Annotated in this window: 49 protein-coding genes (1 of these 49 running past the window's edge); 26 read left to right on the top strand and 23 right to left on the bottom strand. The window is 61.1% G+C overall.

Annotated elements, in window-relative coordinates:
- Window positions 1-874, top strand: the 3' portion of a protein-coding gene (locus VGG64_09230; protein ID HEY1599772.1) for a M48 family metallopeptidase. 317 nt of this gene lie to the left of the window's left edge; the window shows 874 of its 1191 coding nt (coding positions 318-1191); its start codon lies beyond the left edge, outside the window; it ends in the stop codon at window positions 872-874.
- A gap of 46 nt (window positions 875-920) precedes the next feature.
- On the opposite strand, the gene dprA is transcribed toward VGG64_09230, so the two are convergent.
- From dprA to VGG64_09210, 4 genes are all read right to left on the bottom strand, one after another.
- Window positions 921-2075: a DNA-processing protein DprA gene (gene dprA, locus VGG64_09225; protein HEY1599771.1), complete on the bottom strand. Its 1155-nt coding sequence runs from the start codon at window positions 2073-2075 to the stop codon at window positions 921-923.
- A 97-nt stretch (window positions 2076-2172) separates the two neighbouring features.
- The gene (locus VGG64_09220; protein HEY1599770.1) at window positions 2173-2814 is read right to left on the bottom strand and encodes a hypothetical protein; all 642 of its coding nucleotides are present in this window, start codon (window positions 2812-2814) and stop codon (window positions 2173-2175) included.
- A gap of 63 nt (window positions 2815-2877) precedes the next feature.
- Entirely contained in the window at window positions 2878-3969 is a 1092-nt protein-coding gene (gene aroB, locus VGG64_09215) for a 3-dehydroquinate synthase (GenBank protein ID HEY1599769.1), read from the bottom strand.
- Window positions 3970-4163: 194 nt separating this feature from the next.
- Window positions 4164-4436: a hypothetical protein gene (locus VGG64_09210; protein HEY1599768.1), complete on the bottom strand. Its 273-nt coding sequence runs from the start codon at window positions 4434-4436 to the stop codon at window positions 4164-4166.
- 136 nt (window positions 4437-4572) lie between these two features.
- Between VGG64_09210 and VGG64_09205 the strand changes: the two genes are divergently transcribed.
- Both VGG64_09205 and VGG64_09200 read left to right on the top strand, forming a co-directional pair.
- Window positions 4573-5781 carry a CaiB/BaiF CoA-transferase family protein gene (locus VGG64_09205; protein HEY1599767.1) on the top strand — a complete coding sequence of 403 codons (1209 nt, stop codon included), beginning with the start codon at window positions 4573-4575 and terminating at the stop codon, window positions 5779-5781.
- A gap of 13 nt (window positions 5782-5794) precedes the next feature.
- Window positions 5795-6439: a hypothetical protein gene (locus VGG64_09200; GenBank protein ID HEY1599766.1), complete on the top strand. Its 645-nt coding sequence runs from the start codon at window positions 5795-5797 to the stop codon at window positions 6437-6439.
- A gap of 40 nt (window positions 6440-6479) precedes the next feature.
- On the opposite strand, the gene VGG64_09195 is transcribed toward VGG64_09200, so the two are convergent.
- Both VGG64_09195 and VGG64_09190 read right to left on the bottom strand, forming a co-directional pair.
- On the bottom strand, window positions 6480-7058 hold the full coding sequence (locus VGG64_09195) for an HdeD family acid-resistance protein (protein HEY1599765.1): 579 nt from the start codon (window positions 7056-7058) through the stop codon (window positions 6480-6482).
- Window positions 7059-7314: 256 nt separating this feature from the next.
- On the bottom strand, window positions 7315-7776 hold the full coding sequence (locus VGG64_09190) for a hypothetical protein (protein HEY1599764.1): 462 nt from the start codon (window positions 7774-7776) through the stop codon (window positions 7315-7317).
- A gap of 239 nt (window positions 7777-8015) precedes the next feature.
- Between VGG64_09190 and VGG64_09185 the strand changes: the two genes are divergently transcribed.
- The 5 genes from VGG64_09185 (at window position 8016) to VGG64_09165 (ending at window position 14799) form a co-directional block, all read left to right on the top strand.
- Window positions 8016-9200 carry a M20/M25/M40 family metallo-hydrolase gene (locus VGG64_09185; protein HEY1599763.1) on the top strand — a complete coding sequence of 395 codons (1185 nt, stop codon included), beginning with the start codon at window positions 8016-8018 and terminating at the stop codon, window positions 9198-9200.
- 12 nt (window positions 9201-9212) lie between these two features.
- Window positions 9213-9518: a (2Fe-2S)-binding protein gene (locus VGG64_09180; protein ID HEY1599762.1), complete on the top strand. Its 306-nt coding sequence runs from the start codon at window positions 9213-9215 to the stop codon at window positions 9516-9518.
- A gap of 372 nt (window positions 9519-9890) precedes the next feature.
- Window positions 9891-12365: a PQQ-binding-like beta-propeller repeat protein gene (locus VGG64_09175; protein HEY1599761.1), complete on the top strand. Its 2475-nt coding sequence runs from the start codon at window positions 9891-9893 to the stop codon at window positions 12363-12365.
- A gap of 71 nt (window positions 12366-12436) precedes the next feature.
- Window positions 12437-14218 (top strand): PQQ-binding-like beta-propeller repeat protein, encoded by a 1782-nt coding sequence (locus VGG64_09170; protein HEY1599760.1) that lies wholly within the window; start codon window positions 12437-12439, stop codon window positions 14216-14218.
- Between the two features lie 206 nt (window positions 14219-14424).
- Window positions 14425-14799, top strand: a complete 375-nt coding sequence (locus tag VGG64_09165) for a response regulator (protein HEY1599759.1) — start codon at window positions 14425-14427, stop codon at window positions 14797-14799.
- 42 nt (window positions 14800-14841) lie between these two features.
- On the opposite strand, the gene VGG64_09160 is transcribed toward VGG64_09165, so the two are convergent.
- The 3 genes from VGG64_09160 to VGG64_09150 all read right to left on the bottom strand — a co-directional run bounded on the left by VGG64_09160 (window position 14842) and on the right by VGG64_09150 (window position 19549).
- Entirely contained in the window at window positions 14842-16362 is a 1521-nt protein-coding gene (locus VGG64_09160; GenBank protein ID HEY1599758.1) for a TAXI family TRAP transporter solute-binding subunit, read from the bottom strand.
- Between the two features lie 357 nt (window positions 16363-16719).
- Window positions 16720-17772: a hypothetical protein gene (locus tag VGG64_09155; GenBank protein ID HEY1599757.1), complete on the bottom strand. Its 1053-nt coding sequence runs from the start codon at window positions 17770-17772 to the stop codon at window positions 16720-16722.
- A gap of 199 nt (window positions 17773-17971) precedes the next feature.
- Complete coding sequence (locus tag VGG64_09150) at window positions 17972-19549, bottom strand: Hsp70 family protein (protein ID HEY1599756.1); 1578 nt, start codon at window positions 19547-19549, stop codon at window positions 17972-17974.
- Window positions 19550-20245: 696 nt separating this feature from the next.
- On the opposite strand from VGG64_09150, the gene VGG64_09145 reads away from it, so the two are divergent.
- A complete protein-coding gene (locus VGG64_09145; protein HEY1599755.1) occupies window positions 20246-21208 on the top strand; it encodes a hypothetical protein in 963 nt (320 codons plus the stop codon).
- A gap of 56 nt (window positions 21209-21264) precedes the next feature.
- Here the strand turns inward: VGG64_09145 and VGG64_09140 are convergent, their stop codons facing one another.
- The 5 genes from VGG64_09140 to tilS form a co-directional block, all read right to left on the bottom strand.
- Window positions 21265-21555 (bottom strand): hypothetical protein, encoded by a 291-nt coding sequence (locus VGG64_09140; protein HEY1599754.1) that lies wholly within the window; start codon window positions 21553-21555, stop codon window positions 21265-21267.
- Window positions 21556-21974: 419 nt separating this feature from the next.
- The gene (locus tag VGG64_09135) at window positions 21975-22337 is read right to left on the bottom strand and encodes a cupin domain-containing protein (GenBank protein ID HEY1599753.1); all 363 of its coding nucleotides are present in this window, start codon (window positions 22335-22337) and stop codon (window positions 21975-21977) included.
- A 345-nt stretch (window positions 22338-22682) separates the two neighbouring features.
- Window positions 22683-23519 carry a hypothetical protein gene (locus tag VGG64_09130; GenBank protein HEY1599752.1) on the bottom strand — a complete coding sequence of 279 codons (837 nt, stop codon included), beginning with the start codon at window positions 23517-23519 and terminating at the stop codon, window positions 22683-22685.
- A 397-nt stretch (window positions 23520-23916) separates the two neighbouring features.
- On the bottom strand, window positions 23917-24834 hold the full coding sequence (locus VGG64_09125; GenBank protein HEY1599751.1) for a GNAT family N-acetyltransferase: 918 nt from the start codon (window positions 24832-24834) through the stop codon (window positions 23917-23919).
- Window positions 24835-24986: 152 nt separating this feature from the next.
- Window positions 24987-26084: a tRNA lysidine(34) synthetase TilS gene (tilS, locus tag VGG64_09120; GenBank protein HEY1599750.1), complete on the bottom strand. Its 1098-nt coding sequence runs from the start codon at window positions 26082-26084 to the stop codon at window positions 24987-24989.
- 359 nt (window positions 26085-26443) lie between these two features.
- Between tilS and VGG64_09115 the strand changes: the two genes are divergently transcribed.
- The 6 genes from VGG64_09115 (at window position 26444) to VGG64_09090 (ending at window position 31816) form a co-directional block, all read left to right on the top strand.
- Window positions 26444-26731 carry a hypothetical protein gene (locus tag VGG64_09115; GenBank protein HEY1599749.1) on the top strand — a complete coding sequence of 96 codons (288 nt, stop codon included), beginning with the start codon at window positions 26444-26446 and terminating at the stop codon, window positions 26729-26731.
- A 192-nt stretch (window positions 26732-26923) separates the two neighbouring features.
- The gene (rny, locus tag VGG64_09110; protein HEY1599748.1) at window positions 26924-28483 is read left to right on the top strand and encodes a ribonuclease Y; all 1560 of its coding nucleotides are present in this window, start codon (window positions 26924-26926) and stop codon (window positions 28481-28483) included.
- 19 nt (window positions 28484-28502) lie between these two features.
- A complete protein-coding gene (locus tag VGG64_09105; protein HEY1599747.1) occupies window positions 28503-29336 on the top strand; it encodes a TIGR00282 family metallophosphoesterase in 834 nt (277 codons plus the stop codon).
- Window positions 29337-29578: 242 nt separating this feature from the next.
- Window positions 29579-30022 carry a DUF2752 domain-containing protein gene (locus tag VGG64_09100; protein HEY1599746.1) on the top strand — a complete coding sequence of 148 codons (444 nt, stop codon included), beginning with the start codon at window positions 29579-29581 and terminating at the stop codon, window positions 30020-30022.
- Between the two features lie 54 nt (window positions 30023-30076).
- The gene (locus VGG64_09095; protein HEY1599745.1) at window positions 30077-30748 is read left to right on the top strand and encodes a hypothetical protein; all 672 of its coding nucleotides are present in this window, start codon (window positions 30077-30079) and stop codon (window positions 30746-30748) included.
- Window positions 30749-30907: 159 nt separating this feature from the next.
- Window positions 30908-31816: a sugar phosphate isomerase/epimerase family protein gene (locus VGG64_09090; protein ID HEY1599744.1), complete on the top strand. Its 909-nt coding sequence runs from the start codon at window positions 30908-30910 to the stop codon at window positions 31814-31816.
- Between the two features lie 11 nt (window positions 31817-31827).
- On the opposite strand, the gene aat is transcribed toward VGG64_09090, so the two are convergent.
- Window positions 31828-32499 carry a leucyl/phenylalanyl-tRNA--protein transferase gene (gene aat / locus VGG64_09085; protein ID HEY1599743.1) on the bottom strand — a complete coding sequence of 224 codons (672 nt, stop codon included), beginning with the start codon at window positions 32497-32499 and terminating at the stop codon, window positions 31828-31830.
- Window positions 32500-32717: 218 nt separating this feature from the next.
- Here aat and VGG64_09080 point away from each other — a divergent pair, with 218 nt between their 5' ends.
- The 5 genes from VGG64_09080 (at window position 32718) to greA (ending at window position 39522) form a co-directional block, all read left to right on the top strand.
- Complete coding sequence (locus VGG64_09080; GenBank protein HEY1599742.1) at window positions 32718-33920, top strand: trypsin-like peptidase domain-containing protein; 1203 nt, start codon at window positions 32718-32720, stop codon at window positions 33918-33920.
- 363 nt (window positions 33921-34283) lie between these two features.
- The gene (gene dnaG / locus VGG64_09075) at window positions 34284-36122 is read left to right on the top strand and encodes a DNA primase (GenBank protein HEY1599741.1); all 1839 of its coding nucleotides are present in this window, start codon (window positions 34284-34286) and stop codon (window positions 36120-36122) included.
- A 118-nt stretch (window positions 36123-36240) separates the two neighbouring features.
- A complete protein-coding gene (rpoD, locus tag VGG64_09070; GenBank protein HEY1599740.1) occupies window positions 36241-37929 on the top strand; it encodes an RNA polymerase sigma factor RpoD in 1689 nt (562 codons plus the stop codon).
- Window positions 37930-38020: 91 nt separating this feature from the next.
- Window positions 38021-38749, top strand: a complete 729-nt coding sequence (locus VGG64_09065; protein HEY1599739.1) for a phospholipase — start codon at window positions 38021-38023, stop codon at window positions 38747-38749.
- Window positions 38750-39039: 290 nt separating this feature from the next.
- Window positions 39040-39522 (top strand): transcription elongation factor GreA, encoded by a 483-nt coding sequence (greA, locus tag VGG64_09060; protein HEY1599738.1) that lies wholly within the window; start codon window positions 39040-39042, stop codon window positions 39520-39522.
- A 68-nt stretch (window positions 39523-39590) separates the two neighbouring features.
- On the opposite strand, the gene VGG64_09055 is transcribed toward greA, so the two are convergent.
- The 3 genes from VGG64_09055 to VGG64_09045 are packed head-to-tail and all read right to left on the bottom strand — an operon-like array spanning window position 39591 to window position 42494.
- Complete coding sequence (locus tag VGG64_09055; GenBank protein ID HEY1599737.1) at window positions 39591-39893, bottom strand: DUF167 domain-containing protein; 303 nt, start codon at window positions 39891-39893, stop codon at window positions 39591-39593.
- A complete protein-coding gene (locus VGG64_09050; protein HEY1599736.1) occupies window positions 39890-40597 on the bottom strand; it encodes a YggS family pyridoxal phosphate-dependent enzyme in 708 nt (235 codons plus the stop codon). The genes VGG64_09055 and VGG64_09050 overlap by 4 nt, the downstream gene beginning before the upstream one ends.
- A 46-nt stretch (window positions 40598-40643) precedes the next feature.
- Window positions 40644-42494: a hypothetical protein gene (locus VGG64_09045; GenBank protein HEY1599735.1), complete on the bottom strand. Its 1851-nt coding sequence runs from the start codon at window positions 42492-42494 to the stop codon at window positions 40644-40646.
- A 262-nt stretch (window positions 42495-42756) separates the two neighbouring features.
- On the opposite strand from VGG64_09045, the gene VGG64_09040 reads away from it, so the two are divergent.
- Window positions 42757-43578, top strand: coding sequence for a YdjY domain-containing protein (locus VGG64_09040; protein ID HEY1599734.1), 822 nt, complete (start codon window positions 42757-42759; stop codon window positions 43576-43578).
- A gap of 44 nt (window positions 43579-43622) precedes the next feature.
- Here VGG64_09040 and VGG64_09035 read toward each other — a convergent pair whose 3' ends face one another.
- Window positions 43623-44963, bottom strand: a complete 1341-nt coding sequence (locus VGG64_09035) for a DUF1501 domain-containing protein (protein ID HEY1599733.1) — start codon at window positions 44961-44963, stop codon at window positions 43623-43625.
- Window positions 44964-45144: 181 nt separating this feature from the next.
- Here VGG64_09035 and VGG64_09030 point away from each other — a divergent pair, with 181 nt between their 5' ends.
- The 4 genes from VGG64_09030 (at window position 45145) to VGG64_09015 (ending at window position 49501) form a co-directional block, all read left to right on the top strand.
- A complete protein-coding gene (locus tag VGG64_09030; GenBank protein ID HEY1599732.1) occupies window positions 45145-45804 on the top strand; it encodes a hypothetical protein in 660 nt (219 codons plus the stop codon).
- A 36-nt stretch (window positions 45805-45840) separates the two neighbouring features.
- Complete coding sequence (locus VGG64_09025; protein HEY1599731.1) at window positions 45841-47043, top strand: hypothetical protein; 1203 nt, start codon at window positions 45841-45843, stop codon at window positions 47041-47043.
- A gap of 285 nt (window positions 47044-47328) precedes the next feature.
- Window positions 47329-48615, top strand: coding sequence for a Gfo/Idh/MocA family oxidoreductase (locus tag VGG64_09020; protein ID HEY1599730.1), 1287 nt, complete (start codon window positions 47329-47331; stop codon window positions 48613-48615).
- 121 nt (window positions 48616-48736) lie between these two features.
- Window positions 48737-49501 (top strand): hypothetical protein, encoded by a 765-nt coding sequence (locus tag VGG64_09015; GenBank protein HEY1599729.1) that lies wholly within the window; start codon window positions 48737-48739, stop codon window positions 49499-49501.
- A 17-nt stretch (window positions 49502-49518) separates the two neighbouring features.
- Here the strand turns inward: VGG64_09015 and VGG64_09010 are convergent, their stop codons facing one another.
- From VGG64_09010 to VGG64_08995, 4 genes are all read right to left on the bottom strand, one after another.
- Entirely contained in the window at window positions 49519-50304 is a 786-nt protein-coding gene (locus tag VGG64_09010) for a PHB depolymerase family esterase (protein ID HEY1599728.1), read from the bottom strand.
- A gap of 171 nt (window positions 50305-50475) precedes the next feature.
- Complete coding sequence (locus tag VGG64_09005) at window positions 50476-51879, bottom strand: 2-oxo acid dehydrogenase subunit E2 (GenBank protein ID HEY1599727.1); 1404 nt, start codon at window positions 51877-51879, stop codon at window positions 50476-50478.
- Window positions 51880-51971: 92 nt separating this feature from the next.
- Window positions 51972-54638 (bottom strand): pyruvate dehydrogenase (acetyl-transferring), homodimeric type, encoded by a 2667-nt coding sequence (gene aceE, locus VGG64_09000; protein ID HEY1599726.1) that lies wholly within the window; start codon window positions 54636-54638, stop codon window positions 51972-51974.
- Window positions 54639-55022: 384 nt separating this feature from the next.
- Window positions 55023-55940, bottom strand: a complete 918-nt coding sequence (locus VGG64_08995) for a deoxyribonuclease IV (protein ID HEY1599725.1) — start codon at window positions 55938-55940, stop codon at window positions 55023-55025.
- Window positions 55941-56227: 287 nt separating this feature from the next.
- On the opposite strand from VGG64_08995, the gene VGG64_08990 reads away from it, so the two are divergent.
- Window positions 56228-56896 (top strand): hypothetical protein, encoded by a 669-nt coding sequence (locus tag VGG64_08990; protein ID HEY1599724.1) that lies wholly within the window; start codon window positions 56228-56230, stop codon window positions 56894-56896.
- Window positions 56897-57671 lie beyond the last annotated feature (775 nt).

The raw sequence follows: 57671 nt of genomic DNA, 5'->3' as shown, positions 1-57671 counted from the left end.
TTGGTTCTCTGGCCACGTGATCGAACATCGCTTCGGTCTCAGCCGACAATCTCTCGGGCATTGGGTGGCGCGGCACCTGAAGCGATTTTCGCTGGCCGCGCTCTTCGGTGCGGCCATCGTTCTGGCGATGTACGCGCTGTTCTGGTACGTCGGTACCTGGTGGTGGGTAGCCGCGGCCGTGGGATTCTTCTTGCTGAGCGTCGTGCTGGGCCAACTGGCGCCGGTACTGATTCTTCCGCTGTTTTACAAAATCGAGCGGCTCGACCGGCCCGAGATCGCCGACCGGGTTTCAAACCTGGCAGCGGAGTCCGGATTATCGATCGAGGGCGTGTACCGCATGGTCCTCAGCGACGAGACGTCCAAGGCCAACGCCATGCTGGCCGGCTTGGGGCGCACACGACGCGTGCTGTTGGGGGATACGCTGCTCGATGGTTTCACGCTTGACGAAATCGAGGTCGTGTTCGCCCATGAGATTGGCCACCACGTCTATCGCCACATCCCAAAGCTCATGGCGCTGGGTTTCGTCTATAGCTTGGTGGGATTCTGGATCTGCGACCGTGCGCTGGCGTTGTGGATCGGGCCCAGCGTTTACGATCCACGACAGATGCCAGTGTACGCGCTGCCGATGCTGATGTTTGTGTTGGGGGCGTTTTCGCTGGTGCTAGGACCGTTGCAAAATGTGGCCAGCCGGCGATTCGAGCGGCAGTGCGATCGCTTCGCGCTGGTGAAGACCGGGCTGCGCGAGGCTTACATCTCTGCCTTTCGCAAGCTGGCAAAATTAAACAAGGACGACCCAGATCCGCCTCGCCTGGCGGTGATGTTATTCCACAGCCACCCGCCCATCGCCGAGCGCATCGCGATCGCGGAAGAATGACGGCGAGCGGCAGGTCGTTTAGGGTGCCTTGGACCACGCGAGCCCATCACGCCCGAGCCACTCGATTGCCGCTCACGCGGCGCACGAGCCGGCGCATTTCGAGGACGCTCAAGGTTGCCAGTACTTGGGGCGTCGGCAGCTTTGAGGTGGCGACCACGTGATCGATCGTCGTCGCCTCGGCCGATACGGCGGCCAGCACTTGGCGCTCGAGTTCGTTGAGCAGTAGTTCGGCCGGATGATGCACGCTCTGGCCGGCAGCGTCCGAGGTGGCCTCGACCAAAGGACCTAATTCTTCGAGTACGTCGTCGGCTGTTTCGACCAGCTTTGCGCCGTCGCGGATCAGTCGATGGCAGCCGTGCGAGACGCGGCTATCGACTCGTCCCGGCACGGCGAAAATATCGCGACCCTGCTCAGTGGCATGCCGGGCCGTGATGAGCGCGCCCGATTGGATGGAAGCTTCGACGACAATCACACCCAACGAAAGGCCGCTGATCAATCGGTTGCGCTGCGGGAAGGCGCCGCTGGTGGGCTGCGTGCGAGGCGGCGCTTCGCTCAATAGCGCTCCGCCGTCGGCCACTTCGTCTGCTAATTGCACGTGCTCAGGCGGATAGATATTCGCTAGTCCGGATCCCAGCACGGCGATCGTACGGCCCCCGGCCGCCAGCGCGCCGCGATGTGCGGCCGCGTCGACGCCGCGCGCCAGTCCACTCACAATGGTGAGTCCGGCTTGCGCCAGACTGCCCGCCAACCGTTCTGCCTGGGCAACGCCGTACTGCGTGGCATGCCGGGAACCAACGATGGCAACGGCCAGCGCGTCGTGCGCTTCGATCGTTCCGCGGGCGAACAGCACCGCCGGAGGGTCATGTATCTCGCGAAGTAGCCGCGGGTAGCCGGCCGCCTGCGGGGTGAGAATCGAGATGCCCGCCTGCCGGCAGCGTTCGATTTCGTCCTCGGCGTCCTGGCGGTTCGGCGCCCGCGCGATGGCGGTGCTCAGCTTGCTGCCGATCCCTGGGACATCGCGCAGCTCGCTGGGAGCCGCTGCGAGCGCGGCCGCGGCCGTGCCAAATCGTTCGAGGAGCGCAACGGTCAGCCGCGGTCCGATCCCGGAGACCATCGCCAAACGGAGCGCGCCAATGAGGTCCTCGTCCTGCGACGTTTGATCCCTCCCAGCACCGCGGGTCACGTCGCTCGTGTCGCTCAAAAGTGGCAGCCCCAAAAACGCGCGGCAGTGAGAAGTACAGGCACGTTAGCGTAGTCTCGCGACGGACGCTAGAAAAGTAGCGTCGCAGAAAGAGTGGCTATCTTTTGCCGGGATATAACTTCTGGAATTTAGCCTCTAGCTCCTTACCCTCGGCCAAACTCGGCACGTGCAATTCCTTGCGCAAGGCATCGGTCACTCCCGGCTCTACACGGTAGAGCGCCATCGGCCCATCGGCGACCGTGCAATATTGAGTTCCAAACCGCTGTGGTCGCTTGATGTTCATTAAGAAACGATCCTCCGTGGCGGCCGCCAGCCACAAGGCGCGCTTGTTCCCCTTGGCAATAGCCACGACGCAGAATTCGTGGGCCAGCAGAAAGCCATCCGGACGTTGCGAGTGCTGCAAGATCATCGCCGCATGATAGTAGTCGTTGCCGGTGCAGAGGGCGCCTCCCTTGTACAGCGTCATCAGCCGCGCCTGGCGCAAGACATCACGCGCGAGCAGGCGACCGATCGTCCACCGGTCCGTGGGCCAATCCCCCTGCATCATCGGCCGCCGGTCCGCCTGATCGGCGTCGTACATCGCGGCCAGCTCTTCGTTGTCGGACTCCGCGTGCTCGTGGGCCGCGGCCGGGGCCGACTCAACGGCCGCCGTCGCACGTTCGTGAGAGAGCGACGTCCATGCGGCGGACAAGAGGCATCCCAGCAGAACTCCCACGATCAACTGCACCTTCGATCGCATGAATTGGGTCCCTTCCGTGGAAACAAGTTTTCCGATCGAACACTTGATCGGGCAGTGACCGACTTAGTCCGAGTCGAGCGCCGCGCGGACGTCGGATTCGGCAATGCCGCCGACAAGCTCGACGTGCCCTAACTGAGTGGGTAGCACGAAGCGGAGCTTTCCGGCGGCCGCCTTTTTGTCGCGGGCCATCACTGCCAACACTTCGTCGGCATCCAGTGGCGGGGCCACCGTCGGCAGCCCTAACGCAGTGAGTAGTTCGAATTGCCGACGCACAAATGCTCCGTCGACGCGTGCCAAGCGCTCGGCAAGTCGTGCGGCACAGGTCATGCCGATGGAAACTCCCTCGCCATGCAACAGTTGGCCATAACCGGTCAACGTCTCGAACGCGTGGCAAAACGTATGTCCGTAATTGAGGACTGCCCGTAGTCCCGTTTCCTCGCGTTCGTCCGCCTTGACCACGTCGGCCTTGAGCTGGCAGCTGCGTGCAACTACTTGCCGTAGCACGTCGTCCTGACGGGCTTGCAATTCGGTCACGTGTGACTCTAGATAGCTGAAGAATTCGGCGTCGAGAATCACACCGTATTTCACCACCTCGGCCAGGCCGGCGCGATATTCACGCTCGGGCAGCGTCGCGAGCACGGCTGTGTCGATCAACACGCCGCGTGGTTGCCAAAAGGCGCCCACCATATTTTTTGCGCCGGGCAGGTTGACACCCACCTTGCCGCCGACCGAGCTATCGACCTGGGCCAGGAGCGTGGTCGGAATCTGCACGAAGGCTAATCCGCGTGCGAATGTGGCCGCGACGAAGCCGGCCAGATCCCCCACGACCCCCCCGCCCACGGCCACCACGACGGTGCCGCGATCGGCGCCGACTTCGAGCAATTTTTGCCACAGCACCTCGGCCGTGGCGATACTCTTGGCCGTTTCGCCAGCTTCTACAGAGAGAATGTCGACGTCGGCGTTCTCGGCGAGACTTTCGGCCACCGGGCGCGCATGGCGATCTGCCACGTTATCGTCTGTGATCAATGCGAAGTGCGACGGGGCCATCCGCTCGTCGACAAAGCGGCCGGCTTCGCTGAGATTGCCCGTGCCGATCTCGATCGTATAGGTGCGCTCGGCGAGCGCAACTTCAACAATGGTTGTCGCACGGCTCACGTGCTGTGTGCTCCGAAATCAAAAAGAAAGCGAGACTAGCCCCGACAGCAGTCAGACTCCGGGCTGGAATTTGGCCCAGAGTCCCACTGTAGATCGCCATAGGGGGGCTGCCCAGGCCAGAACGTCGTGCCTGGTTCGCCGTAGCGTGGCCCGCGTGCCGGCAGCATTTGTTGCGGCTTGTTTCGAGGTCCGATCTACTTCACGCGATCGATGTCGGCCGGCGTGACGGTGATCTGGCGGCAAAAACCCGTGTGCAGGCGGACATAGTCCATATCGGCAGCCGCCTGGGGTTCAGCGTGAAGGCGTGCTTCGACTTGTTCCCGCTGGGCCGGTTCCCAAGAGTCGTATTCGTCGGGCCAGACGGTCGAGGTCTCGACGACCAGTGCTTCGCGATAGGGATCGAAGGCGTTCGGCATAAGGGTGCCAAATGGTTGCAACGAGAGAAACGGTGCGACAAACGCGGGCATAGTCGCGGCTTGGTGCGCAGTAGTATACTTGCCGCTTTGGCGCTGGGAAGTACTCGCCGGCCGCGGCGACGGTCTGCCCGTCGCCACTGCTCGACGCCCCGCCTTTGAACCTCGATGTTCCGTCTTTTGGGCCGTTATGAACGATCGCGCCTACCCGCTCGCCGGACTGAAAGTCCTCGACTTGTCGCGGGTCTTGGCAGGTCCGGTTTGCACGCAGCTGCTGGCGGACCTGGGGGCCGACGTCGTCAAGATCGAGCGGCCCGGCATCGGTGACGACACGCGTGCCTGGGGACCGCCGTTTCTGGGGGGGGAGGGTCCCAGCGCCTACTTTCTCTCCTGCAATCGCGGCAAGCGTTCGCTGGCACTCGACCTGAAAAACCCTGCCGCGCGTTCGGTAGTCGACGATCTGCTACGCGAGGCCGATGTCCTGGTCGAAAACTTCCTGCCGGCCGCTTTGCGCGAGTTCGGCCTTACCGTTGATCGACTGGCCAGCATCAACCCCCGATTGGTTAGTTGCTCCATTTCGGGCTTTGGCCGCACCGGCCCGCTGGCCGAGGTGCCCGGCTACGACCTGGTGACCCAAGCTGGAATGGGCTTGATGTCGATCACGGGAGAGCCGGAGGGCCCGCCGCTGAAGGTGGGAGTGGCAATCGCCGACGTGCTCACGGGACTTTACGCCGCATTGAGCGCTCTGACAGGATTGTACGCCCGCGAGCGGGGTCAACCCGGTCGGGCGTTCGATCTGGCGCTGGCCGACTGCACGCTGGCCAGTCTGGTGAATGTTGCCCAGAGCGTGCTCGTAACGGGTGAAAGAGCACAGCGCTGGGGGAACGCGCATCCCCAGATCGTCCCCTACGAGACCTTCGAGACGGCAGACGGCCATCTGGTCATCGGCGTCGGCACGGATGACCAGTGGCGCAAATTTTGCGCCGCCGTCGACCATACGGACTGGTCGACCGACGCGCGCTTTCAAAAGAATGCCCAGCGCGTCGAGCACCGCTACGAACTGTTGACTTTGCTGCGACCGCTGGTGCGGGCAAGAACGACGCGCCACTGGCAACAGTTGCTAGCCACGATCGGTTTGCCGCATGGTCCCGTGCTGGCAGTAGACGAAGCGCTGGCCACTCCGCAAGTCGCCGCCCGCCAAATGGTCCTGCCGGTCGTCGATCGGCAGGGGCGCAGCTATTCGGTATTGGGATCAGCCGTACACTGGCAGGGAGAACCGCCGCGGCAGGCGACCGCGCCCCCCGAGATCGGCGAGCATACAGACGCCGTGCTGCAGGAATGGCTCCGTTACGACGATACGAAACTGGCCGAATTGCGTCGCTGCGGCGCCATCAGCTGAATTCGAGTTCCGCATGACTTCACCCGATCGCGTCCCACCAATCCAAGCCGACGCCGGACCGATGGTGTCGGGCAAGGTCGTGATTCTGGGCGTTTTTTGCTTTTCCGTCGCCGCGGCCTTCGTCAGTTGGATCTACTATGCCCGGCTGCAAGAACGCCCGCTGGCGTTGTGGGGCAGCCCGGCCGCGGAACTGATACTGCGCGCTCCCGCGGCCCGCGCCTACCTGTTGGCCGTGGCGCCAGATGCGGCGGAGCCCAAGACGGCGGAACCGGAGAGTGCCCAACGGCAGTTCGTCATTGATGGACTGCGCTATGTGGCGACCGCGGAGCGCGATGTAAGCCAGGCACGCGGCTTTTCGCACATCCGCCAGGGCCTGATCCATGACCGCAGCTTTGCCTGGGATGAGCCGCCCGGCGATCGGCCGCCCCTTTGGAAATATGCCGTCGAGTTCGACGAAGGCGGCAAGACAGCCGTGGTGGCCTTCGCCGATCACGCCGTCCGCGTAGCGCTCGTCGATGGCTCCCAGTCCGCACCAAACAGCGCCTCGCCGGCACGCACAGGGTTCATGCGCACGGTGTCGACGCGCCCTGTCGCGGGCGCGATCGACGCCTTTCTGGCCGAGCAGTTTCCCAGCGAGCCGCCGACGTCGGCGCAGTAAGGGAAGTCGCCGCAGATTCTCGTAGTGCCTCAGTCCATCCTTAGGCGGCCTTGGGAAGGCTGCGCAACCCAAGGCTGAGCATGACCCAGGTCCAACCGTTGAACAGCATGTCGATGCCGATGAACAGGCCAATCACAAACAGGCCCGAACTCGGCCATTCTGCCAGCACGATCAATCCTAATAGCGAGGTCACCACACCGTTCAGCAGGATCCAGCCCCAGTGGTGCAGTCGCAATGTCATGGCGGTGACGACGCGGAAAATACCGCCCACGAGGAAGAACGAGCCGACCAACAACGTGAGAGCTTCGGCGCCCACAAAAGGCCGGGCAACCATCATGCCGCCGACGACGACATACAAGATGCCGGCCAGCAACGACAACAGGAAGCCGCTCCACTGACCAGCCCAAAAAGCGCTCAGAATCTGTGCCCCGCCGCCGACGACCAACAAGATGCCGAAGAAAGTCACTGCGACGAGTGTGGCAAACACCGAGTAGCCGATGGCCAGCGTGCCGCCCACGATCAGCAGAATGCCAAGCAGCAAGAACCAATACCATTCCGACTTCATGGTCTCTAGTTCGTGGCGAATCAGCTCCGACGGTCCTTTGAGTCCGGTGGACATGACAAGATTCCTCGCTTGAATGTGGTGTATCAAAAAATCAGGGATTGATTCGTTTCGCGGACATAATCGTGGCACGGTTGCCTGCGCAGCCCGCCGTGGACGGCGCGGCGTACGGCCCGCACGAGCGTTCCGCTCGTAAGGTATATAGGCCTCGCACCGAGACGTGGCAAACAAGCCGAATCTCGGCGTTCGACGGGGCATCATTCGTCGCCACAGGATCGCCAGAATCGCTACAACTGGCCTGCCAAGCGAACTGCTATCGCGCGGCACGTCCGGCGATGCCGGGATCCAGAACCTCCTCCAGCCGCCGGCCGAGCGATCCGTTGGCAACCGCCAAGGCAAACTCGTCATACGTCGCATATAACGCGTGGCTGAGAAAACGGACGGTCCAATTCAGCGCTAAAGGGCTGATCGTGACCACCGCCCGGCCAGCGCGATAAGCCTGCCACATTTCGATGGCAGTCCCCATCGAGGCCTCGGGCACAAATGCCACCAGCACGTCGACCTTGGCCGAAAGATCATTGTGGTGCAAAAACACCTGTCGCCCACGATCGTCGTCGTAATCCAGCGAGTTGCCGTGGTCGGCCAACGGATCGTAGATGTCGGCCTCAGGAAAATGCTCCTGTAGCAGCACCTTGAGTCGCGCGCGGTAGTCCTGGTCGTGGATCACGGCCCCGAGTTGCGAACCCTGCATGATGCCGGCCAAAAAGAATCGCATATCGGTCACACGCCAAAGAGACTGTAGAAAGCGCTGCGCTATAGGCCAGGCGGCGACTGGGGCACGCCCTCGCTAAACGGTAGGATAGAACCAGTGGGCGCCGTGGCAAGACGTCCGAGGTGTATTGCCAACAGCAGATTGCGAGGCCGGCGATGAGTACGGCAAGGAAAAAATCGAAGCGCGCCACGTCCGGACGCGCCGTGAAGCCTTTATCCGGAACGCCGTCAACTGGAAAAACCGTGACCGCCGGACCGGAGCCCGATCTACGCGCCGCCCAAAAGTTGGTGCTGGCGCTGATGGCCATTCCCGGCCGCAGTGGCGAAGAACGTGGCGTGCGGGACTATATCGTCGACCAACTGCGGCGCGCCGGCGCGCCGGCCTCGGCCATCCGTAGCGATCACGCACATCGTCACACGCCGCTCGATGGTGAAATCGGCAATCTGGTTTTTCGAATGCCGGGCATCATGCGCGGTCCGCGCCGCCTGTTGATGGCACACCTGGACACGGTCCCTTTGTGTGTCGGCTCGAAACCGGTTGTGAAGGGGCAAGTTGTCCACTCAGCGGCCAAGCATGCCGGACTGGGTGCCGATGATCGGGCCGGTTGTGCCGTGATTCTGACCGCGGCGCTCGAGATCTTGCGGAGGCGGCTACCGCATCCCCCCTTGGTGTTTCTGTGGCCCGTACAGGAGGAAGTTGGCCTGTTCGGCGCGCGGCATGCCAATCTGGCTCTTCTCGGCCAGCCGAAACTGGCCTTCAACTGGGACGGTGGACCGGCGGACAAGCTCACCATCGGCGCGACCGGCGCTTATCGAATTCAGATTATCGTCGAAGGTATTGCCAGCCATGCCGGCGGCGCACCCGAGCAAGGCGTTAGTGCCATCACGATCGCGGGGCTGGCCATCGCGGATCTCGAACGGGGCGGCTGGCTGGGTGATGTCCGCAAGGAGGGAGAGCGCGGCACCAGCAATATCGGCGTCATCCAAGGAGGCGCCGCCACGAACGTCGTCACCGATCGCGTCGAGCTAAAGGCCGAGGCCCGCAGCCACAACCCGGTCTTCCGCCGCGTCATTCGCGACGCCATTGAACAAGCATTTCACAAAGCGGCAAGCGAAGTGCGCAACATCGTCGGCGCCCATGGCAAGGTCACTTGCGAGAGCCGGCAGGATTACGAATCGTTTCGCTTGTCGGCCGAGGAGCCGTCTATTCAAGCGGCCGAAGCCGCCGTGCGCGCAACCGGGGGCGAGCCATTTCATTTTGTCTCTAACGGCGGGCTGGACGCCAACTGGCTTACGGCCCGCGGCATACCTACCGTGACGCTGGGCTGCGGACAGTTGCACGCACACATGGTCACAGAGCAACTGGATCTGGTCATGTTTCGGCAGGCCTGCCGCATCGCCTTGCGATTGGCCACGGCTACGGAGTAACCACAATCGGCCATGGATCTCGACGACGAAGTTTGCCTCTGTTTTCACGTTACCAAGCGCAAGCTTGTCAATTATCTGCGCGTCGAGAAACCGCGCCGCGCCGGCCAGTTGAGCGATTGCTTCGGCGCCGGCACCGGCTGCGGATGGTGCCGCAGCTATCTCGAGCGCATGTTCCAGGCCGCGGTCACCGGGGGCATAACGGTGGAAGACGAACCAACCCCGGCGGACTACGCCCGCGCGCGCAGCGGTTATATCCGTTCGGGCGGCGGCACCCCGCCTCCTGGGGCCACGCCCGTACCTGACCCTGATGCGGACTAGCGCAACAGATCGGGCCAGTTGTGGACGCGGATCGGGGGATGTTGCTGTCGCGGCATGTCAATTGGCCGTAAGGCATACGTGCCTGGGGACGCTGCGCAACGTATGAATTACGCGGGGGGTTGGCCCGACGCATCCACGATCCCGGAACTAGCATCCCGGGGACGTATCCAGCCAGCGAGCATGACGGTGTCCAATGCCCCCGGCCGGCTTGCCCGGCGTTTCAAGGTGCCTTATCCTTAAAGCGGCTGCGACCGCTAAACCACATGCCCTCGAACGATCATGATTCGTGGTCACTGGTGCGCTCGATTCGTGGCGCGCTTGCTGAACCCGCCCTGCCCGATCCGGACAACCCGGCCTCTGAGAGCCTTTCCCATGCGAGCTAGTTCCTACGCCAGCCTATTGACGTGCATTGCCACTGCCGGAGCCGTGCTGGCTTCGGGGCACAGCCTGGCAGCCCAAACGGCGCCCAAGGCGAAAGCCAAGCCGCAGGCCGCCGCGCCTGCCAAGGGCAAACCCGCGCAGGCTGCCCCAGCGGTCGCCACGGCTGCGGCCAAAAGCGCGGCACCCGCCCTAAAGAAGGTCGATCCGCTCGACTGGCCCAATTGGCGCGGGCCCGAGCAGAATGGCATCTCACGCGAGACCGGATTGCCGGATAAGTGGGATGCGGCCACCGGACAAAACGTGCTCTGGAAGAATGCCGAGTTGCGCACCCGTAGCACGCCTATCGTGATGCACGGCAAGCTGTACACACTGGCCAGTAGCGATCCCGCCACCCACGACGAAGGCGAAAAGGTAATTTGCGCGGACGCCGCGACCGGAAAGGTGTTGTGGGAAAACAAATTCAACGTCTTTTTGTCGGACGTGCCCGACACCCGCGTCGCCTGGAGCTGCTGCGTGGGAGACCCCACCACTGGGCGCATTTATGCGATGGGTGTCTGCGGATATTTCCAATGCATCGACGGTGACACGGGCAAGACTCTCTGGTCGCACTCGCTGAGCGAGGAGTTCGGCCTGCTGAGCACCTATGGAGGCCGCACGAATGTGCCCGTGATATTCGAAGACCTGGCGATCATCAGCGCCGTGACGACGGGTTGGGGCGACCTGGCCCGCCCGGTCCACCGCTTTATGGCTTTCAATAAGACAACCGGCGAACTGGTGTGGATTAACGGTACCCGTCCGCTGCCCGACGATACAACTTACAGCACTCCCTTTTTGGCCGTAGTGCAGGGGCAGCCGCTGATGATCTTCGGCTCGGGCGATGGCTCGGTATGGGCCCTCCAGCCGCGCACGGGCAAACCCGTTTGGAATTTCCGTTTTTCGCTGCGTGGCATGAACGTTTCGCCATTGGTCGATCACGACATCGTCTATATGGGTCAAAGCGAAGAAAACCACGACGACAGCACGATGGGCGCGATAGGCGCATACAGCGCCATAGGGTCCGGCGACATCACCAAAACAAACGAGAAATGGCGCCGCAAGGAAGTGATGATCGGCAAAAGCTCGCCGCTCCTTCTAAATGGGCGTCTTTATGGCCTGGACGACTCGAACATCGTCTACGTGCTTGACGCGGCGACGGGCGAAGAGATCGGCAAGCGGCAGCGGCTGCTCGGCACGATTACACGCGCCAGTCCCGTCTATGCGGACGGCAAGATTTTTGCCTGCACCACCAGCGCCTGGCACGTGCTGACTCCAACCGAAAACGGCGTCAAGATTTCGCAGCGGCAACGCTTCCCCAACGGCGAGGAGATTTACGGGTCGCCGGCCGTTTCGCATGGCCGGATCTATCTGCCCTCGACGTCTTTCATGTATTGCATCGGCACGCCCAATGCCAAGCCGACGTCTGATCCTCAGCCGGCGCCAATAGCCGAGGCCGCGGTGACTGATACCAAGCCAGCCTTGGTGCAAGTCGTGCCGGCCGAGGCGTTGGTCAAGCCGGGCGAGAAGGTGCAGTACAAGACCCGCGTCTTCAACGCGATCGGCCAGTTGCTCCAAGAGTCTGTCGCCGCATATACGGTCGAAGGCGCCGCCGAGATCAACCCGCAAGGGCTGTTCGTGGCGGGTACTCCTCAGGCCCACTCGGCCGCGACCGTGACGGCCAAGGTAGGCGATCTCGCCGGCACGGCCCGCGTGCGGATCGAGCCGCCATTGCCGTGGAAATTCGACTTCAACGACGACCAGGTGCCGGTCACCTGGGTCGGCGCTCGCTACCGCCACGTGCCGCGCGATCTCGATGGCGAGCACGTAATTGCCAAGATTACAACGATCCCCAAGGGGACGCGCAGCCAAAGCTGGATGGGCCCCACGAATTTGCACGACTATGCCATTCAGGCCGACGTCCGCGGCAGCATCGCATTCATTGATGCCCGCGCGGCCGCCGAAGTGGCCACAGGGGATGACAAGGAAAAAGACGAGGCTGGGTCCGCTGCAACGGGTGACGCATCAGCCGACAAAAAGGCCGACGGTGCGCCGGCGAAGACCGAGAAAGTCGGCAAAATGCCCGACATCGGACTGATCGCGCAGCGCTACACGCTCGACCTGATGGGGGCGAGCCAGCAACTGCAGATCCGCTCGTGGACTGCCGTTCTGGACCGGTTCTCGAAGTCGGTCCCTTTCGCCTGGAAGCCGGACACCTGGTACACGATGAAGCTGCAGGCGAACGTCATCGACGGCAAGGCCGTACTCAAAGGCAAGGTCTGGCTGCGCGGCGAGCCCGAACCAGAGGCCTGGACGATTGAAGCCACGGACGACGCCCCCAATACTGAGGGAAGTCCGGGCTTGTTCGGCAACGCCGGAAACGCGGAACTGTTCTACGACAATATTTTGGTGACGCCCGCTCCGGCGAAGTAAGTCACTTCTGACCTAAACTTTTCGGGGACTGTCCCCGCTCTGGACATAACCACATTCGAGATCGAACGACCATGAAATCGATACGCATCGCGGCCATTTTGCTGGCCCTTTCGGCGCTGGGACTGTGTGGGCATTCGCGGTTGGTTGCCCAACAGGCACCAGCTAAGGGCGCCGCCAAGGCACCCGCGGCAGCCGCGAAAGGAGCTACAAAGACGGCCGCCAAGGCCCCTGCAGCCGTCACGCCGAAAGCACCGGCCAAGCCGGCCGGCGAGGAGACCAGCAATCGCTGGTGGAACCAGTGGGCAGGCTCGTCGGTTCGCAACAACACGCCGATCGGCAAGAACATTCCGGCCGAGTTCGAACCAGGCGAGTTCGACAGCAAAACAGGCGATTGGAAAAACGAAGGCAGCAAGAACATTAAATGGGTTTCGAAGCTCGGTTCGCAGAGCTATGGCAACCCCGTGGTGGCCGACGGCAAAATCTGGGTCGGCACCAACAATGGCGCGGGCTGGCTGAAGCGCTATCCGGCCGAGACCGATCTGGGCTGCTTGCTGTGCTTCAACGAGGAGGACGGCAAGTTCCTCTGGCAACATTCGAGCGAGAAGCTCGCATCGGGCCGCGTCCATGACTGGCCCCTGCAGGGTATCTGCTGTGCACCGTACGTGGAAGGTCCAAGGTTGTGGTTCGTCACCAGCCGTGGCGAAGTGCAGTGTCTCGACACCGAGGGCTTCTACGACGGCGAGAACGACGGCCCTTTCAAGTCGGAGAAAAGTACTGAGAAGGACGAGGCCGACGTCATCTGGTCGCTCGACATGATGAAGCAGCTTGGTGTTTCGCAGCACAACATGTGCAGCTGCTCGATCACGGCCACCGGCGACGTCTTGTGGGTTTGCACCTCGAACGGCGTGGACGAGTCGCACGTCAACTTGCCAGCTCCAGAAGCTCCCAGCTTCCTGGCCGTAGATAAAAACACCGGCAAGGTGCTGTGGGCAGATAGCTCGCCGGGCATGAACATCTTGCACGGCCAATGGTCGAGCCCCACGTACGCGATCCTGGGTGGTGTTCCGCAGGTCATGTTTGCCGGCGGCGACGGATACCTGTACAGCTTCTTGGGCGAGGCCACCCCGGGCGGCAAGGCCCAGATGCTGTGGAAATTCGACGCCAATCCCAAGGAATCGAAATACATCCTCGGCGGCCGTGGAACGCGCAACGAGATCATCGCCACGCCGGTCGTGTACGACGACCTGGTTTATCTGGCTGTCGGGCAGGATCCCGAGCACGGCGAAGGCCCCGGCCACCTGTGGTGCATCGACCCCACGAAGCGCGGCGATGTCAGCGGCGAACTGGCCTTCAACGTCAAGAATCTCAATGCGCCCATCCCCCATAAGCGTCTGCAGGCGGTCGATACGACGCAAGGCGAAGTGGCCCGTCCCAATCCGAATTCGGCCGTGGTTTGGCACTACGCGGACTTCGATCAGAACGGTAACGGCAAAGTCGAGTTCGAAGAAACCATGCATCGCACCTGCGGCACTGTGGTCATCAAGGATGACCTGCTGTACTTGTCGGACTTCAGCGGACTGTTTCACTGTCTGAACGCCAAAACCGGCAAGCCCTACTGGACGCACGACCTGTTCGCAGCCACCTGGGGCTCGGCGTTGATTGTCGACGGCAAGGTCTACATCGGGGACGAAGAGGGAAAAGTCACCGTGTTCAAACTCGGCCCCGAGAAGGAAATTCTGGCCGAGAACAACATGGGCAATTCCGTCTACAGCACGCCGGTGGTGGCCAACGACATCATGTACATCGCCAACAAAACCCACTTGTTCGCGATCGAAAACATGGAAGACAAATAGTCTGCTTGTCCGAGGCACCGGCGGTGACATGTCATCGCGCGAGCATGGGATCCGCAGATTTCGCAGACGACGCAGAGAAATCCAGGAAAGATTGACGCGTAGGCGCGGCGCTCGGAGCCTTGCCTGCGTAATCTGTGAAATCTGTGGATGCTTTGAGTTTCTGTTTAGTCGAGTCTTCCCTTTTCCGGTTCGAGCTGTGCAGACTTATGGCCAAGCGCGTACTCGACGTTGGGCAATGTGGGCCAGATCATGCGGCCATTCGTCGCTTGCTCTCGTCGCGGTTTGGTGCCGAGGTGGTGCAAGCGCACGGACCGACGGATGCGCTCGCGCACTTACGGCGCGAGCCATTCTCCCTGGTGCTGATCAACCGCAAGCTCGATGCTGATTACAGCGATGGCCTGGAAATCTTGAACGCGATCAAGGCGGACCCCGCGCTTTCGAGCGTGCCGGTGATGCTGGTCAGCAACTATGCCGATGCACAAGCCACGGCCGTCGAAGCCGGAGCAATCACTGGGTTCGGCAAGGCCGAGCTTGGCCGCCCCGAAACCGAAGAAAAGTTGCGCGGCGTGCTGGGCAATTAGCCGTTGCAAATTGCAAGCCGCAGTCGGGCGTGCTGTCGTGGATCAAACCGCAACGGCTTCCTCCCCGGAGTCCTTCTTTGGATCCGGCGTTGGTACGGCATGCACCGCGCCGCTTTGCGGCGGGTTCCGCAAATCTATTTCGTAGTACAATTCGAGGACGCCCTCAAGCAGCGATTCCGCCTGTTCGTCCGTCAATGTGGCACGGCGAAGCGCCGTTTTAATGTTTTGAAAAAGACCTCGCAGACTCGCTCGGAACTTTTGGCACCACGAAGGCTCCAGCGGATCCGATGCCTGATGCAGACACTGATGTTCACGTTCTATAGCGGCCTCAAACTCGTCATACGTGGATAACTTTTGCGTCGCGAGATTCTCGCCCGTGGCTGCCTTGGCGCTCTCCTGCCGAGTTGCCCGGGTGTTCCAATCGTGCAACAGACTGGTTGCAACCCACACCAACAACGTGGAAAGCACCACGCTCCACTTTGTGATCCAGGTCGTGGGGGCCATGTCCTTGCTCAAGAGAATCGCGGCTGGATGCATCGGATACGTAAATCGATTTGTCGCGACGTCTGCAGGCTCCTTTGCTTCCCAATCCAAGGCACCCACCTGATCCTGCATCACATCGTGCGCGCATTTGCCGATGAAGTACGCGTCTTGCGCGGACATGGTGCGGGGGCAAATAATTACGCGGCGGGTTCCGATCGTCTGAATATCCGTAGCGCAAAAGTCGCCGTCGATGTACGAATTCCTGTTAATGGCTGCTTTGTGCAGTTGCCGATTTTGCTGCACTAATGCGTCGCGGACATCTTCGAAATTGACAAGGCGGCACGATTGATCGTCAGCAATCTGACGTACGAGCGACGATCCCCACGGTCCAGAGTAGAACGCCGCGCAAATAGTACCGTTGATTAGCGCGGCGCGCATCTCGTTGTAGTCTGCCACTCCGTTAGTCGCCAACTTGGCAGGCTCGATATTGTAGTTTCTCAGCACGATCTCCGCGGCTTGGCGAGTGCCGCTTTCGGGCGGACCTAGAAACACAAGACCGTGGTCAAACTTTCGGACAATCTCGGCCAGGGCCGGCGCCCGATTAGAATGTATCGGGATCTTGTGATCCTTGAGGAACTTTCTTGTACAAAACACATGTAGAAAGGAGTACTCGAGTGGCGTAAGAATCGATATGCGCGACGAATCGCCAAATCCGTCGTGCGCAAAACCAATCGTGCTGCCGCTAGTATCGCGCGAGACACGCTTTCGATTTTCCTCAAATCCGTCCGTCTCGACCAAGGTTACGTTGTATCGTGCGCCGATATGCGGCGGCGAAGCATTAATGCGATCGGCGATACGTCGCGCGTCGTCCCAGCCATCGCTGCCGGCAGGTCCCACGCAGAGCGTGATGTCGGTCGTGTTCTGCCGCGTGTACTCGGACCAGCCAAAGAGTACGCCGAACGTCACCATCGCGAGAACCAAAAACCAAAGTAGGTGCCTTGCCATGAAATGCGCAGTCGCAGTGACGATGGCGACAACGGGCATCCACAATTGACCAAGCACAGGTTCAATAACTGGCACGTTGAATCCCCTAAAAATGCCTGTTGAATAGCGCTACCGCCAAGCGCGAGCACGTCGAGCAATACCAGCCGCGCTCATCGAGTTCAGTCGATTGATTGGCGTTCGTGGGCGCCCGCGCAGGCGCTTTTGAAACCAGCGCCGCTGCGATGCAGCCGACTACGCATCGAATGCCCCGTCATTGAGTTGCCGAAGAATGGCATGGCCCGCTTCCGTCAGCGTAGGGGCGTTCCGATCGGAAAGCAAACGTCGGCGGTGAAGATTTCGGCGCGAGTTTGCAGTAAGGGCTCGCCACCCCCAGCCTGGTGTGAGAGTTTGACGGCGCCTATCAAGGTTCCCCAGCAACCAAGTCAATGGAGATCAAGCGCGCTTGAACTGTCCACCAACGAAAAAGCCGATAGCAGCCAAGATCAGCCCCAGGCCCAAGGCCACCCCATAAAGCTTTAGACTACCGTCCAAGTGCCAGCCTTTCAGCGTGCGGGCCGAGGCGATGTTGCCGACTAGCACCAGACTGATAAAGCCCCACATAAAGCCCAGCCCAGCTCCCATCTGCATACGCTTGCGCATGGTGGCCTTGTCAGCTTTTTCCGGTGCGTCCCCTGCTTCGGCAGTCGCTTGTTCCTTGGGTGCAGGCTTGGCGACACTGGCCGGCGGCGTGCCGGATCCGACTCCGGCCGCCATCTGAGCGACGGCGGCTTCTTTGGGAAAGTACTTGGCCAGCGCGGCGTTCACCTCGCCCGGCGTACACAGCACGGTGCGCACCGGCATGCCGATGCGTAAACGCAGCTCCTCTTCGATTTCCGGAATCAACGGATTCGGCGAGGCCATTAGCAGTTCCCCTTTGTCGGCCATCACCGGCACGCAGGAATGCTGCCGCGCGAGCACCGCCGGCACCTTGGGCACCAGTTGCTCGTCGACTCCGACGTCTCCCAGGTCGATATACGGCAGGCCCAAGGATTCGGCATAGGCCATCATTACAGCATCGGCCGGGGCCATTTTTTGCTGCATGACCGCATCGCGGATTTCCAGGTTGATGGCCTTGGCCAGGTTGCGGGCCTTGTCGAGCCCGGCGCTGTCGATGATCTTGCGGCCGATAAGAATCTCTTCGAGCGTGTGCTTGCGCCGTTTGCTCCCTTCGCCGCGACCGAGGGACGCATCGTATTCTCCCTTGCGGCGCGTGTCGGTCAGGCACAGCATGGCCTTGGCCAGTTCGTTGAGCAGATCTTGCGACTGCTGGGCAAAATCTCCGGTGGCGAACTTGCGCACGTGGGAGTTCATCTTGCGGTAGTGCAAGCGAATCTTGGCCGGATCGTCTTCGAATTTGGTCAACCGCAAGAGCTGATAGTGGCTCAGGGGCCGCGTCTCGTCGGTAATGCCCAACCAATCGCGATAAACTTCTAGCTGCTTTGCCATGACAGTCGTCTGTGGATATCTGGAATGCGGCGCGGGTCTTGTCGAAATTCGAGCGGGAAAACTGGCCAACCCTGGACAGCACAAGAGCCCGCCGCCGGGTTGGCAGAAGGCCGAAAAAAGGGGTGATCGATCGCCAGCCACTCGTCCGCGGGACACGAGCTGGTTTCCCGGCATTCCCGCGGGCCGATACGCCACGAGTCTATTCCACGACGTAATCGTTCGCCAGACTCGTATAGGCGTCGACCTGGGTCTCATCCAGTCCGCTCTTGCGCTCGATTTCGATCGTGGCTTCGTGGCCACCTGTCACGTCACGCGCCCGCACGCGGACGCGGCCTGAACCGTCGAAAGCGTAGGTCACTTCGATGGGTGAACCCTGCGGCAGGTTCGGCGGCAAATCGGTGATGCGGCAGTTGCCAATCAACAGGCAGGCGTCGGGATCGGGAGCGTCTCCCTCGATGACTCTTACAGTGACACGTTGCTGAGCGGCGGCGTTGGTCCTGAATGTCTGCTTCGTCTCGGCCGGTAGCCGCGTATTGCGGCGGATCATCAGGTGATTGATCATCTTGCCGGTTCTGGGATGCTTTACGGCCACACCTAGCCCGTGAGAATTGACGTCTTCCTGTTTGATCTGTTGCAGGTACTTGCGTACTTTCTCGCCCAGCTCGCTCTTGTCGCCACGAAATTTGGCTTCCAGGATGGCCGCATGAATTGCCGCTCCCTGCGCCACCGAGGTATGGGGTGAAATGCCCTGGTAAGGTTTTTTGCCGGTCGCCTGCTCGAGCAATTGGGCGACTTTTGGCATCAATGTAGAACCGCCGACAAGCACGACGGCATCCAGTTGGTCGGCCGTCATCTTGGCCTGTTCGAGCACTTGCTCGGTGGTGTCGATCGTGCGTTGCATCAAGTCCGCGGTCATGTCATCGAACTGTTCGCGCGTGATGGTTACGGAGACGCTCTTGCCTTCGTGGCGGCACATGATCGACGTCTGGTTATCTTCCGTGAGCGCAATCTTTGCTTGATCGCAATCGTGCCTCAGCATCTGCATCGTGGCGGGCGACGTGCGGAGATCGATGCCATGCCGCGACTGAAACTCGCGGGCCACGTGTTCGAGTATCCGATCGTTCCAGTCGACGCCCCCTAGCTGCACATCGCCGTCGGTCGCCAGCACCTGAAAATGCGTCGGCGTGTAACGGACAACAGTGACGTCGAATGTACCTCCGCCCAAATCGTACACGAGCGCTTGATGCGGTCGATCGAAGCTGTGCTTGGCGGCGCCCAGTTCACCACGATGCCAGGCGTAGGTCAGCGTGGCCGCCGTCGGCTCGTTGATGATGTCCACCACGTTCAAGCCCGCGATCTTGCCGGCGTCTTGCGTCGCCTTGCGGCGCGAATCGTTGAAATACGCCGGCACCGTGATCACGGCATTGCCGATCGGGCCGATTTGTTTTTCCGCGTCCTGGCGAAGCTTTTTCAGAATCAAGGCCGACAGGAATTCGGGCGTGATCTCGCGACCATCGAAGGTTCTCTTGAACTCGGCGTTGCCCATCTGCCGTTTGACGCGCTCGACGACATGCTCGGGGTCTTCCATCGCCGCACGCATGCGACTGGGCCCGACAATCACATGGCCGCTTTCGGCCAGCAGAATCAAGCTGGGCGTTTCGATCTCCTCGTCCTCATTCAGCAGCGCCACAGGGTTTCCCTGCTCGTCCAGGTGGGCAATGGCCGAAAAGGTCGTTCCTAGATCGATGCCGACGGTCTTACCGGGTTGGAACTCCATAGGAAACGTTGCTTCCGCGTTGGTCGGTGGATGATCGGCTGGCGAGGCGCATTGACCGTCGAGCTGGACGTGGCAAGAAGAGCCTGTTCTCAACGCCCAGCGCAGACCGGCGGCGCTTTTCCCCAGCTCGGAAAAACGATTGTGGGCTGGCCGCGACCGCGAGTCAACGAAGCGTCGCCTGATAGACTCTACGCTCGGTCCGTAGCCCGGGGAAGTGGCAACCTGACACTCCCGCGATCGACGTCCGACGTACCACCGCCACGGGTGGTAAATTGCAGCACGGGTCGGCGAGAGTTTGGAACCCGGCAAGCGCCAATCAATGGCCTGACAACGAACTGCGGATTTTCATTGCAAGTTCCTGGGGGCAGCGGTAGCATTCGCGCTAGGAGCGTCGAGCGACCGGAACCGCGCGACGACCCACGTCTCTGCTCGATTCACGGTTCCGTGAATTCTTCATCAGCCGAAGGAGGGGCCCAGATGTCACGCACTTTCGCGTTAGTGGCAGCGCTTGTGATTGATAACGGAATCGGCGGCGGTGGCATGGCGCGTGCAGGCATCTCCACGCCCGCACCGGCAGCGCCGGACGGGGAATGATTTCCGCGACATCCTTCGTGCCCTGTTGCATAACCCGACAGAATTGTCAGTGGCAATCAGGCACGCCCCTTCACTACGTGCCGATCTTCGGGAGCTGGCACCATGCCTACAAAGCTTCGCATATTCTCCGCGATCACGGGCATTGCCTGGTTGCTCGCGCAGCCTGGCATCGAACCGGCTCATGCGCAACTTGGCCGCGGCGCAACTGACAATTCCGTGGCGCCACCAATCGTTCGACCTATGTCGCGCGTCGATCGCGCAGTCCTGCGCGTCGATCGCGCCACGGCCGTTGAGGAACGCCTTGGACAAGCAATCGAAGAGACCGTCTCGATTGACTTCCACAATACACAGCTGGACGATGCCATTGCACAGCTGTCGACAAGATATGGCGTGCCGATGCAACTCGATAACAAGGGACTTGCGGACGCCGCCGTCGATCAGAAAGCACCGGTAACGCGATCTGTCCGGGGGGTATCCTTGCGCGGGGCCCTCGACCTGATTCTCGAAGAATTCGATCTGACCTGGGTCATCCAAGACGAAGTCGTGAAGATCACGAGCAAGGAAAAGGCCGACGAGATTCTTACGACCAAGATCTACCCCGTCAGCGACCTGATCGGCGTCGGTCACAACTGGGGACCGCTTATGAATTTAATTACGAACACGATTCAACCCGACTCGTGGGACGACAATGGCGGCCCCGGTAGCATTCAGCCGTTTGCGGTGGGTGATCTGCTCGTAATCAGCCAGATGCAGGACGTACACGAGGAGATAGCAGTGTTGCTCGTGATGATTCGCCGCGAGACTGGTACGGCTCCGCGGCCGACACCGCTCAGATTACGCCATGTGTCCTCCACGGCTCATCAAAGTGGGACTGCTCGCCCGTCGTACCGTAACCTTAGTTCGGCAACCGACCATCGACGAGGCCCAATCGAACGCCGCGCGACGACACCAGACGACTCGGACACGGCTTACACCACCAACGCCTCTGGGTTGCAGGTAGTCAGCGGCCTGTATGGCGCAACGTGCCGAGTTCGCACAGAAATCGAGCTGCAATCGCCGCAGTAGCTCGCCAAGAGCCCGTTCGGCCGGCAGCATCGTAGGGGCCAGCAGAAAGATGCCGACTATTCAGCGATGGCTTCTTTGACCGGTTGGACAAAGTGCGGTGTCTTTTGCGAGGCCGTTAGTTCGGCCGCCTTTTTGTCGGCCGATTTCTTCTCGCTGTACTCGAACAGCGCGACCCGCTTGAGCGACTGGTTGAAGACGCCCCAGAAGGCTTTCAGTCGCACGTCCTTGGCGGCTTTGGCACGGCTCTTGCGCTTGGCCGGGGCCTTTTTCGCCGGCTTCGGCGCAGCGGCTTCGGCCGCGTCGTTTTCTTTCCGCAATTCTTTTCGATTTACGAGCTTGCGCGCCATGGCGTTGTTCCCCCCGCTTCAAATGCCAACCGGAAGCTCCCTCAAACGAAGCTTCATTCTTGTATTGTTGTCGGCGGACCAGACCGCAGCGATCGCTGGAGGGCAACCCACGCACCCCCCGCTTCAGATCACCAACGGAGTCCCCCGCGAAAAGCAACCCCAGGCTCGAGCTGCCTAGTTGCAACCTCCCCGCCGACGAGGGGGAGGTTGAATCTAGTCGGCCGACATCATACCCGATTGCCCGATGATCGACCAGCTTGCCAGGCCCTAGATATTGCCTGCGGCTGAGAGTGGTTTCGGAACCTGGCCGTCGCACCATGCGAAAGACTACTTGGCGTCCGCCTGCGGCCGACATGATGCGCGACGTTCTGCATGGTCGCTCGCCACATGTGACCCGGCCCAACACGCTGCTCGCAGAGTCAGTCGAACCACTCGTCGGCCGGGTCAAACTTCGGCGTGCAGATCACCAGCACCGTCATCTGGCCAACAGCGCGGTGCCGACATCCCGGTCGGATAACTACGCACATCCCCGGCCGCACGGGAATCAGCTCCTCGTCGAGCTGCATGCGTGCTGCGGGCGTGCATTCGAGGAAGTAATAGGTCTCGGTAAGCCGCTTGTGATAGTGCAACCGCGCGTCAGCCGAGATCTCGGTGCGATGCACTGTCGCAGGATAGTCCTCCAAATCCACAAAGGCACGGCGTGCCGATCCGCACGGACAGTCGATCGGCGGAATCTGGGTCAAGTCTGCGACCTCGAAGCGGCGGGCAATGGCCGACGACATTTAACGGTGTCCTGTGGGGGAAAATTCAGACCGAACCAACGTGGCCAGCGATCGCCATGTGGATAGCAATTACCAGTTTACGGTAGCGTCAACCCAGCGGCTACGGCGTCAAACCAGGGCCATAAATGCGGCTCTTTAAACCGAGTCCCAGGGCGCTACTATCGTCAAGGTTTGGCTACCTTGCCAGCATAGCAAAGTTTGCGCAGGAAGAGCGTTAAGCCATTTGCTGAAAATTACTTCCGCACTCTCAAGGCGTCTTCTCAGGGCAGCCGATACCCTCACTGTCCCTCACCGAGGAACACCTGCCCGCAAAGGCAAGTCAGGGAGGCATTGAGCAGCCGCCAGTTATACATCGAGCCAAGGAATGGTTCGACGGCCCTCGATGCAAAACGGTTTGAACTGCGGGTTCCGACCCAAGCTGCCCTCCTGCGACCGCCAAGCGTACCCACCGCAATCCGGTTCTACCCCCGACAACAAAGGCAGAACCAACCCACGGATAAGAGCGAGCCACTCGCTCGACTGAAATACGGTGTAGCTCGTGGCGTTCGTCAGTACGGCATGCCCTGCCGCCCTCAGTTCGTTGCAAAGGAGACGTTGGTCGATGAAATGGAACATGCTTTTTGGAGCGCTCGTCGTTAGCGTAGGCTTGTGTAGCCAGAGCTTTGGCTTCGAGCTTCTGGATCGCTTGCTCGGCGCCTCTTCGGGCGGATGCGGCGGCTGCAACAGCTGCTGCGAAGCTTCGTGCTGTGACGCCGAACCGTCCTGCTGTGCCGCTGAGCCCACGTGCTGTGCTGCTGCGCCAACTTGCTGTGCCGCTGAACCGACATGCTGCGAAGCTTCGGCCTGCGACAGCTGCAATAGCTGCAACACCGGCTGCTGCAAGAAAAAGCACTGCGGCCTGTTCGGTGGTTGCCATGGCCTGTTTGGTGGTTGCCATAGCTGCAAGAAGAGCTGCTGCGCCCCGGCTTGCGAGCCGACCTGCTGTGCAGCTCCCGCTTGCGAACCGGCTTGCTGTGCTGCTGAGCCCACCTGCTGCGAGGCTCCGGCCTGCAACAGCTGCAACAGCGGCTGCTGCAAGAAAAAGCACTGCGGCTTGTTCAGTGGCCTGTTCCACTGCAAGAAGTCGTGCTGCAACAGCTGCTCGAGCTGCAACAGCTGCAACAGCTGCTGCGGTGACAACAACGGCTGTGCCGGTGGCTGCAACAGCTGTGGCGGTGGCGCCGCGGCTGATTCGGGCAGCGACGTCCCCCCCGCTCCTCCAGTTGCCGATCAATCGGCTTCGGTGCAGGGCAAGCGTCGGATCGTCCAGACCAGCTCGGTCGCTCGTCGCAACTAAGCCGCATATAATTGGCGGTTGTGTGTGAACCCTGAAGTCTGCCCGGGAGCAATCCCGGGCAGACTTTTTTTGTTGGTGAAGGTCGAATCTGCCATCGCGCGTCGATCCAAGGCGCTTCATACCTGGCGAACACTATCTGAGAATGCTCGCCAATCTGGCGGCAAAATCGGCCAGATCTAAAGCGGTTTTGGATCGTCACGCACACGCGGCACGATCATCTGGTCAGAGGACCGCGATTCCGGTTTAGCCCAAGCCAAAGCTCACTTGTCCGAACAGGCACTCTGGCCTGCCCGGGGGTACGGTGCCACCACGCCGCATGTGCCGAAGTTTTCGAATCGAATGCAGGCCGTTCCGCGCCAGCAGATCGCAAGCAGCATGGTTCGATCGTGGCACGAGCACGCGTAGCGGTTCCGGCGAGGGCAGCGTGCGGGCAACAGCCAGCAGGTCTTCGGCGGTCGCGGCATTCGCGGCCACCCAGGGTCCCAGGACCGTGCGGGCGAACAAGTATCCGGTGACCTGGCCCGTGACGTCTCGGCAGACAAAGGCCCGCTCAGGGAACTCGTTCAGCAGGATTTGCAAGACCTGGCCCCGATCGGCTCCGAACCTCGGTAAATCGAATTCGATGACCTCGACCAGATCGGCATCGGTCATGCGCGCGACACCTAGATTTCGCGTCGCCGTCGACAACGACGAATCCTTCGCGCGAATCGAGTCCGGGCCACGCTGCGAGCCAAGCGTGGACGCGACATTGCTAGCGAGCGAATTGTCTCCTTCGAATTCATAGGCGCTCGAATCGTCGGCAAAGCCGAGCTTTTCGTACAGCACAGCGCCGACGTCCGTGGCATCCAGCAGCACAATCGGGCAGCCGTGATCGTCGAGCCGTGCCAATACGTGCTCCATCAAGCGCCGCGCGATGCCACGACCCTGTTGCGCAGGATCAACGCCCATCAAGGCTATGTAGGCGAACTGGCCGAAGTTGACGGCGCCCACGGTACCGACGACCTGTCCGGCGCGAACAGCGACCAGTTGATTTCCCGGCTGCGCGGCCCCGTTAAGCTGCAGCATTTCCACGAAACTTTGATTGCGCCCAAAGGCCGCTTGCAGGATGCGGTCAGCCACGGGCAAGTCAATCTCGACGAGCGGACGGATCGTGATCGGCATAGGCGCAATTGGCCGCGGAGGGAAATCGAGAAACGTGCGGGTCGCTGACGTGCTGCTTATCGCGCGAAAGACACGGCAGACCGGCAAGCGGTTCACGCGGGAACGTATATGGGGTAGGTCGACGGCAGCCTCAACGCCAGACTCCGATAGTTCTAAGGGGATGGTCGACTCAGAATCAGATGATTGCCGGAGCGTTCTGCGACAATCTCGCCAGGAAGCACTCGCTTTAACCCGTTGCCAGGTGTGACGGGATCTGTCGCGAGAGTGGCCAGCAACTCCCATTGCTCGTAGCCCATGGCCTGCATTGGCCAGCCCTGGATTCGCCAGGCGGCAATCAGCGCCTCGCGGACCAGATAGCGGTGCGCGCAGGTGAGAGGGCCCGTGGCGATCAGCAGTTGCGATTTGTCCGTAGCGGCGACGCATTGCTCCATAAGGGCAGCCGTTTGCGGTTCGAGTGCCGCCTGCGCTCCACCCGCGAGTGCCGCCAGACGCAATAGCGAGTCCACGATCCGCGGGTTGTATTGGGCCGTTAATTGCGGCAGCAAATCGTGGCGTAGTCGATTGCGCGTATAACCCCGATCGACGTTGGAGTCATCCACGCGATAGTCCTGGCCTAGGTCCTGCAGATAGGCCAACACCTCAGCACGCCGCACGGCCAACAATGGTCGCACCAGCGCGATACCGAGTATTAGCTCGCGTGCGTGGGACATTCCTGCCAGACCAGTCAATCCTGTTCCGCGCACAATATGGTGGAGCACGGTTTCGGCCTGATCGTCGGCCGTATGCGCCGTGACTACATAGCGCGCTCCGACTTGTTGGGCGGTAGCTTTCAGAAAGTCGTACCGCGCGGTGCGGGAGTATTCTTCGCTGCTTGATAGGGCATGCGTCCGCTGTACCAGCGAGTCGGAACCGACGTCGACGGCATCCGCGCCGGGCATAGGTCGATGTTCGTCGGCTGCGGAGCGGCTCACAGGCGTCACGCCGCTTTGGGCACGACCAACATGACATTGCCAGCCGAGCTGTTGGGACAATTCGACGACGAAGCGTTCATCGGCGTCGGACCGCTCGCCGCGCAGGGCATGATTATAGTGAGCCACCAGGATCCTGCCGCTGGAGGACGGGCTCAGGGCGGCCACAGCCCGGGCCAGGGCCACGCTATCGGGCCCGCCCGACACGGCCAGCAGGACGGTGACGTCATGCCACCGCGGGCTGGGCCAAGCCTGGGCAAAAGAGTGTTCAAGTTGCCGCATGATTTCTGAGAAGTTGGGGGTGCTGGCAGCGTCTTACCGTGCCTCGGCCGTGGGTCCATCGGTCATGGCATGCTGCCCCGTGCGCGGCACATTCCAAAATGGTTGCAGACTGTTCAGACTCTGTTAGTATTACAAGTCCAGGACCGGCAGCGAGTTCCCGCCATTTGGCCACGGTTTTTATCGTGGTTGTCCGCGGGCCGACATGCCAGCAACCTGCCAAAATGTGATTTCCGCTGGCGAGTTTGTACCGCGGCGGCGGCTCATCCTAGTGAGCGTCTGCCAAGGGAAGTTATAGCGAGTTTGCAACTGGATCTGCCTGACGTGGGAAGAACCAGTCACTCTCGGAGCAGGCCGAAACGATGCACCTACTGATCATTATCTTGCAACAGCTGCTGGGATTGCTCCCGAACGGCGAAGGCAAGAAGGCCCCCCAAGTCGAGTTAGCACGGCCACCTCGTCAGACCCCTCGTGGGACTGACCCCAGCCCGTGCCTTGGCTTTCAGCTTCCGACAGCCGACTGGATGACGATGGTCACCGTGGTTTGCAGTGTTGATGCGCGATTTTGGCGGCATAGCGTGCCGCCACCGGGGAAGGTGCGCTGGTCGAGCGGTCGATCAGCGATCGAACCCCCTAACGATCGTCGCTGAAAAACGCTGGTCGGTTCTTCTTCGCATTAGCGCCTATCTGGTTCTCGCCAGCCGTAGACGGTCGTCATCGACCGCTTCTTGGCGCGCTTCCCCTTGGCCGGCCTTGCGCCTGAGCCAATCTTCGGGCCAATCGTCGTGCGCGTGATCGGTCACGCCTCGCGGCGTTCATTTTTTGCTGAGGGGGAGTTCAACGTGGATTCGTCTACTGCTTTGCTTGTGCTAGTCACCGCGGGTGGCGCCGCGATCATGACCTTGGTGGCGGTCAAGCTACTGGATTACCTTCGCCACACGGACGCGGAGAAACGCGCGGCCGAGATCATCGAGCGTGCCAATCGCGACGTCGAAAACCGCCGCAAAGAGGCCGAGCTCGAGGCCAAGGAATTGGCCATTCACACCAAGGCCGAAGGGGAAAAAGAACTGAGCATCGTGCGCCAGGAACTGCACGAACGCGATCGCATGCTCGACAAGCGACAAGACACGCTCGACCAACAGACCGACCAACTGCGCAAGCAGGAAAAAATGGTCGAGGGCAACCAACGCAAACTGGCCGAACGCATCGAGGAGACGAACCGCCGAAATGAGGAACTAGGCAAAGTGCTCGACCTGCAGCGCCAGACATTGCACCAGGTTTCGGGGCTTTCCAAAGAGGAGGCCACCCGGCGCTTGCTCGAGCGGCTCGATAGCGAGCTGCAGCACGAGTCCGGGGCGCTGATCATGAAGCATGAGCGGCACATGGCCGAAGTCTGCGAGGAGAAATCTCGCGACATCATGATCACCGCATTGCAGCGCTATGCCGCGGCACATACGGCCGAGACCACTACCAGCACCGTCGACATCCCCAACGACGATATGAAGGGACGCATCATCGGTCGCGAGGGACGCAACATCCGCGCCTTCGAGAAAGCGACGGGCGTGGACGTCATTATCGATGACACGCCGGGCGTGGTGATCGTCAGCGGCTTCGACATGGTGCGCCGCGAGGTGGCCCGCATCTCGCTTAGCAAGCTGATCGCCGACGGACGGATCCATCCCACGCGGATCGAGGAAATCGTCGCCGAGACGCAGACCGAGCTGGAAAAGCACCTGCAGCAGCTCGGCGAGGAGGCGGCTCAAGAGGCCGACGTTCCGGGCTTGCACCCCAAGATCATCCATCTGCTGGGGCGGCTCCGATTTCGCACCAGCTACAGCCAGAACGTGCTGCGGCATTCGATCGAAGTGGCGTTCTTGACGGGCATGATGGCCGAGGAAATCGGCCTAGACGGCCGGTTGGCGCGGCGCTGCGGCCTGTTGCACGACATCGGCAAGGCGGCGGATCACGAAGCCGAGGGGGGGCATCCCAAGATCGGCGCCGACATCCTCAAGCGTCACAATGAACGGCCCGAGGTCGTACATGCCGCTCTAGGTCATCACGACGATCTGCGGATCGACAATCCTTATACCGTGTTGGTGGCGGCGGCCGATGCCTGCAGCGCATCGCGCCCAGGTGCCCGTCGGGAAACGCTCGAACGGTACATCAAGCGTATGGAAGAGCTGGAAACGATTGCCTGCGGTTTCCCGGGGGTCGATCACGCCTTCGCCATTCAAGCGGGACGCGAGTTGCGCGTGCTGGCCAGCGCCAAGGACACTACCGACGACTCGGCAGCCAAGATCTGCCACGACATCGCCAAGGCGTTTGAGGAGCAGCTGACATATCCCGGCGAAATCAAGGTAACCGTACTACGCGAATCGCGATTCACCGAAGTGGCACGTTAGCATCCAAGGATTTTCGGCCGTGCGCATTCTGCTAATCGGAGATGTCGTCGGAAAGCCTGGGCGCAGCATCATTGTGCAGGCGCTGCCGGGACTTATCATTCGCGAAGGCCTCGATTTCGTCGTGGCGAACGGCGAGAACGCGGCCGGCGGGTCGGGCATAACGCCCGCCATTTATCGCGAGTTGATCCGGGCCGGCGTGGATTGCATCACGCTGGGCGACCACATCTATCGGCGGCAGGAAATTGCGCCGTTGTTGGACCAGGAATCGAACATCGTCAAGCCGGCCAACTATCCGGCCGAGGCGGCGGGCCACGAGTTTGCCGTCGTCAAAGCGCGCAATGGTGTCGAAGTGGCTGTGTTCAGCTTGCTGGGGCGCGTCTTCATGCGTCCGGTCGATTGTCCGTTCACCGCGGCCGATCGCGTGTTGTCTCACTTGCCAGAGACGGTCAAGGTGGTGGTGCTCGATTGCCACGCCGAGGCCACTAGCGACAAGCAGCTGTTGGGGCGCTATTTGGACGGTCGCGTGTCGGCGGTGTTGGGCACGCATACCCACGTGCCAACGGCTGACGAGCAAATCCTCCCCGGCGGGACGGCCTTTCAGTGCGATGTCGGCATGACGGGCCCGTATGAAAGCATTCTTGGACGGCGCATCGACCGCGTGCTGGAGACGACACGCACGTTTTTGCCTACGCATTTTGAGGTCGCCTCGGGCGACCCGCGGCTATGCGGCTCGATTGTGGACGTCGACGAGTCGACTGGCCGGGCGAGCGGCATTCGCCGGGTATGCATTGCGGCGGCCGAGGCAGTCAAGCTTGGGCAACTCGCGCAGAATCCGGCCGCGCAGACCAACTAGTTCGGGCCCAGGCAACCACTGGTCCTGGGAGCTATGCTAACGATGCTTTACGTGCGCAGCTGGTGATCCGCCCGCCGCGTGGGCTCTGCCGGTCTGCCTGCCATAGCAACTCCCCGAGAACGATGTTAGGGCACGGGACCACTGGCTTACTGGGCCAGGGCTCTGCTACCGTGGCGACAGCGGTTAATCGGTATTGCGGCCCAAGTGGTGCCCCGCTATTCTCCCTCGCCTTTCCCGTTATCGTGAATACGAGTGTTTTCTCGAATTCCTGTCAGCTTTCGTTCCGCCGGCGTCTGTTGCTCGGCGCGTGCGGAGCAGGTCTAGCTGGGTTGCTTGTGGTGGCAGCCAGCTTGCACCCGAATCCGGCAGGTTTGGGGACACACGAACAGCTGGGGTTGCCCCCCTGCACCTTTCGATCGCTATTCGGCATTCGCTGTCCGTCCTGTGGAATGACGACGTCGTGGTCGCACGCGACTCATGGCCACTGGCGCCAGGCTCTGGCGGCAAACGTTGGTGGCACGCTGCTGGCCGTCGTGGCGGTGGTGGTGGCAACGGTGTGCGTGATCTCCGCAGTTCGTGGCAGATGGTTAGTGAAAATTCCCAACGATTGGGTATGGGCCACCGGCGCGCTGGCGCTGGCGGCAATAACGCTTTTGGATTGGGCAATTCGGCTAGCGACCGGCTGACGTTAAATCGTGGCCGCAAAGGCAAGCTGAAACCGTACCGAACGAGGTAGAACGATGGACCGCTCGACTCGTCGTTGGCAATTTCGGCAAATTGTCGCCTGGCTCATGATTGTGGCGCTCGCGCCGCTGCAAACCGGCTGCGTCAACGCCCTGGCGACGGCCGCCTGGCTGGTCAAAGGCAATGATGTCGACGCCGATTGGAATGGGCTACGGAACAAACGCGTGGCGGTCGTCTGCCGGCCCCTTGTCGAGCTGCAATATTCCACAGGCACGCGCAGTGCACAGGAGCTGGCCGTTCAAGTCGGCCGCTTGATGTCGCAGCGCGTGCGTAAGATATCGATCGTCGATCCGCGCGAGGTCGCCGAATGGACCGACGAAAACGACTGGGATGATTTTGCCGAAGTCGGCAAGGCGCTCAAAGCCGATATGGTCGTAGGCATCGACGTCGAAGAATTCAGCCTCTACCAGAGCCAGACGCTGTATCAAGGCAAGGCCCGGCTGTCGGTCACCGTGTACGACGTGGCCGATGGCGGCAAGACCGTCTACAACAAGTCCATTCCGCGTGTTGTCTATCCACCGAATCGTGGCGTAGACACATCGCTGCCCGAGGATGACTTCCGTCGCCGCTTTGTGGCGCACCTGGCAGACATCGTAGGACGGCACTTCTACTCGCACGACGGACAAGCCGACGTGGCGCTCGACGCCCAGGGCTTCCACGACGAGTAACATCCGGCCCTATACGTTGGCGCCCCCTTGCGCTGATTTCGCGGTGGCTTGCGTGTCTGCTTGTGTCGTGGGAAAATTCGCCCGATCAATCGCCTGTGCGCGACATGGCTGCGTACTGTGGTCGCGGGGCGCCGCCGGTTTTCCCGCCAGGAGTGACGCATGCAACTCGGCTTTGTTACCGCCATCCTTCCTGACCTGAGCCTCGCCGAAGTTCTGCAGTTTGCCGCCGCAGAACGCTTCGACTGCGTCGAGGTGATGTGCTGGCCCGTCGGCAAGGCAGAACGCAAGTTCGCCGGTGTCACGCACATCGACGTCGGAGATTTCTCGCAAGCCGCGGCCGACGACGTGCAGGCCTTGGCGGCCAAACAGGGAGTCAGCCTATCTGGGCTGGGCTATTACCCGAACATTCTCTCGGGCGACGCCGAAGAGGCGCAGGTGGCGACCGACCATCTGAAAAAAGTCATTCGTGCGGCCCGGCTGCTCGGTCTGAAGAATGTCAACACCTTCATCGGTGCCGACCATCGCCGCAATGCCGACGATAACTTCGCGCTGTTCGTCAACGTGTGGCCCGATCTGATCCGCTTTGCCGAAGATCACGATATGAAAATCGGCATCGAGAACTGCCCAATGTTGTTTAGCTGGGACGAATGGCCGGCGGGCAAGAACATGGCTTACTCGCCCGCCGTCTGGCGGCGGATGTTCGAGAAGATTCCGTCGAGCCATTTTGGACTGAACTATGATCCTTCGCACATGATCCTGCAGATGATGGATTATCTGCGACCGATTTACGATTTCCGCGACCGGCTGTTCCACACGCACGCCAAGGATATGAAGCTCGACCGCCAGAAGCTTGACGACCGAGGGATCTTGGGCCTCGGCTGGAGCACGCCGAAAATCCCCGGTCTGGGGTCGATCGACTGGGCGGCCTGGATCTCGGCCCTGACCGACGTCGGCTATCAAGGGCCCATCTGCATCGAAGTCGAGGACGACTCATTCCGCGACACGATGGAAGCGCGCAAGCACTCGCTGCGCATTTCGCGTAACGTACTGCGGCCATTGATTGGCTGATGGTGCCGCGCTTACGCGGTTGGCGAACGCGCGCTAAAGTCCGCGGATTCGGCCTGGGCTTGTCGCAAGCGAGCCAAAAACTCTGCGCGAGGAATCGTGCTGGCCCCCAGGCTTTCGGTGTGCGGCGTCAGCTGTTGGATATCGAGCAGTTGGAAGCCTTGGCTGCGCAGTCGGTCGACCAGCGCCACAAGCGCAACCTTGGACGCGTCACGCACCTGGTAGAACATCGATTCTGCCGCAAAGTACGCTCCCAGCGACAAGCCGTACACGCCGCCGGCCAAGATGCCCTGGTCCCAAGCTTCGACACTGTGTGCCACACCGAGATCGTGCAGGGCCACATAGGCAGTTTGCATCTGGGGCGTAATCCAAGTGCCGTGCGGACGTTCTTGCGAATTTGCGCAGCCGTGGATCACGCCGCGAAAGTCACGATCGAAGGTGACCTGAAACCGACCGGCACGGCACGTGCGCAGTAAGCGGCGCGACGGATGAAATCGATCAAACTCGATCACCGCGCGCGGGTCGGGCGACCACCAGGCCAGCAGGCCGTCCGACAATGGCCACGGAAAGATCCCGTGCTGGTATGCATCCAGCAACCACGAGGTATTGAGCTCTCCGCCCACGCCGATCAGGCCCGCCGCGTCCGCCTGCTCGACAGGCGGAAAGAACTGCGGCGTTCGACTCACGCTAGCGCGGCTCGAGACTCGGACCATCTCGCACTGCACGGTCTGTAGGTAAAGCCTGGGGAACTCGCGGTCCCCTCGGCGCTCTTATAACAGAGGCACGTCGAGCGAACAAGCAATTCGTGCGCGACGGTGCGACGCGTTTGCTGCACATGCCTCGCAGTTCAACTATAATGAGAACTAGCTACCAGCCACGACACCGTTGCGGAAACGAGGGGACGATGCAGGACTTCGACTACAATCGTCCCCCTTCACCGCCGCCTCCGCCGCCGCGCCGACCTTTGGCGCTGTTTTTCTTGCTGGCACTGCTGGTCGTTGTAGCGGCGCTTCCGTACCTGGTCGAACGCGTTCAATACGCCGCGGCGCGGGGCAAAATGCGGGCGCGAGCGGACGTCGCCAGCGAGGAATTGGCAAAGCTCTCGACCACCGCTGGGCTGGTGACGCTCGCCGACACATCGCGCGTGTTCAGCCTTGTCGCGCAGAAGGTCGAACTCTGTGTCGTTCACATCGACGTCGAACAGCTTGCCGGCAGCGGCCAGGACGAAATGGTCTTCAGGCTGCCGGGGCGCCGGCAACAGATGTTGCAGGGTCAGGGATCGGGCTTTGTCGTCGATTCCGCCGGTTACATTCTGACCAACCGCCATGTTGTGGAAAATGCCACGGCGATTCAGGTCAACCTGGCCGACGGCCGCACGATCAAGGAGGTTTCGCTGGTCGGCGACGACGAACTCACGGATTTGGCCGTGCTCAAGATCAATGCCCCCGATCTGACGAGCGTCGTGTGGGGAAAAAGCGAAGACCTGGACGTGGGGGACTGGGTGCTGGCCATCGGTAACCCCTACGGCCTGGACCGTACGGTGACCTGCGGCATCGTCAGCGCCACGCAACGTCGCAAGATCGCGCCGGCCAACTCCTATCAGGACTTTTTGCAAACCGATGCCGCGGTGAATCCCGGCAACAGCGGCGGACCGTTGGTCAACATGGTGGGCCAGGTGGTGGGCGTCAACACCGCGATCGTGGGCCGCTCGTACCAGGGGATCAGTTTCTCGATCCCCAGCGAGACCGCCCGGCACAGTTATGAACAAATTATCAAGAACGGTCGTGTTCCGCGTGGCTGGCTCGGTGTGCGCTTTCAAGAATTGAACGAACAGATCGTGCAGAACATGGGATTGCCGAGCGAGCACGGCGCACTGGTGGCCGAGGTGCTGGCCAATTCGCCGGCCAGTGCCGCCGGCGTAGAAGCGGGAGACGTGATCGTGGAGTGGAATGGGCGCGCCGTCGTGGACGCAACCGATTTGGTGCTGGCCGTCGCCGCTTCCGATGTGGGCTCGACGGCCAAGGTCATTGTGTGGCGTAACGGCGCCAAGCAGACCATCGAAGTGAAAGTGGGGCAGAGACCAGACAACCTCCGCGGGCGGCGTTAACGACGTCATGCCGCGTTCGCCAGTGCGCTGGCACAGCGTGATAGCACGTGGCGCGCCGCGGAAATGTGTCGTATAAAATTGCGTAATTGCCGATGAAAACCGTGCATTCGCAGCTACCCGAGTCTTAGCTTGACCCCTATTTTTATGAGGGCTATAATCCCCGCCGCTTTTGACCCAGAGACGTTAGCACGAGTGAACTGCAAGGCGGCACTCCCCGACATTTGGTGCCGCGCGTTTTTCTGTTCACAGCCTTGAGTCCCGCGCTTCTCGATCCACGCGTCACGGCGATTGCCGTGCGCTGATTTTTCTCTATGAGCGCGCGCGGGTAACGGATTGTTTCTCCTCGTTGCCGCGGAGTTGCCGGTGTCTTCCGGATCATCCTTCGAGATCAAGGAACAGGTCAAACGGGCGATTAACATCGTCGACCTGATCGGCGATTATCTACAGTTGCGCCGCGAAGGACGCAACTACAAGGCACTCTGCCCCTGGCACGACGATTCGCGTCCGAGCTTGCAGGTCAATCCCGAGCGGCAATCGTTCAAATGCTATCCCTGCGATATTGGCGGCGACATTTTCAGCTTCGTCATGAAGATGGAGAACCTGAGCTTTCCCGAAGCGCTTGCGCTACTGGCCGAGCGCGCCGGGATTCAGCTCGTCGTGTCAGGCAGAGGAAATCGCGCTGGCGAGGATAAGCAGCTGCTGCACCAGGCCATGGCCTGGGCCGAAGACCAGTATCACCAGTTCCTCGTCAAGTCGCCGGCTGCGGCTCCGGCGCGTCAGTACCTGACTGAGCGGGGCCTGACCGAAGAAACGGTACGCAGCTTTCATTTGGGATTTGCGCCCCCCGAATGGGAATGGATCGTCGCGCAGGCTCGTGGGACCCGCTTTACACCGCAAGTTTTGGAAACAATCGGTCTGTTGGTGCGACGGCAGAGCGGCCCAGGGCACTATGACCGGTTTCGCGGCCGCGTGTTGTTTTCGATTCGCGATGGTCAGGGGCGTCCTGTCGGTTTTGGCGGGCGCATCATGCCCAACGCCGGCGACCAACCGGCCGCGGCGACCGCCAAATACATCAACTCGCCCGAGACACCACTGTATTCGAAGAGCAATTTGCTCTACGGGCTGGACGTGGCACGAGATGCCATTGCCAAGCAGCAGACCGCGGTCGTGATGGAGGGGTATACCGATTGCCTGATCGCGCAGCAATCCGGCATCTCAAATGCCGTGGCCGTTTTGGGGGTCGCGCTCGGTGAACGGCATCTGCGTCTGTTGCGGCGTTACGCCGATCGGGTAATCCTGGTGCTCGACGGCGACGAAGCAGGTCGCAAGCGGACCGACCAACTGCTGGAAATGTTCATCGCCGAACCGATCGATTTGCGTGTTTTGACATTGCCCGACAACTTGGATCCATGCGATTTTCTGCTCACCCGCGGAGCGCCAGCCTTCCAGGAGCTGCTGGCTGGCTCGGCGGATGCACTCGAGCACAAATTCCAGGCGGCGACCGGCTCGCTAGCGGCCAATGCCGGTGTACATGACGCGAATCGGGCCTTGGAGGAGGTGTTGGGTACGCTGGCCAAGGCGCCACGTCTTCCCGCGGCCACGGCCGGCGCCGCGCGGCTCAAAGAAGAACAGATCTTGAATCGATTGGCCGTGAAATTCGGCATTGCCGAAGAACGGGTGCGGGATCGGTTGACTTCTATGCGGAAGACATCGGGAGAGCGCCCGATCGGAAAAACCCAGGCGCCGACGAAGCCTACGCCCGTGCTGGATTCTTGGGAACGAGAATTGCTAGAGGTCGCACTACTGGTTCCTGAGTGTTTGACCCGCATGCGCGAGGAAATTTCGACCGAACAGTTGACATCGCCGGCGGCCCGCGCGATTCTGACAAGATGCTACGAGTTGGTCGGTACGAGCACATCCTTATTCGACCGGCTGCTCGTGGAGTTTGAAGAGCCCGAGCTGAAGAGTCTGCTCGTCGATCTCGACGAGCGTGGGCGAGCCAAGGGGGGGACCGATGGGTCCGCCAAGCTGGAACAGATCTTAGCGCGTTATAAGGGAAAACTCGACGATGCGGAGCAACGTCGACAAACCTCGGTGCTGGCGCAGCGCCGTGTGGATGGACAGGCAGCAGTAGAGATTTTGCAACAGATCATTGAGCGTGAGCGAAGTCGTCAAGGTATTTCCGTGCCCACGGATGGGTAGAGGATGCATTGACGCCTGATCGATGTGGCTGGCCAGATGTGACCCTTGCTTCGGCCAGACAGCGGAGATCATAATCGTTGTCCAAGACGCGCATGACACAGGCGCGGGAGGATGTCAGGTGGATCACTCGGATATCGACCTCGAAGAATTGGTTGCGTTGGGTAAAGCCCAGGGCTATTTGACCTACGATCAGGTCAATGAGTACCTGCCCGACGAGGCCGTCAACCCCGACAAGCTCGACAGCCTTTTGGTGGCGTTGGACGATTTGGGGATCTCGCTGTGCAACGAGGCGCCCGACCTGGATGTGGCCGAACCGGTCGGCGAGTCGAGCGACAACGTCAGCACGCACGAAGTCACAGTTCGTTTCGACGAGGACGCTCCGCCCAAGGAGTCTGTACGTGTCGTGTCGATGGACGACACGTCGCGTTGGAACGAAGATCCCGTGCGGATGTACTTGACCCAGATGGCGGAAATTCCTCTGCTCACCCGCGAGCAGGAGATCGCTCTGGCCAAGAAAATCGAAGTGACCCGCAAGCGATTTCGCCGCACGGTGTTGGGCTGCGATTACGCCATGCAAGCCACGATCAACACGCTGTCGTGCGTACATGACGGCAGCCTGCCGTTCGATCGCACGATCAAGGTCTCGCTGACCGAGCGATTGACCAAAGAGCAGATCATGGCGCGGATGCCCCATAATCTGAAGACCCTCAACCATCTGCTGTCGGAGAACCGGCGCGATTTCCGGCAGATCATCAGTCGCAAGGTAGCCCGCGACGAGCGCATCGCCGCCCGTCGGCGCTTCTTGTCGCGGCGCCATAAGGCGCTGACGCTGGTCGAGGAATTGAGTCTGCGCACTCGCCGCGTGCAGCCGCTGCTCAACCAGCTTTCCGAGATCGCCCGTCGCATGGGCGAGTTGCAGGGCCGTATCACGCGGTTAGATGGCCTGGGCTCGGCCAAGGACGAGCGGGCCAACCTGCGTAAAGAACTGCGAGATCTGATGCTGATCACGCTCGAGGGCCCGGCCAGCCTGCGGAAGCGTTGCATGCTGATGCGCGAGCAATTCCGCGATTACGAGAATGCCAAACGCGAGTTGTCCGGCGGAAACTTGCGATTGGTCGTGTCGATCGCCAAAAAGTACCGCAATCGCGGGCTCAGCTTTCTGGACCTGATCCAGGAAGGGAATACCGGTCTGATGCGGGCCGTGGATAAGTACGAGTATCGCCGCGGTTACAAGTTTTCGACGTATGCCACCTGGTGGATCCGTCAAGCGATCACCCGCGCCATCGCCGATCAGGCCCGCACGATTCGCATTCCTGTGCATATGATCGACGTATTGTCGCGGCTGCGCAATGTGTCGAAGCGGCTGGTGCAGGAGCTAGGGCGCGAGCCGACGACCGAAGAGACCGCCCGCGCGGCCGACATCAGCGTCGAGGAAACCCGCCGGGTGCTCAATATCGGCCGCCACCCGATCAGCCTGGATCGGCCGGTGGGCGAGAGCGAGGATAGCTCGTTTGGGGAGTTCATCGAGGATAATGCCTCGCAAAGCCCGCTGACGACCGCCGCGCAGAGCATGCTGCGGGACCGCATCGAGAACCTGCTCAAGACGCTCACCTATCGCGAGCGCGAGATCATTCGGCTGCGATATGGACTTGGCGACGGTTACACCTATACTTTGGAAGAGGTGGGGCGGATCTTCAAAGTGACGAGGGAACGGGTGAGACAGATCGAAGCCAAAGCTGTCCGCAAGCTACAGCATCCGGTCAGGAGTAAGCAGCTCGAAGGATTCCTTGAGGGAATCGCGAGTTGAGAGGAGAATCCAACCGCTGGCCGATTTCGGCCAGCGGTTTTTTCATTACATGAGTAAAACTGATTCCAATCAGGACGGGGAAAATCGGGCTATGCCAGCGACGACCAACGTACTTCGCGACTTGCACCGCATTCATCAGCAGCTAGGCGATCTACGAGATCGAATGGATCGCGGCCCCAAGCAGATCAAGGCCCGCGAAGCGAACGTGGTGCGGCTCGAAGCCGAGCTGACCCAGTCCAAGGCGAATTCCAAAACCGCCCGCGTAGCGGCCGATCAGAAGCAGCTATTGCTGAAGACCGGCGAAGGCAAGATCGGCGACCTGAAGGCCAAGTTGAATCAGGCCGCCAGCAATCGCGAATACCAGGCTTTCCGCGATCAGATCGCCGCCGATCAGATGGCCAACAGCGTCCTGGCCGACGAGATTCTCGAGATGTTCGAACGCATCGACGAGATGGGAACCGCCACCGCCGAAGCGGAGCAGAAGCTCGCCAAGGCCAAGGAAGAGTTGACCAAGATCACTCAGCAGGTCGCCGAGCAGCACGATCGGCTGGTCGACGATCTCCATCGGTTGGAAGGCGAGGTCAAAGAGGCCGAGGCGATCCTGCCGGACGACTTTCGCGACGCCTATCATCGCATCGTCAAAAGCAAGGGATCGGACGCGATGGCACAGGTCGAAAACGGCACCTGCACGGGCTGCTATCAACAAATCACGCAGAACATGCACAACGCCCTGCTGATGGGCAGAATCGTCTTTTGCCAGGGTTCCTGCGGTCGCTTGCTGTATCTGCCCGAGGATCGTTCACCGGGATCGGCCTCGTAGCTGCCAGCATCGTCTGCGTCCAGCCAATGCTGTGGGTTGGGCACAGGCGCTGATTGGCGCCAGCCGAGGACCGTGGGAAGATCGTCAGAGCCGGCCTGATCCCACTTTACACGTGAGCCGGGCGCGCGCAGAATAAAACTCTTGATTGCGGCTTCCGGCTTGGGGAGGCCGCTTTTTTCGTGTTAGGAGTCATTCGCTCCACACGAGTCTGGGGCGATAACGTCGGCGACCGGGCGTGGCGTATCGGTCGTCCATACCGCGAGTTTCCTTTTGTCCAGGTGATACAAGCCATGTCCGACATCATTCCCATGAGCCGTGCCGGCTACGACAAGATCAAGGCCGAAATGACCCATATGGAATCGGTCGAGATGCCCAAGATTGCCCAACGGATCGCCTCGGCCCGTAGCGAGGGGGATCTCAGCGAGAACGCCGAATACCACGGCGCGCGGGAAACGCAAGCCATGATGCAGGCCAAGATCAACCTGTTGCGCGACAAGCTGAGCCGCTCGCGGATTGTCGATACGGCGACGTTGCCCAAGGACGAAGTCGTGTTTGGGTCGACCGTGGTGGTCAAGGACCTGGACTTTGGTGACAACGAAGAATTCACCCTGGTCGGCGCCGGTGACGAGGATTACGACAACGGCAAAATCCAGATCACCAGCCCCTTGGCCCAAGGACTAGTGGGGCACAAAGTCGGCGACAAGGTCGAGATCCAAGTTCCCCGCGGCAAGATGAAATTCGAGATTCTGGAAATTCGCCCCGCCGTCGACTGAGCGCAAACGTGCTACGGCATGTGTGGCAGCGTCTTTGCGAAGCGCGCTAGAGGGGATGGCCCGGCCCTTTATGTACGTGCCAGCGCCGTGGCGATTCGCTGATGCAACTCGGCGACATCGAGGCCGCGAACCAGAAATTGCTTCTGGCGAGATGTGGCGCCGGCCAGCAATTCTACCTGCGCACGGCTGAGCAAGAGTGCCTCGCAGAGTACATCCGCCACGGCCTGAGTGGCCTTTCCTTTTTCCGGAGCCGTCGTCACGCTGACCTTGAGCATTCCGTTGTGCGCGCCGCAAACGGCCGTACGCCTCGCTCCGGGCTGTGCCCGCACCGGCAAGATCGTTCCTTCGGCGTGCGGTCGCAGGTCGATCATTGCGACTCGCCTTCGACGAGCGCCGAACCGACGCGAACGATCGTGGCCCCTTCTTCGATCGCGATCTCGTAGTCGCCGCTCATGCCCATCGACAGCTCGTCTAAAGTAATCGCTGTCGGACATTCGCCGCGCAGCCGGTCGCGCAATTCGCGGAGGCGACGGAAATCGGCGCGGGTTGCGGCCGGGTCATCAGGCCGGCCGGCCATCGCCATCAACCCGCGCACGTCGATCTGGCCGAGTGTTGCCAGATGGGCCAACGCGTCGGCCACTTCGGCCGCGGCGAAGCCATGCTTGGCCGGGTCGTCAGAGATGTTCACTTCGAGCAGCACGGGGATCGGCGGGATTCCTTGTACCGCGGCAGACTGATCGATGGCGTCAGCCAACCGCAGGCTATCGCAGGAATGCACCAGCGCCACCGCAGGCAGCGTCCGCGCGACTTTGTTGCGCTGCAAATGCCCGATCATATGCCAATGAATTGCCTGTGGGGCGAAAGCAATGGCGCGCTGCCACAGCTGCTGAGGCCGGCTTTCGCCTAGGTCGTGGCAACCCGCCTCGACGAGCGCGGCGATCGTCGCGTCGTCAGCGTACTTGGTCACAGCGACCAGGGCGACGGCGTCGGCCGTGCGGCCGCTGCGTGTCGCGGCCGCGGCGATTCTCTCGCGTACCTTGGCGACATCTTCGGCGATTCGGCGTGCATCAACCATGGTGTTACCAGTGGAGCGCACCGGACCGCGAGGCAAACTGCCCAGCCTATTCGATTTCGACCAATGGCTCGATCACGCCGGTGGTATTGAATCGGGCCACGAGAAACTCTGAAACCAGATTCTGCCCGAGAACGGTGCGATTGCCGCGTTCGCCCAGTGAGCGGTAGATCAGCCACTGCTTGTTGCGCACTTGCACGCGATAACCAACGGCCAGGTCTGCGGGCAGCGTCCGGCGCGTTTCGGCGACGGTCAATTGTCGCCAGGTCGCTGGCCGGACCAGTCGCTGAGGATCGAGATCGAGAAACAGTGGTGCGTACATTCTCGACCCCGTGGTCGCACGCCGCAGCGCCAACCCGCCGTCGACGGCTTCGAGACCGCCGGGGCATGGTTCGGCGCGCCACTCAGGCAGTGCCAGTGGAAAGACAAGGGCCCGCGCTTTGCGTCCCACCAGGTAGCCCTCGCGCGACTCGGTAGCGGCGTCGAACGTGATCTCGGAACTCAGCGGCAGGACACTACGATATTCCAGCGACGCGCTCTCGTCGCCTAATATCGCGTCGGCCAGGAACAAGAAGCGATCTTCGCGAGCGAGCACCATTTGCCGCTGCACGCGTATGTTGTTTGGAAGCGCGAGCTCAAGTTCCAGATAGTCGGCATCCTCGGTCGATGTCCAGCAGACTTCGTCCCATTCGGCATCGGGTTCCGGCACCAGCGGTACACCATTGCGACGGATTTCACATGTCCAGACACCCGACCAGAGCACGTCTCGCCCACAGGCCAACTCGGTTCGCAAATCGTTACCGTGGCGCGTGACGGCCAGCCGCTCGCGGCTGCGCGACCAATTCGGCCGCAACACGGTCACGCCGGCAGATTCGTTGTTGGCAGCCGGCGCAGGGAGCGCTTTGACCGCGACACCGGACGGGCCGCTTTGCCCAGGAATCGCCTGGCGGGCCATCGCGCGGTCGGCACGATCAGCCCCCACAAACACGGCCGCGAACAGCTCGCGATCGGCTGGCTCGGAGCGGGCGGGGGAGAGCATCGCCGTGCCGTCGCGCCGCAAGAGACGCACGACTTGGCGCGCGAACGCCGCGTAGCGGGTCTCGGCAGCGTCATCCCAGTTAGACTTCTTCAGGCAGCGGGCAATCGCACGCGCGCGGGCCCAGGTGGCCAAGAGGGGCAGTACGTGCGCCATGGTCTGGGCTGAGGGCATTCCGTCGGCAGTGATCGCAGGCTCAATATCCGCAAACACGCCACGCGCGCCCTCGCGTGCCAGGCGGCGCGTTTGCGAGATTTCCGGAAACAAATAGGCCATCGTCAGCGGTAGCTCGGCGGCAAGCCACTGTCGCGACAGCAACTCAACATTGCTGTCGGTGGGGCTGGCGCTGTTCTCGGCGGCACTTAGTAGAATCTCGAACAAATGCCACCAGGCTCCGGCCGGCAATAGCCCACTCAGCGCCGGCAGCGCCCGGCACCAAGCTAGGCATTCCAATCCAAAGCTACTACTGCGGCGGTGCAGTGCCTCGCTGCTCCAGCGGTGGGCAAGGTCAGCCGGGCCAATTGCCGTTTTCCAGGCTTTGTTCCGCGTGCTGCGGTCGAGTGCTGTGAGCATCTCCTGCGTGGCCAGCGAGCCGTGGGATGCCGTGGGAAAACTATCGGCGCGCATCCCCCACAAGAGCGACGGCCCTTTACTGGGCAACAATGCGGTCAATGGGCATGGCTCGCGACGCTGCGTCAGGTGGGCCGTCCAGATTGCCCAGCCTGCGCTTTGATCGTCCCAGTTGTCGGCACGCGCCACGGTCTTGGGAGCTGTTCGGTGCCATTGCGGACGAAAGGTCGCGCTGTTGCCGTTGCGATTGCCCCAATCACGAAGCGGCAAAGTCCTAGATGTGATAGTAGCCATCAGTGGCCAAATTCCCTTTTTTCCTGTCGGCTTCAGACGAGTTTCCGGCCGGCGTCAGACAAAAATCCTGTCGGCGTCCAATGAGCCAACTACGCGGATCATCGCAAGCTGTCGTTGGCCGTCGCGATATCGCAATCTAGCCGCGGGGATCACGATTGGACTCCCCTACGATACGGGAGTATCTTAACAGTGCGCTAGCAGATTTGAACCCGCTGGAATCGCGATTTTTCCATGCGCCGCGAGGGCGCTTCGACGAGGGGATATGAAACTACGGATGGTTCTCAGGATCGCGGCATGCGGATTGGCGCTGGGCGTGTTCCCATATGTTTCTAGGCCCGCCAGCGCCCAGACGGCGCAGCAGCTCGCCTCGCGGGATATCGATCCCGGCGTCGATCGCGATGGTTCGCAAGATCCCCCCGGGCTGCGGCGCCTGGCGCCCGACGGCAAAGTTTGGCTGGATACCAAGAACAAGCGCGTGGTGCTCGAAGGTGAAGTCTGCTTGCGCGAAGGGCAGCTGGAAATGTTTGCCTGCCTCAAGGGAACCAAGGAGCACGAATCGATCGTGGCCGTCCCCACCAAGGCGCACGTGGTACACGCCGCGCTGGTCGCTTTGGGTGCCGAACCGGGCTCGCCGGCCCAATTCATTCCCAAATACCAGGCGGCGCACGGCCCCCGTGTGGATGTAACGCTGTTTTGGACCGACGCCAAGGGAAAGCGTCAACGTGCGACCGCTCAGGACTGGATTCGCAACGTCAAGACCGGCAAGCCGATGACCGAATATTGGGTCTTCGGCGGTAGCGGTTTTTGGAAAGATGAGACAACCGGCGAGCAGTTCTACAAGGCCGAGGATGGCGACTTTATCTGCATCTCGAATTTCGCCAGTGCCATGCTCGACTTGCCCATAGAAAGCAGCCAGTCGAACGAAGCCTTGCTGTTCGAGGCCCTGACGGACCGTATTCCCCCGGCCGGTACAAAGCTGTCTCTGGTTCTCACGCCGCGCCTGGACGATAAAAAGGCTGCTAAAAAGCCCCAGCCCACGGTGCGTCCGGCGGTCCGCCCGGCCACACGGCCTGCCGCCAAATAGCGCCAGGGCGGCGAGCACTCCGGCCGAACACCACGACCTGCAGGTCAGACCAACTCGGCAATCACGGTTCCTTCGTTCAACAGCGGCTGCGGCCGCCCGGCATGATCGTTGAACGTGGTGCTCGGATCGATCCCCAGGTGCCGATACATCGTGGCCAATACGTCGTAGGGGGTAATCGGGCGATCCTTGGGCACTTCGCCCTTGGCTGTTGACGAGCCAATGACCTGGCCCACGCGCAAGCCGCCTCCGGCCAGCAGGACGCTCATCACCTGGCCCCAATGATCGCGGCCTCCGGCTGCGTTGACTTGGGGCGTGCGTCCAAATTCTCCCCACACGATCACCATCACCCGCCGATCGAGCCCCCGCTCGTACAGGTCGGCCACGAGCGATGTAATGGCCGAGTCCATCCGCGGCCCGGCGCTGCGCATTCCCCTTTCGATATCGACGTGCTGGTCGAAGGAGAACGAATGTGGATCGAAATTCACAGTGACGAATGTCACGCCGGCTTCGACCAGCCGTCGCGCTAACAGGCAGCTCTGGCCCCAACGGTGCATTCCGTAGCGCTCGCGAGTCTGGCTCTCCTCGCTCGACAGATCGAAGGCTTCGCGAGCCGTCGCTCCGGCCACCATGTCGTACGCCGCGCGCTCGAACTGATCCATGGCGCCCATCGCCGGGTTACGCTCGCTTTGCCGTCGCAGCCGATCGAAATGCGACAATAAGGCCCGCCGATCGCCCAAGCGATCGATCGTCACGCCGTCGGCCAATTGCAAGTTGGGAACCTGGAACTTAGCCTCGGCTGGGTCATCGGTGATGTAGAACGGGTCGTGGCCGCCTCCCAGGTAGCTGGCTTTGAAATTCGGCACGAACACCAGGTTCACCACCGGTGGAAATCCAAGGTGGACGTAAGCCGGCAATCCTGGCTGATTCGCACCGCGCAGACGTGCGGTGCAAGAACCGGTCGAGGGCTGGTTCTTGGTCGCTTTGCCGGTAACGCAAAAATACATGCCGGCATCGTGGTCGGCACTGTTGTGAGAGACGCTGCGAATCAGCGCGAACTTGTCCAGCATCTCGGCATGGCGCGGCAGGACCTCGCAAATCTGCACGCCAGGTAGGCACGTCGAAATGGCCCCCAGTGGCCCGCGATATTCGGCTGGTGCCTCGGGCTTGGGGTCGTAGGTTTCGAATTGGGTCGGTCCGCCCCCCAGCCAGATTTGGATCACGGCCGTGTCGTTGGACGGGGCACCGATTTGTCGCGCCACACTGCGCGACTCGAGCAGCCGCGAAAGAGACAGCCCGGCGCCACCCGCCGCGACGGTAGTTTCCAGAAACGCGCGGCGATTTATGGATTTAGACCCCAGCCCTCGACATGCGGATTTGCGAAGCATGACGAACTCCGTCGGACTGTGTGGTGGGGCGATCGCGGTGTTGCCGTTTTCCCATCAAAAAGCTCTGATGCATCAGACTTGGTATACTGCTTCAACAGTCAAAATGCAACGCGATTCCAATTTTGCATTGTCCGGCATGTCCCCGCTCGTTTCGAGCCCTCAATCAAGAAGGACATTCGTTATGCATCTGCCCACGCGTGTTTGCGCAGCCCTGCTCGTGGTGGTGGTGTGGAACGTATCTATCGCCAGTAATGCGGCCGACAAGGTCGAAGTTTCGGGCGGCTGGAATGTCGACGTCGACATTGCCGGCAACACCGGGTCGCCCGTATTCACGTTCAAGCAAGACGGCGAGAAACTTGCCGGTCGCTACAAGGGCCGCTTCGGCGAGGCCGACGTAACGGGCAAGCTGAAAGGGGACGAGATCGAGTTCACGATCGAGGCGCAGGGCGCCAAGGTCATCTACAAAGGAACCGTGAAGAAGGATGGGATGGAAGGGACCGTCGACTACGACGGACAGGCCTCGGGCACGTGGAAGGCCAAGAAGATCGACGTCACCGGCACCTGGAACGTCGAGATCGAACTGGGGGGCAACTCGGGCACGCCCGAGTTCACGCTCAAACAGGAGGCAGACAAGGTCACGGGCAAGTACAAGGGGCAATTCGGCGACGCTGACCTCACCGGCAAGGTGACCGGCGACCAGATCGAATTTTCGTTCGAAGTCCAAGGTAACAAGATTGCCTACAAGGGGACGATTGCGAAGGATTCGATGAAGGGCGAAGCCGATTACGCCGGCCAGGCCGAAGGAACTTGGACCGGCAAGCGCAAGGTCGAGCCCAAATGATTTGAGGCGAGCTTACCTCGAAATGTGGAGGGGGCCATGATCGTCATGAGCCTGGTTTGCTCTACGGTCTTTTTGTTGGCCGTGTTTGCAGTGGCGCAATCGCCCTCGCGAATGCCGTACGTTTTGGTGATGGGGCTAGCGGCATTTTTTGTCCCTCCATTTTGCGTGTTCTTTTCTCCTGTACTCGGATTGCAGGTCGTATTCGTACTGGCGGCTACGGCCATTTGCGCGCGCGGACACGCGGGGCCGAGCGCCTTTAGACGTTCGATGGTCGCGGCAACTGTGGTGGCTTATGGATTCGCGGCGCTGATGGCCGTTCGAGAACAGCACGACTTGAGCACTCTTGCCGCCAAGTACCGCATCGAATCCATGGCGACTCGACTAGCTTATGAAGCGAGGCATCAAGAAAACGATGGCGCTGGCAGCGTAGTGCAAATGTCGCATCCGCTGAGCGATAGATGGAACGAACTATCGCGCCGACAAGAGGACACTTTTAACTTGCGCAGGACGGCGCTAGCGCAATTGCACTCGTCCGCGGTCGATAGCTTCTTGAGAAGCCCGGCCTTTGGGGTGGGGCGGATGACATTCCTTGCCAATGAGGAATGGTTGAGCCGCGGCGATGATCCGGCTGTGCCACAATCCGACTCTCTGCGAACCGACGATGCCACGCCCGAGCCCGATTCGCTCGTCGCGAGTGGCGAAGTTAACTCCGCTCCGCCACCGAACGCATCTAGTCGGCCGGCGACTGCCAGCGATTTCTGGCAAACTCATGCGCAGGCCCTGGCCGATTTTGTTTCACCCGAGCGATTCGGTTTGATTCGTAGCCGCGACGAAGTGGCGGGCTTTCTGGCCCATCGGATCGGACCGCGCGCGAATCTGCAAATGGGTTCGGCGCTCCCCCCGCCTGAGCGGGTGGAATTAGTGAGCCTGCTCAAGTTCTCGGCGCCGCGCGTTTACATTTCGGACAATCTGCCGCGGATGGACGAATTGCGCGATGGACCCACCCGCCCGCTCGACGCTTACGAGCAGCAGGCGCTCGCGCAGTTGCGAAATGGCGAGGACATTGTCGACACCGACGAAACGGGCACGATGCGTGCCCTGGGCGCCATTCGCGCCTTGCAGCAGTGTTTGCAGTGCCACACGGTCCAGCCCGCGGAGCTATTAGGTGCCTTTTCCTATCGCTGGCGCGCCGCCCGGGCTGCGCCGCCGCAAGAACTGCCACCGCGCAGCGCGACCTGAGTCTGCGTCCGGCCGCGTGACAAGCCATATGGCCGGTCGGATGGGCGCCTTGCCTGTCCCACCTTGCGATTCCCGGCATGCCATGCCACTTTGCTTGCAATCGGCTGTCCGGCTGGCCAGAATAGGCAACATAATCGCTTAGCGTGGATTGCACGGACTATTTCGCGGCGGGGCCCGATAAAAAGATCGGCCGCCGACGTTTGGCACGCGAGCGCCGCCGCATCGCACTGGGCGCTCCCGCGCTTCCCACCCACCGGTCCTCTACTGCTTTAGGAGTCTCCCACCGTGGCTCAACGTCCCGCGCCCACTCGCCGCACGTTTTTGAAAGCATCGGCCGCCGCGCTAGCGGCGCCGACGATTGTTCCCTCGTCCGTTTTCGCCAAGCCGGGCGAGCCGGCTCCCAGCGACCGCGTGGTTGTCGGCTCGATTGGCGTCGGCGACTTGGGCCGCCGCCATCACCTGGCCGGCAAGCTAATCCCCAATAAGCGGATCCAGATGGCCGCCGTCTGCGACGTGGATCGCAATCATCGCGACCAGGCCGCGCTCGACGTATTGAACCGGACGGGCAAGACGGTTGACATCTACAAAGATTTTCGCGACTTGTGCGATCGCAAAGATATCGATGCAGTGTTGATTGCCGTGCCCGACCACTGGCACGCGTTGACTTCGATCTACGCCATGCAATCCGGCAAGGACGTGTATTGCGAGAAGCCGCTGACGCTGACCATCGACGAAGGTAAGAAGATGGTCGAAGTAGCCCGTCGCTATGGCACCGTCTTTCAGACCGGCAGCCAGCAGCGATCGGACAAGCGCTTCCGCCAGGCATGCGAGCTGGTGCGCAATGGTCGTATCGGCAAGCTGCAACGCGTGGACACGTACATTGGCGATATCGACGGCGGCACTTGGCAGCCGCCGACCACGCCGCCGGCCGAACTCGACTGGAATTTCTGGCTCGGACCAGCCCCGTGGGCTGAGTACTCGCCCAATCGCTGCCATTACCAGTTCCGCTGGTTCAGCGATTACTCGGGCGGCAAGATGACTGACTGGGGTGCCCATCACAACGACATTGCCCAATGGGGCATGGGCACCGACGGCACCGGCCCGGTCAAGGTCAAGGGAACCGGCACGTTTCACGAGAACGGTCCGCACGATGTGCCTGGCAAATTCGACGTGAACTACACGTACGCCAACGGAGTCGAGCTGACCTGCCACTCGGACGGCGAGAACGGCATCAAGTTCACCGGCAGTGACGGGTATGTGTTCGTCAGCCGCGGCCAAATCACGGAATCGTCGCACCGCGATATTCTCAATACCGACTTCAGCGACAAAGACGTGCGGCTGTACGTCAGCGCGGATCATCACAATAACTGGCTCGACTGCATCCAGAGCCGCGAGCGGCCGATTTGCGACGTCGAGATCGGTCACCGCTCTTGCACGATCTGCCACCTGGGCAACATCGCCATCCGCCTCGGACGCGAGCTGGCCTGGGATCCGCAGAATGAAGTCTTTGTCGGCGACGAGCAGGCCAATCGTTTGCTCAGCAAGCCGATGCGGGCGCCGTGGAGCTTGTAAGTAGCGAGCAAACGGCCCACAGCGGCCGTTACCAATATCGAGACATCACCGCAAACACGCCATCAATAACAGGCGGCCGATCCTCAGAAACGAACGATCGGCCGAAATCGAGGACCAAGACATGGACACGATCGCACAAATCTGCGAACAGTTGGGATCAGCGGATCAAACCAAAGCGTTCCAGGCTCGCCGAGCACTCGCAGTCAAAGCAACCGCGGCCGCCGCACCTGGCAAAGAGGCCGAGCGGACCGCATTCGCGGCCGAATTGGCCGGCTGCCTGGTCGCCAAGGCCGAAGCCAAGGACGACAAGGAAAAGAAAGAGCCGTTGCCCCGTTATACGGCCGCTGCACGCAACGAGATCTGCCGGTCTCTGGCCGAGGTCGCTGGCGACGCCGAAGTGCCGGCGCTCGTGCAAACGCTGGCCGACTTCGACGTCCGCGAGATGGCTCGGTTCGCCTTGACCCGCATTCCCACTCCGGCCGCGGGGGCCGCCCTGGCCGAGGCATCGCAAAAACTTGTCGGTGTCGAGTTTCGCGTGGGTGTCGTGAATGCCCTGTCGCGGCGCAGCGACGCCGGCGCCTTGGCCGCGATCAAACAAGCTGCCGGCGACAGCAGCACCGATGTACGCCTGGCGGCCGCCGAAGCACTCGCACAGCAAGTCGATCCGGCAGGTGACGCCGTGATCGTGCAAATCGGCAAAGAGCTCGGCCCCGCAAACCCGCGGGCCAGCAAACGAACCGACGTTGCACGACTTCGCTTAGCCGGCACCCTGGCCAAAGCGGGACAGAAGGACGCGGCACGCGGCATCTATCAGGCGTTAGCGTCCGACGGCGCTGACGAAGCGCAGAAGAAGGCTGCCAAGACGGCGCTCGAGCACTTGGGCTAAGCGCAGGCTGTTGGCAACTATTGCGCGGCGTCGGCCTTGGGCCGGTCGTTTACCTTCGAGAACATCCACGGCAGAACGCCGTCGCGATCTTCGTAGGCCGGCGTCCAACTGTTGTGGCCAACGCCCTCGAGCTCGGTATATTTTGGCTTGCCCCCCGCGTCACGAATCGCATCGATCATGCTGCGGCTGAGCCCAGGCTGCACGACCTTGTCGTCGGCGCCATGGAAGGCCCAGATCGGGACGTCGGCCAGCACCTTTGCCATCGAAGGATCGCCGCCACCACAGATCGGAACCACGGCGGCGAACCAATCGGGATGGCGCGCCGCCAGATTCCAACTGCCAAACCCGCCCATCGACAAACCGGTTAGATAAACACGGTTGAGCTCGATCGGATTATCCTTTTCCACATGTTGCAGGATTCCCTCGGCTACTTGCATCTGTTCCCCCACACCTACCTTGTCCTTGCCGCGCGTAACCCACAATTTATCCTTGCGGCATTGTGGTGCGATGAGGAAACAGGGAAACCTCTTGCGGAATTCGGCAGTGGCCATCAGCTCGGGCAGATATTGAAGCTGTGAGACATTGTCGTCGCCCCGCTCGCCAGCTCCGTGCAAGAAAAGGACCAGCGGGTACTTCTTGCCGGGCTCGACGTGCTCTGGCTTGAGCAAGCGGTAGCGAAAAGCCTCGTCTTGGTACTCGCCCCCTGTGAACTTGAACGTGTGCTCCTCGAATTTTGCCGTCACGTCTTCTCCAGGCGCAGCGCCGATGCTGCAAGCGATCAGGGTGAAAATCAGCGGGCCCATGGATGCTCCTCGCGGATGCGGTAGGTTGGGCGATCGTACGGCCCGTGCAGAAGTTTACACGGATGCGCGATGTCGTCGGACTCGATATACATCCGCCGACGAGCTTGTGCAAGTCGCGCCCGACGCAGCAGGGTTGCGGGCAAACCATGCGGACATGGCTGGGCGGCACCGTCAGGGGGCCAACAGCAGCCTGCCAGGGACTTGCAGGTAGTTCTTCACTTCGTTGAGGAACCGCGCGGCCACCGCACCATCGACCAGGCGGTGATCGTACGACAGGCTCAGCGGCATCATCAACCGAATCTGCATGGCGTCGTTGATAACGATCGGCATTTGTCTTGACCGGCCAATCAGCAGCACGGCCACTTCGGGGTAATTGATGATCGGCGTCGAATACGTGCCGCCGACCGCGCCCATGTTGCTGATCGTGAACGTGCCGCCGCGCAGGTCGTCGACGGCAAACTGGCCGCTACGTCCCTTATTGGCCACGTCGGACAGAGCTTGCGCGATTTGTGGAATGGTCAATTGGTCCGCGTCGCGCACCACCGGCACGACCAGGCCGCGCTCGGTATCGACGGCCACACCCAGGTTGACATACTCCTTGTAGATGACCTGGTTATTCTCCAGGTCGAGCGACGCATTCAGCGTGGGATGCAGCTTGAGCGCCTGCGCGACGGCCTTCATCACAAAGGCCATCATGGTCAGCTTCAGGTCCGAGCCGACGTAATCGGCCATGCTTCCCTTGCGAATCCGCTCCAGTTCCGTGATGTCGGCATCGTCGAAGTTTGTGACGTGCGGAATCGTCGAATGCGAACGGGCCATGTTGGCCGCGATCGTCTTGCGAATCTTCGTCAACGGCTGCTTGCGGATGCAGCCGTATAAGTCTTGATCTTCGACACCGCCGGGGGGCATGTTCTGGCGGACCGGCGTTGACTTCAGCACGGTCGACGAGTGACGCACGGCCGAGACGATGTCCTCGCGCGTAATGCGTCCGCCAGGACCAGTGCCGGTCACGCGGCGCAAATCAACGCCCAGCTCGCGCGCCAGCCGGCGCGTCGAAGGGCCAGCCGGTGCGGCGACCGATCCAGCTTCGACCGGTTCGCGGGGAGTCGCAGCGGGCGCCGGTGCTCCGCCGTTGCGATGTCCGTCGACCTCGGCAGCGCGGGCGGGTGGCGTGTCGTCGTCAGCGTCATCTTCATCGTCGGCCGGCGCGGCGGCGGCAGCTGGTTTTGCCGGCGCGGCTTTGGCTGCGGGGGCAGCAGCTTTGGCAGGCGCAGCGGCTTTTTCAGGCGCGGCAGGCTTGGGCTGCGCGGGGGCAGCCACTTCGTTGCCGGCAGGCGCCGCGGCTTCGATCGATAGCAACAACGTGCCAATAGGTACGCTCTGACCCGGCTGAACGTGTACCTTGGAAACACGACCGGCGTGCGGGCAGGGAATCTCGACCGTCGCCTTATCCGTCTCCAATTCGATGACGTTCTGGTTGGCCTGGATCGTGTCCCCTTCGTGTACCAGAATATTCAACACGTCGCCCGACTCTACGTTTTCGCCCAGGTCGGGCAGCTTGAACTCGATGGCCATCGGTGTTCGATTCCTCGTCTCGGTTTTCGTGGCGAACGCGCCCACGATACGGTATCAGCCGGCAGATAATAGGCAACGACGCAACGGGCGGGCTAGGCGGTCCAGGGATCGACCTTTTCAGGGTCGACTCCCAGGTCGCGAACGGCTTGTGCCACTAGCGACTTGTCGACTTTTCCGCGCTCGGCAAGTTGATACAGCGCGGCCACGGTGACCAGTTCCGCATCGATCTCGAAGTGACGACGCAACGCCTCGCGATCGGCGCTGCGACCGAGGCCATCGGTGCCCAGTGCAAACAAGCCGCCGGGCAACCACGGATCGATCTGCTCGGATACCGCGCGGACGTAGTCCGAGGTGGCGATGAACGGCCCTTCTTCGCCGGCGATCACGTTTTCCAGATAGCTGCGTCGCGGGGTCTCGGTCGGGTGGAGCATGTTCCAGCGACGCGCCTCTTGAGCTTCGATGCGCAATTGCTTGTAGCTGGTGACGCTCCAGGCGGTGCTGGAAACTTCGTAGCGTTCCGCCAGGATTTGCTGCGCCCGCAGCGCCTCGCGGAGGATAGCTCCGCTACCGAACAACTGCACGTGCGGCTTATCTGTGCCGACGTCCTTGCTCGAGACCTTGTACATGCCACGCAGGATGCCCTCTTCGCAGCCGGCTGGCATGTTGGGCATCAGGTAGTTTTCGTTGCTGATCGTGATGTAGTACATCGCATCCTGGCACTCTTCGTACATCACGCGCATGCCTTCGAGCACGATGTACGCCGTCTCGTAGGCGTAGGCCGGGTCGTAGGCGCGGACCGTTGGATAGGCCATGGCAAACAGGTGCGTGTGGCCGTCCTGGTGCTGCAGACCTTCGCCGTTGAGCGTCGTGCGGCCGGCGGTGCCTCCCATCATGAAGCCTTTGGCCCGCTGGTCGGCGGCGGCCCAGATCAAATCGCCAATCCGCTGGAAGCCGAACATCGAGTAAAAGATGAAAAACGGAATCATGCTGATTCCGTGCGTGCTGTAAGCGGTGCCCGCCGCCACGAACGACGACATCGAGCCCGCCTCGGTGATCCCTTCTTCCAGAATTTGCCCGTCCTTGGCTTCGCGATAATAGAGCACCGTCTCGGAATCGACCGGCTCGTACAGCTGGCCGGTGTGGGCGTAGATGCCGCATTGCCGGAACAACGATTCCATGCCGAACGTGCGCGATTCATCGGGAACGATTGGCACGATGTTCTTGCCGATGTCCTTGTGCCGCAACAAGCGGCCGAACATACGCACGAAGGCCATAGTGGTCGACACTTCGCGGTCGCCGCTGGACTCGAACGATTCCGGGAACTCGTCCTTGCGAGGAATGTTCAGGCGCGGCTGCACGGTGCTGCGGGCCGGAAGCGAACCTCCCAGCGCCTTGCGCCGCTCGCGCAGATATTGAATTTCGGGGCTGTCCTCTGGGGGCCGATAAAACGGCGCCTGGGCCACGTCTTCGTCCGAGATGGGGATGCCAAAGCGCGTGCGGAACTCGCGCAGCTCGACTTCGTTGAGCTTCTTTTGCTGGTGAGTGACGTTGCGGCCTTCGCCGGCTTCGCCCAAACCGTACCCCTTGATCGTCTTCGCCAGAATGACGGTCGGCTTCCCCTTGGTCTCGATCGCCGCCTTATAGGCCGCGTAAACCTTTTCGGGATCGTGGCCGCCGCGACGCAACCGCTTCAGCTTCTCGTCGGAAAGATGGCTGACCATCTCTTCCAATTCGGGATATTTGCCGAAGAAGTGCTCGCGAATGTAGCTGCCGGGGCTGACGACGTATTTCTGGAACTCGCCGTCGACGACCTCGCCCATTCGCTGCACGAGCAAGCCCGATTCATCGCGCGCCAAGAGCGGATCCCAGTCATCGCCCCAGATGACCTTGATCACGTTCCAGCCGGCCCCGCGGAAGGCGCCTTCCAACTCTTGGATCATCTTGCCATTGCCACGAACCGGTCCGTCGAGACGTTGCAGATTGCAATTGATGACAAAGCACAGATTGTCGAGCCGCTCGCGCGAGGCCAGCGTGATCGCGCCGAGCGATTCCGGCTCGTCGCATTCGCCATCGCCCAGGAAGCACCACACGCGCGAGTCGCTGGTGTCCTTGATGCCGCGATCCATCAGATACTTGTTGAAGCGCGCCTGGTAGATGCCCATGATCGGGCCCAAGCCCATCGACACGGTCGGAAACTGCCAGAAGCTGGGCATCAGCCAGGGGTGTGGGTAGCTCGACAGACCGCCGCCGGCAGGCAATTCTTGACGGAAGTGCGCTAGCTGATCCTCGCTCAATCGACCTTCGAGGAACGCGCGGGCGTAGATGCCCGGCGAGGCGTGACCTTGGAAATAAATCTGATCCGTGGCGCGGAAAAAGTGGTTCAGCGCGACTTCGTACAGCGTCGCGGCCGAGGCATAGGTGGAAATATGGCCGCCGATGCCTGGATGGTCGCGATTGGCGCGTACCACCATCGCCATGGCGTTCCAGCGGATGAAGCTCTTGATCCGGCGTTCGATCTCGCGATTGCCCGGATAAACGGGCTGGCGATCGGGCGGGATGGTGTTGACGTAGGGGGTATTGAGCGAAAATGGAAGCTCGACCCCTTGCCGGTAAGCCGTCTCGTCGAGCACCGAAAGGAGGTAGCGAACGCGCTCCGGTCCCTTGGTCTCCAAGACGTATTTGAGCGACTCGAGCCACTCGGCCGTTTCGGCCGGGTCTGTGTCGCCGCCATGAGAATTAACGATCTCTGCCTGTGCCATGGACCCGACCTTCCTAGGACCGCCGGTTGCGGCCGGCGTCCGCTATTTGTTCCTAAAATCTTAGGCCATCATTCGTTCGGTCCTGCCCTGAGGCGACAACCGTCGGATCGGTCGCTGCCGGGGGGGGTGGGACGGATGTTGGGGCGGCGATGAGTGGCCCTCACGCGGGCACGGCGACGCATGCTGACCGGCAAAAGCTCCTTCTGCTCGAAGGCGTTGCGGCGGGGCGATCCGGACCTATTATCCGGCGAGTTTGCCCTCCAGTAAAGCCCACCGATCCACGCAGGACCGGTCCAGCGGGGGGCGAGCAACGGGCCAAGTGCACGACGCCTCTTATTTATCGAGTGCCCCCAGGGCGCACAAGCCCCCGCTCGGCAACGCCTGCTATCGCGCGATCAACCCCCGCAGGCGAGTCAGATTGATCGCGTCTAACTCCTCGCCGTTGACCAACCCCTTCGGGGTTTCCAGGTACATGGGAATCCTGCGAAAGCGACTGTCGTTGAGCAGCAGCCGAAACGGCTCGATCCCCAGAAACCCCTCGCCGATGTGGGCGTGCCGATCGACGCGCGAGCCAAGCTCCTTCTTGCTGTCGTTGAGATGAAAGGCCTTTACTCGTTTTAGCCCGACATGTTTGTCCAAAGCCGACATCGTGGCTTGATACTCCGTCTTGGTGCCCAGCGGGTAGCCGGCGGCGAAGGTGTGACAAGTGTCGATGCAGACCCCCAATCGATCGGGGGCTTTGACGCCCGCGATGATCGTTCCCAGGTGCTCGAATTTCCATCCCAAGCAAGAACCCTGGCCGGCCGTGTTCTCTAGCAGGCATTGCGATGTGATGCCTGGCGTCTGGGCATGGACTTCGTCCAGGGCTTGAATAATGCGGCGCAAGCCGGTCGCTTCGTCCGAAGTGGTCGACGCGCCAGGATGCGTCACCACATAGGGAATGCCGAGCAGCTCGGCGCGGCGCAACTCTTCGATAAACGCCTCGATCGATTTTTGCCACAGCACGTCGTCGGGGCTGGCCAGATTGATCAAATACGAATCATGCGCGATCGGATGCTTGATCTTCAGCTCAACGAGCGCCGTGCGAAAGCGCGTGACGTCATCGTCCGTGATCGGCTTGGCGCGCCACTGATTGTTGTTCTTCGTCAACAACCGCCCAGATTGGGCGACTCTTTGCCCTACTAGGAATTGACGCGGGGGAGCCAAGAAGATTTGCACGCAATCGCAGCCAACGGCGTTAGCTCGCACCACTGCTTTGTGGTAGCCGCCAGCCATCGACATATGGGCACCGAGTATCGCCACAACCAAACCTCACAACACGAACGAATGAAGGGTCACGAAATGGTATCGCAACGTACGACCGCCAGCCATCGCCTATACGGCCCGCCAGGGCCTTGGGGCCATCGGGGCAGGCAAACGGGGTAAGCAACGCGACAGCAGGCCAGCCAGGGGCCTTAACGACGGCCCGACGAACTAACCAAGGCGACAACGGACAAACGAACCAAGCAAACAATGCGGCGAAGCAAGGAAGGCGAGTGATGCAAACGATACGAGACAAGAAACGCCGCGAGCGAACGGCGAGAGCTGTGTTGCAGCAACAAGCAGAACGTGGGCTGAGCGATCCACCGGGGACCGCCAGCAACCACATTGCGTATTTTCACGATCTGCTAGAAGCAAAAGAAAATGTGCGGCCGGTGATTTATGCACGTGTGTCGACAAAACAGCAACTTGAGAACGGGAGCTTGAATCGACTTGTTGATTGGATGCTCAGAATACTTCGGAATCGAGGAATCAAACATTCGGGAGTTTTTGCAGGTCAGGAGCTTGGCCACGATATGAGCTGCGTAGATCGACCAGTGTTGAACAAGGCGGCTGAATTCGCCGCAGACATTGCACAGCCGTTGCTGACGCCTGTACGGAGCCGATTTATTCGTGGTCGCGGATCGATGACTCGCGGCAATTTCAAGCTACCGACTGACGCAGAGTACGAAGCGTTTCTTGATCGTATTGGATCCGTGGTGCCTGCAACGTGGTTCAGACCAGATCGATCGGAAAGCAAGGAACGCCGCTTTTTCACTCGACTGAATATGCACGCCACTGGCAATGTCGGCGGTAGACCTATGCGAAAGAAGACTCGCAAGGCAACGCTGTTGCCAAAAGCTCAAGAGCTACGTGCCCAAGGAATGTCGTTTCGAGCTATCGCGGAGGCAATCGACGTACCTCACTCGACGTTGCAAGGCTGGGAATTGGACGAGTGATTTTGCTGTACGGTTTTGGTTTGCAGATCACGGGACATTGCCATGCGTTTCGGCCTGGAAAATACGGCACGTACGCATTACTGCGATACAGCACAACCGGGTACTAAAAGGGTTAATGGCGAAAGCACGCGTACGAGGACAAACATACCCATTCAGCAACAGGGCAACTTTCAGTACATACTCGCCCACAAATGGACACCGCCACCACACCTACTGTCCGACGTGTCGATGTACGCCAGTTGTCTCATTTCTTGTCGGCCCACTGTTGGGTAGTGTCCTAGCAGTGATTGGCACTAAGTTAAGGGAGCCTAGCTAGGTGAAGTCGCTGAAAGTCATGGGGTTGAGCCGTGCATTAGAAAAATCTCGCTCGGCGACCGGAGCGATGCTAGCTCCCGTTCAGTTTGTTCGCATCGTTGACTTTGTGACCTATCGGATTTAAGCCAAACGTCATAGCGAGAGTTCAAATACCACGACGCGAAGTGGATTGATGCCACCAGCTTTCGCGGCCAAAGCGGCTCATTTACCCAGTGATCGGAAGCGGTTGCGAGCAGCTCACGATACTTGGTCGTCCAATTCGGCGGAAACCGGCCGTGATAAATTAACTCATCGTCGGCTGCACCGTCGCGGAAGACATGCGAAAACAGAGCATCGACAACCGCATCTTTCTCCATTGCTTCGCTCATTCCAGCATTGTAGCAGGCGGCGGCGTTTTGTTGCTTCGCTCATGTCGCCAGTTTATAGAACGCAAAAGGTGATAAAAAAAGTGCTGAATCCG

The sequence above is a fragment of the Pirellulales bacterium genome (assembly GCA_036490175.1).
Taxonomy (GTDB): domain Bacteria; phylum Planctomycetota; class Planctomycetia; order Pirellulales; family JACPPG01; genus JACPPG01.
Note: the sequence above shows the minus strand (reverse complement) of the source record. Positions and strands in the feature narration are given on the sequence as shown.

Coding starts and splice junctions, on each gene's coding strand:
- VGG64_09050 (HEY1599736.1), bottom strand. CDS start 40,597: ATGGTTGATGCACGCCGAATCGCCGAAGATGTCGCCAAGGTACGCGAG.
- VGG64_09080 (HEY1599742.1), top strand. CDS start 32,718: ATGCAGGACTTCGACTACAATCGTCCCCCTTCACCGCCGCCTCCGCCG.
- VGG64_09220 (HEY1599770.1), bottom strand. CDS start 2,814: ATGCGATCGAAGGTGCAGTTGATCGTGGGAGTTCTGCTGGGATGCCTC.
- VGG64_09055 (HEY1599737.1), bottom strand. CDS start 39,893: ATGATCGACCTGCGACCGCACGCCGAAGGAACGATCTTGCCGGTGCGG.
- VGG64_09135 (HEY1599753.1), bottom strand. CDS start 22,337: ATGTCGTCGGCCATTGCCCGCCGCTTCGAGGTCGCAGACTTGACCCAG.
- VGG64_09065 (HEY1599739.1), top strand. CDS start 38,021: ATGCCAGCGACGACCAACGTACTTCGCGACTTGCACCGCATTCATCAG.
- VGG64_09125 (HEY1599751.1), bottom strand. CDS start 24,834: ATGCCGATCACGATCCGTCCGCTCGTCGAGATTGACTTGCCCGTGGCT.
- VGG64_09190 (HEY1599764.1), bottom strand. CDS start 7,776: ATGCGATTCTTTTTGGCCGGCATCATGCAGGGTTCGCAACTCGGGGCC.
- VGG64_09045 (HEY1599735.1), bottom strand. CDS start 42,494: ATGGCTACTATCACATCTAGGACTTTGCCGCTTCGTGATTGGGGCAAT.
- VGG64_09025 (HEY1599731.1), top strand. CDS start 45,841: ATGATCGTCATGAGCCTGGTTTGCTCTACGGTCTTTTTGTTGGCCGTG.
- VGG64_09180 (HEY1599762.1), top strand. CDS start 9,213: ATGGATCTCGACGACGAAGTTTGCCTCTGTTTTCACGTTACCAAGCGC.
- VGG64_09090 (HEY1599744.1), top strand. CDS start 30,908: ATGCAACTCGGCTTTGTTACCGCCATCCTTCCTGACCTGAGCCTCGCC.
- VGG64_09150 (HEY1599756.1), bottom strand. CDS start 19,549: ATGGAGTTCCAACCCGGTAAGACCGTCGGCATCGATCTAGGAACGACC.
- VGG64_09115 (HEY1599749.1), top strand. CDS start 26,444: ATGCACCTACTGATCATTATCTTGCAACAGCTGCTGGGATTGCTCCCG.
- VGG64_09095 (HEY1599745.1), top strand. CDS start 30,077: ATGGACCGCTCGACTCGTCGTTGGCAATTTCGGCAAATTGTCGCCTGG.
- greA (HEY1599738.1), top strand. CDS start 39,040: ATGTCCGACATCATTCCCATGAGCCGTGCCGGCTACGACAAGATCAAG.
- VGG64_09030 (HEY1599732.1), top strand. CDS start 45,145: ATGCATCTGCCCACGCGTGTTTGCGCAGCCCTGCTCGTGGTGGTGGTG.
- VGG64_09035 (HEY1599733.1), bottom strand. CDS start 44,963: ATGCTTCGCAAATCCGCATGTCGAGGGCTGGGGTCTAAATCCATAAAT.
- tilS (HEY1599750.1), bottom strand. CDS start 26,084: ATGCGGCAACTTGAACACTCTTTTGCCCAGGCTTGGCCCAGCCCGCGG.
- VGG64_09165 (HEY1599759.1), top strand. CDS start 14,425: ATGGCCAAGCGCGTACTCGACGTTGGGCAATGTGGGCCAGATCATGCG.
- VGG64_09200 (HEY1599766.1), top strand. CDS start 5,795: ATGACTTCACCCGATCGCGTCCCACCAATCCAAGCCGACGCCGGACCG.
- VGG64_09175 (HEY1599761.1), top strand. CDS start 9,891: ATGCGAGCTAGTTCCTACGCCAGCCTATTGACGTGCATTGCCACTGCC.
- VGG64_09040 (HEY1599734.1), top strand. CDS start 42,757: ATGAAACTACGGATGGTTCTCAGGATCGCGGCATGCGGATTGGCGCTG.
- VGG64_09140 (HEY1599754.1), bottom strand. CDS start 21,555: ATGGCGCGCAAGCTCGTAAATCGAAAAGAATTGCGGAAAGAAAACGAC.
- VGG64_09205 (HEY1599767.1), top strand. CDS start 4,573: ATGAACGATCGCGCCTACCCGCTCGCCGGACTGAAAGTCCTCGACTTG.
- VGG64_09210 (HEY1599768.1), bottom strand. CDS start 4,436: ATGCCCGCGTTTGTCGCACCGTTTCTCTCGTTGCAACCATTTGGCACC.
- VGG64_09005 (HEY1599727.1), bottom strand. CDS start 51,879: ATGGCCATCGAGTTCAAGCTGCCCGACCTGGGCGAAAACGTAGAGTCG.
- VGG64_09170 (HEY1599760.1), top strand. CDS start 12,437: ATGAAATCGATACGCATCGCGGCCATTTTGCTGGCCCTTTCGGCGCTG.
- VGG64_09195 (HEY1599765.1), bottom strand. CDS start 7,058: ATGTCCACCGGACTCAAAGGACCGTCGGAGCTGATTCGCCACGAACTA.
- VGG64_09155 (HEY1599757.1), bottom strand. CDS start 17,772: ATGGCAAAGCAGCTAGAAGTTTATCGCGATTGGTTGGGCATTACCGAC.
- aceE (HEY1599726.1), bottom strand. CDS start 54,638: ATGGCACAGGCAGAGATCGTTAATTCTCATGGCGGCGACACAGACCCG.
- VGG64_09015 (HEY1599729.1), top strand. CDS start 48,737: ATGGACACGATCGCACAAATCTGCGAACAGTTGGGATCAGCGGATCAA.
- VGG64_09010 (HEY1599728.1), bottom strand. CDS start 50,304: ATGGGCCCGCTGATTTTCACCCTGATCGCTTGCAGCATCGGCGCTGCG.
- VGG64_09145 (HEY1599755.1), top strand. CDS start 20,246: ATGCCTACAAAGCTTCGCATATTCTCCGCGATCACGGGCATTGCCTGG.